This is a genomic window from Leifsonia sp. NPDC077715, assembly GCF_040686855.1.
Taxonomy (GTDB): Bacteria; Actinomycetota; Actinomycetes; order Actinomycetales; family Microbacteriaceae; genus Leifsonia.
Map to the genome: position 1 here is coordinate 448945 of NZ_JBFBOG010000003.1, position 54324 is coordinate 503268.

58 protein-coding genes and 2 tRNA genes (2 of these 60 cut by a window edge) are annotated in these 54324 nt (G+C 69.0%); 36 read left to right on the plus strand and 24 right to left on the minus strand.

Features of this window, described 5'->3' with window-relative positions; all coding sequences use genetic code 11:
- Nucleotides 1-692: the 5' portion of an MFS transporter gene (locus AB0P25_RS15970; protein ID WP_363808610.1), read on the minus strand. It extends 613 nt beyond the left edge of the window; the window shows 692 of its 1305 coding nt (coding positions 1-692); it begins with the start codon at nucleotides 690-692; its stop codon lies off the left edge, out of view.
- Nucleotides 693-855: 163 nt separating this feature from the next.
- Here AB0P25_RS15970 and AB0P25_RS15975 point away from each other — a divergent pair, with 163 nt between their 5' ends.
- Nucleotides 856-1710: a LysR substrate-binding domain-containing protein gene (locus AB0P25_RS15975; protein WP_064108805.1), complete on the plus strand. Its 855-nt coding sequence runs from the start codon at nucleotides 856-858 to the stop codon at nucleotides 1708-1710.
- Nucleotide 1711: 1 nt separating this feature from the next.
- Here AB0P25_RS15975 and AB0P25_RS15980 read toward each other — a convergent pair whose 3' ends face one another.
- Nucleotides 1712-2929 carry a cation:proton antiporter gene (locus AB0P25_RS15980; RefSeq protein WP_363808611.1) on the minus strand — a complete coding sequence of 406 codons (1218 nt, stop codon included), beginning with the start codon at nucleotides 2927-2929 and terminating at the stop codon, nucleotides 1712-1714.
- Nucleotides 2930-3008: 79 nt separating this feature from the next.
- Between AB0P25_RS15980 and nadE the strand changes: the two genes are divergently transcribed.
- Nucleotides 3009-3848, plus strand: coding sequence for an ammonia-dependent NAD(+) synthetase (gene nadE / locus AB0P25_RS15985; RefSeq protein ID WP_363808612.1), 840 nt, complete (start codon nucleotides 3009-3011; stop codon nucleotides 3846-3848).
- Between the two features lie 80 nt (nucleotides 3849-3928).
- On the opposite strand, the gene AB0P25_RS15990 is transcribed toward nadE, so the two are convergent.
- Nucleotides 3929-4666, minus strand: coding sequence for a hypothetical protein (locus tag AB0P25_RS15990; RefSeq protein ID WP_363808613.1), 738 nt, complete (start codon nucleotides 4664-4666; stop codon nucleotides 3929-3931).
- Nucleotides 4667-4773: 107 nt separating this feature from the next.
- Between AB0P25_RS15990 and msrA the strand changes: the two genes are divergently transcribed.
- The 5 genes from msrA to AB0P25_RS16015 all read left to right on the plus strand — a co-directional run bounded on the left by msrA (nucleotide 4774) and on the right by AB0P25_RS16015 (nucleotide 8661).
- The gene (gene msrA, locus AB0P25_RS15995) at nucleotides 4774-5298 is read left to right on the plus strand and encodes a peptide-methionine (S)-S-oxide reductase MsrA (protein ID WP_363808614.1); all 525 of its coding nucleotides are present in this window, start codon (nucleotides 4774-4776) and stop codon (nucleotides 5296-5298) included.
- Between the two features lie 137 nt (nucleotides 5299-5435).
- Nucleotides 5436-5849 carry a single-stranded DNA-binding protein gene (locus AB0P25_RS16000; RefSeq protein WP_363808615.1) on the plus strand — a complete coding sequence of 138 codons (414 nt, stop codon included), beginning with the start codon at nucleotides 5436-5438 and terminating at the stop codon, nucleotides 5847-5849.
- A 10-nt stretch (nucleotides 5850-5859) separates the two neighbouring features.
- Nucleotides 5860-6378: a hypothetical protein gene (locus tag AB0P25_RS16005; RefSeq protein WP_363808616.1), complete on the plus strand. Its 519-nt coding sequence runs from the start codon at nucleotides 5860-5862 to the stop codon at nucleotides 6376-6378.
- A gap of 98 nt (nucleotides 6379-6476) precedes the next feature.
- A complete protein-coding gene (ettA, locus tag AB0P25_RS16010; RefSeq protein WP_363808617.1) occupies nucleotides 6477-8159 on the plus strand; it encodes an energy-dependent translational throttle protein EttA in 1683 nt (560 codons plus the stop codon).
- Nucleotides 8160-8172: 13 nt separating this feature from the next.
- On the plus strand, nucleotides 8173-8661 hold the full coding sequence (locus AB0P25_RS16015; RefSeq protein WP_363808619.1) for a thioesterase family protein: 489 nt from the start codon (nucleotides 8173-8175) through the stop codon (nucleotides 8659-8661).
- A gap of 86 nt (nucleotides 8662-8747) precedes the next feature.
- Here the strand turns inward: AB0P25_RS16015 and AB0P25_RS16020 are convergent, their stop codons facing one another.
- A complete protein-coding gene (locus AB0P25_RS16020) occupies nucleotides 8748-9182 on the minus strand; it encodes a Rieske (2Fe-2S) protein (RefSeq protein ID WP_363808620.1) in 435 nt (144 codons plus the stop codon).
- A gap of 120 nt (nucleotides 9183-9302) precedes the next feature.
- Here AB0P25_RS16020 and AB0P25_RS16025 point away from each other — a divergent pair, with 120 nt between their 5' ends.
- On the plus strand, nucleotides 9303-9815 hold the full coding sequence (locus tag AB0P25_RS16025) for a sigma-70 family RNA polymerase sigma factor (protein ID WP_064108814.1): 513 nt from the start codon (nucleotides 9303-9305) through the stop codon (nucleotides 9813-9815).
- Complete coding sequence (locus AB0P25_RS16030; protein WP_363808621.1) at nucleotides 9812-10531, plus strand: zf-HC2 domain-containing protein; 720 nt, start codon at nucleotides 9812-9814, stop codon at nucleotides 10529-10531. Before AB0P25_RS16025 ends, AB0P25_RS16030 begins: the two co-directional genes overlap by 4 nt.
- Nucleotides 10532-10647: 116 nt before the next feature.
- Here the strand turns inward: AB0P25_RS16030 and AB0P25_RS16035 are convergent, their stop codons facing one another.
- The gene (locus AB0P25_RS16035; protein WP_363808623.1) at nucleotides 10648-11517 is read right to left on the minus strand and encodes an acyl-CoA thioesterase II; all 870 of its coding nucleotides are present in this window, start codon (nucleotides 11515-11517) and stop codon (nucleotides 10648-10650) included.
- 42 nt (nucleotides 11518-11559) lie between these two features.
- Between AB0P25_RS16035 and AB0P25_RS16040 the strand changes: the two genes are divergently transcribed.
- Nucleotides 11560-12246 carry a hypothetical protein gene (locus AB0P25_RS16040; RefSeq protein ID WP_363808624.1) on the plus strand — a complete coding sequence of 229 codons (687 nt, stop codon included), beginning with the start codon at nucleotides 11560-11562 and terminating at the stop codon, nucleotides 12244-12246.
- Between the two features lie 99 nt (nucleotides 12247-12345).
- Here the strand turns inward: AB0P25_RS16040 and AB0P25_RS16045 are convergent, their stop codons facing one another.
- The 8 genes from AB0P25_RS16045 to pepN all read right to left on the minus strand — a co-directional run bounded on the left by AB0P25_RS16045 (nucleotide 12346) and on the right by pepN (nucleotide 22095).
- Nucleotides 12346-13992 (minus strand): FAD-binding dehydrogenase, encoded by a 1647-nt coding sequence (locus tag AB0P25_RS16045; protein WP_363808626.1) that lies wholly within the window; start codon nucleotides 13990-13992, stop codon nucleotides 12346-12348.
- Between the two features lie 36 nt (nucleotides 13993-14028).
- Nucleotides 14029-14430, minus strand: coding sequence for a globin (locus AB0P25_RS16050; protein WP_363809326.1), 402 nt, complete (start codon nucleotides 14428-14430; stop codon nucleotides 14029-14031).
- Between the two features lie 5 nt (nucleotides 14431-14435).
- A complete protein-coding gene (locus AB0P25_RS16055; protein WP_363808628.1) occupies nucleotides 14436-15644 on the minus strand; it encodes a mechanosensitive ion channel domain-containing protein in 1209 nt (402 codons plus the stop codon).
- A 62-nt stretch (nucleotides 15645-15706) separates the two neighbouring features.
- On the minus strand, nucleotides 15707-16381 hold the full coding sequence (locus AB0P25_RS16060) for a response regulator transcription factor (protein WP_363808630.1): 675 nt from the start codon (nucleotides 16379-16381) through the stop codon (nucleotides 15707-15709).
- Complete coding sequence (locus AB0P25_RS16065) at nucleotides 16378-17610, minus strand: histidine kinase (RefSeq protein ID WP_363808632.1); 1233 nt, start codon at nucleotides 17608-17610, stop codon at nucleotides 16378-16380. Before AB0P25_RS16065 ends, AB0P25_RS16060 begins: the two co-directional genes overlap by 4 nt.
- Nucleotides 17611-17681: 71 nt before the next feature.
- A complete protein-coding gene (locus AB0P25_RS16070) occupies nucleotides 17682-18533 on the minus strand; it encodes an ABC transporter permease (protein ID WP_363808633.1) in 852 nt (283 codons plus the stop codon).
- The gene (locus AB0P25_RS16075) at nucleotides 18530-19441 is read right to left on the minus strand and encodes an ATP-binding cassette domain-containing protein (protein WP_363808634.1); all 912 of its coding nucleotides are present in this window, start codon (nucleotides 19439-19441) and stop codon (nucleotides 18530-18532) included. The genes AB0P25_RS16070 and AB0P25_RS16075 overlap by 4 nt, the downstream gene beginning before the upstream one ends.
- A 107-nt stretch (nucleotides 19442-19548) precedes the next feature.
- Nucleotides 19549-22095, minus strand: a complete 2547-nt coding sequence (pepN, locus tag AB0P25_RS16080) for an aminopeptidase N (RefSeq protein ID WP_363808635.1) — start codon at nucleotides 22093-22095, stop codon at nucleotides 19549-19551.
- Nucleotides 22096-22516: 421 nt separating this feature from the next.
- On the opposite strand from pepN, the gene AB0P25_RS16085 reads away from it, so the two are divergent.
- From AB0P25_RS16085 to AB0P25_RS16120, 8 genes are read left to right on the plus strand one after another with little or no spacing between them, the layout of a single operon-like run.
- Entirely contained in the window at nucleotides 22517-23329 is an 813-nt protein-coding gene (locus tag AB0P25_RS16085; RefSeq protein WP_363808636.1) for a ThiF family adenylyltransferase, read from the plus strand.
- Between the two features lie 13 nt (nucleotides 23330-23342).
- On the plus strand, nucleotides 23343-24512 hold the full coding sequence (locus tag AB0P25_RS16090; protein WP_363808637.1) for a hypothetical protein: 1170 nt from the start codon (nucleotides 23343-23345) through the stop codon (nucleotides 24510-24512).
- Nucleotides 24497-25237, plus strand: a complete 741-nt coding sequence (locus AB0P25_RS16095) for a 2OG-Fe(II) oxygenase family protein (protein ID WP_363808638.1) — start codon at nucleotides 24497-24499, stop codon at nucleotides 25235-25237. The genes AB0P25_RS16090 and AB0P25_RS16095 overlap by 16 nt, the downstream gene beginning before the upstream one ends.
- Entirely contained in the window at nucleotides 25230-26579 is a 1350-nt protein-coding gene (locus AB0P25_RS16100) for an MFS transporter (protein ID WP_363808639.1), read from the plus strand. Before AB0P25_RS16095 ends, AB0P25_RS16100 begins: the two co-directional genes overlap by 8 nt.
- Nucleotides 26580-26588: 9 nt before the next feature.
- Complete coding sequence (locus tag AB0P25_RS16105; protein ID WP_363808641.1) at nucleotides 26589-27077, plus strand: ribose-5-phosphate isomerase; 489 nt, start codon at nucleotides 26589-26591, stop codon at nucleotides 27075-27077.
- On the plus strand, nucleotides 27077-28063 hold the full coding sequence (locus AB0P25_RS16110; RefSeq protein WP_363808643.1) for a DNA-formamidopyrimidine glycosylase family protein: 987 nt from the start codon (nucleotides 27077-27079) through the stop codon (nucleotides 28061-28063). The genes AB0P25_RS16105 and AB0P25_RS16110 overlap by 1 nt, the downstream gene beginning before the upstream one ends.
- A gap of 8 nt (nucleotides 28064-28071) precedes the next feature.
- Nucleotides 28072-28710 carry an FMN-binding negative transcriptional regulator gene (locus AB0P25_RS16115; RefSeq protein ID WP_363808644.1) on the plus strand — a complete coding sequence of 213 codons (639 nt, stop codon included), beginning with the start codon at nucleotides 28072-28074 and terminating at the stop codon, nucleotides 28708-28710.
- Nucleotides 28707-30146, plus strand: coding sequence for an amidohydrolase family protein (locus tag AB0P25_RS16120; protein ID WP_363808646.1), 1440 nt, complete (start codon nucleotides 28707-28709; stop codon nucleotides 30144-30146). The genes AB0P25_RS16115 and AB0P25_RS16120 overlap by 4 nt, the downstream gene beginning before the upstream one ends.
- Nucleotides 30147-30330: 184 nt before the next feature.
- Here AB0P25_RS16120 and AB0P25_RS16125 read toward each other — a convergent pair whose 3' ends face one another.
- Nucleotides 30331-31608, minus strand: coding sequence for an alpha/beta hydrolase (locus AB0P25_RS16125; protein WP_363808648.1), 1278 nt, complete (start codon nucleotides 31606-31608; stop codon nucleotides 30331-30333).
- A 72-nt stretch (nucleotides 31609-31680) separates the two neighbouring features.
- On the opposite strand from AB0P25_RS16125, the gene AB0P25_RS16130 reads away from it, so the two are divergent.
- The gene (locus AB0P25_RS16130; RefSeq protein ID WP_363808650.1) at nucleotides 31681-32136 is read left to right on the plus strand and encodes an NUDIX domain-containing protein; all 456 of its coding nucleotides are present in this window, start codon (nucleotides 31681-31683) and stop codon (nucleotides 32134-32136) included.
- Nucleotides 32137-32195: 59 nt separating this feature from the next.
- Here AB0P25_RS16130 and AB0P25_RS16135 read toward each other — a convergent pair whose 3' ends face one another.
- Complete coding sequence (locus AB0P25_RS16135; protein ID WP_064108827.1) at nucleotides 32196-32678, minus strand: DNA starvation/stationary phase protection protein; 483 nt, start codon at nucleotides 32676-32678, stop codon at nucleotides 32196-32198.
- Between the two features lie 157 nt (nucleotides 32679-32835).
- Between AB0P25_RS16135 and AB0P25_RS16140 the strand changes: the two genes are divergently transcribed.
- From AB0P25_RS16140 to AB0P25_RS16155, 4 genes are all read left to right on the plus strand, one after another.
- A complete protein-coding gene (locus AB0P25_RS16140) occupies nucleotides 32836-34245 on the plus strand; it encodes a sensor domain-containing protein (protein WP_363808652.1) in 1410 nt (469 codons plus the stop codon).
- 64 nt (nucleotides 34246-34309) lie between these two features.
- Complete coding sequence (locus tag AB0P25_RS16145; RefSeq protein WP_363808654.1) at nucleotides 34310-34990, plus strand: response regulator transcription factor; 681 nt, start codon at nucleotides 34310-34312, stop codon at nucleotides 34988-34990.
- A 14-nt stretch (nucleotides 34991-35004) separates the two neighbouring features.
- Entirely contained in the window at nucleotides 35005-35376 is a 372-nt protein-coding gene (locus tag AB0P25_RS16150; RefSeq protein WP_363808656.1) for a cupin domain-containing protein, read from the plus strand.
- Between the two features lie 4 nt (nucleotides 35377-35380).
- A complete protein-coding gene (locus AB0P25_RS16155; protein WP_064108829.1) occupies nucleotides 35381-35593 on the plus strand; it encodes an antitoxin in 213 nt (70 codons plus the stop codon).
- 3 nt (nucleotides 35594-35596) lie between these two features.
- Here AB0P25_RS16155 and AB0P25_RS16160 read toward each other — a convergent pair whose 3' ends face one another.
- Nucleotides 35597-36271, minus strand: coding sequence for a hypothetical protein (locus AB0P25_RS16160; protein ID WP_363808658.1), 675 nt, complete (start codon nucleotides 36269-36271; stop codon nucleotides 35597-35599).
- 227 nt (nucleotides 36272-36498) lie between these two features.
- Here AB0P25_RS16160 and AB0P25_RS16165 point away from each other — a divergent pair, with 227 nt between their 5' ends.
- Genes AB0P25_RS16165 through AB0P25_RS16175 form a run of 3 tightly spaced genes read left to right on the plus strand, consistent with a single transcriptional unit; the run spans nucleotide 36499 to nucleotide 38862 of the window.
- The gene (locus AB0P25_RS16165; RefSeq protein ID WP_363808660.1) at nucleotides 36499-37089 is read left to right on the plus strand and encodes a hypothetical protein; all 591 of its coding nucleotides are present in this window, start codon (nucleotides 36499-36501) and stop codon (nucleotides 37087-37089) included.
- A 5-nt stretch (nucleotides 37090-37094) separates the two neighbouring features.
- Nucleotides 37095-38168, plus strand: a complete 1074-nt coding sequence (locus AB0P25_RS16170) for an XRE family transcriptional regulator (protein ID WP_363808662.1) — start codon at nucleotides 37095-37097, stop codon at nucleotides 38166-38168.
- A gap of 37 nt (nucleotides 38169-38205) precedes the next feature.
- A complete protein-coding gene (locus AB0P25_RS16175; protein WP_363808664.1) occupies nucleotides 38206-38862 on the plus strand; it encodes a DCL family protein in 657 nt (218 codons plus the stop codon).
- 14 nt (nucleotides 38863-38876) lie between these two features.
- Here AB0P25_RS16175 and AB0P25_RS16180 read toward each other — a convergent pair whose 3' ends face one another.
- Together AB0P25_RS16180 and AB0P25_RS16185 are read right to left on the minus strand one after the other, a co-directional pair.
- On the minus strand, nucleotides 38877-39119 hold the full coding sequence (locus AB0P25_RS16180; protein WP_363808666.1) for a hypothetical protein: 243 nt from the start codon (nucleotides 39117-39119) through the stop codon (nucleotides 38877-38879).
- Nucleotides 39120-39252: 133 nt separating this feature from the next.
- Nucleotides 39253-39323, minus strand: a tRNA-Gly gene (locus AB0P25_RS16185).
- A gap of 119 nt (nucleotides 39324-39442) precedes the next feature.
- Between AB0P25_RS16185 and AB0P25_RS16190 the strand changes: the two genes are divergently transcribed.
- The 7 genes from AB0P25_RS16190 (at nucleotide 39443) to clpX (ending at nucleotide 45114) form a co-directional block, all read left to right on the plus strand.
- A tRNA-Pro gene (locus AB0P25_RS16190) sits at nucleotides 39443-39517 on the plus strand.
- 60 nt (nucleotides 39518-39577) lie between these two features.
- Nucleotides 39578-40993, plus strand: a complete 1416-nt coding sequence (gene tig, locus AB0P25_RS16195) for a trigger factor (protein WP_363808668.1) — start codon at nucleotides 39578-39580, stop codon at nucleotides 40991-40993.
- 97 nt (nucleotides 40994-41090) lie between these two features.
- Entirely contained in the window at nucleotides 41091-41579 is a 489-nt protein-coding gene (locus AB0P25_RS16200) for a tetratricopeptide repeat protein (protein WP_363808670.1), read from the plus strand.
- 90 nt (nucleotides 41580-41669) lie between these two features.
- Nucleotides 41670-42263, plus strand: a complete 594-nt coding sequence (locus tag AB0P25_RS16205; RefSeq protein WP_363808672.1) for an ATP-dependent Clp protease proteolytic subunit — start codon at nucleotides 41670-41672, stop codon at nucleotides 42261-42263.
- A 27-nt stretch (nucleotides 42264-42290) separates the two neighbouring features.
- Entirely contained in the window at nucleotides 42291-42977 is a 687-nt protein-coding gene (locus AB0P25_RS16210; protein ID WP_363808674.1) for an ATP-dependent Clp protease proteolytic subunit, read from the plus strand.
- 13 nt (nucleotides 42978-42990) lie between these two features.
- Nucleotides 42991-43737: an AAA family ATPase gene (locus AB0P25_RS16215; RefSeq protein ID WP_363808676.1), complete on the plus strand. Its 747-nt coding sequence runs from the start codon at nucleotides 42991-42993 to the stop codon at nucleotides 43735-43737.
- Between the two features lie 102 nt (nucleotides 43738-43839).
- Nucleotides 43840-45114 (plus strand): ATP-dependent Clp protease ATP-binding subunit ClpX, encoded by a 1275-nt coding sequence (clpX, locus tag AB0P25_RS16220; protein WP_064108836.1) that lies wholly within the window; start codon nucleotides 43840-43842, stop codon nucleotides 45112-45114.
- Here clpX and AB0P25_RS16225 read toward each other — a convergent pair.
- Nucleotides 45071-46384: an ion channel protein gene (locus tag AB0P25_RS16225; RefSeq protein ID WP_363808679.1), complete on the minus strand. Its 1314-nt coding sequence runs from the start codon at nucleotides 46382-46384 to the stop codon at nucleotides 45071-45073. The two genes, clpX and AB0P25_RS16225, sit on opposite strands and share 44 nt — an antisense overlap.
- Before the next feature lie 74 nt (nucleotides 46385-46458).
- Nucleotides 46459-48498, minus strand: a complete 2040-nt coding sequence (locus AB0P25_RS16230; protein ID WP_363808681.1) for a M3 family metallopeptidase — start codon at nucleotides 48496-48498, stop codon at nucleotides 46459-46461.
- Between the two features lie 108 nt (nucleotides 48499-48606).
- Between AB0P25_RS16230 and AB0P25_RS16235 the strand changes: the two genes are divergently transcribed.
- Genes AB0P25_RS16235 through AB0P25_RS16245 form a run of 3 tightly spaced genes read left to right on the plus strand, consistent with a single transcriptional unit; the run spans nucleotide 48607 to nucleotide 50710 of the window.
- Nucleotides 48607-49260: a helix-turn-helix domain-containing protein gene (locus AB0P25_RS16235; protein ID WP_363808683.1), complete on the plus strand. Its 654-nt coding sequence runs from the start codon at nucleotides 48607-48609 to the stop codon at nucleotides 49258-49260.
- Nucleotides 49260-50528, plus strand: coding sequence for an MFS transporter (locus tag AB0P25_RS16240; RefSeq protein WP_363808685.1), 1269 nt, complete (start codon nucleotides 49260-49262; stop codon nucleotides 50526-50528). Before AB0P25_RS16235 ends, AB0P25_RS16240 begins: the two co-directional genes overlap by 1 nt.
- On the plus strand, nucleotides 50525-50710 hold the full coding sequence (locus AB0P25_RS16245) for a hypothetical protein (RefSeq protein ID WP_064108840.1): 186 nt from the start codon (nucleotides 50525-50527) through the stop codon (nucleotides 50708-50710). The genes AB0P25_RS16240 and AB0P25_RS16245 overlap by 4 nt, the downstream gene beginning before the upstream one ends.
- 111 nt (nucleotides 50711-50821) lie before the next feature.
- On the opposite strand, the gene AB0P25_RS16250 is transcribed toward AB0P25_RS16245, so the two are convergent.
- The 4 genes from AB0P25_RS16250 to valS form a co-directional block, all read right to left on the minus strand.
- Entirely contained in the window at nucleotides 50822-51094 is a 273-nt protein-coding gene (locus AB0P25_RS16250; protein WP_363808688.1) for a hypothetical protein, read from the minus strand.
- The gene (locus AB0P25_RS16255) at nucleotides 51094-51567 is read right to left on the minus strand and encodes a GNAT family N-acetyltransferase (RefSeq protein WP_363808690.1); all 474 of its coding nucleotides are present in this window, start codon (nucleotides 51565-51567) and stop codon (nucleotides 51094-51096) included. Before AB0P25_RS16255 ends, AB0P25_RS16250 begins: the two co-directional genes overlap by 1 nt.
- 70 nt (nucleotides 51568-51637) lie before the next feature.
- Complete coding sequence (locus tag AB0P25_RS16260) at nucleotides 51638-52084, minus strand: GNAT family N-acetyltransferase (protein ID WP_363808693.1); 447 nt, start codon at nucleotides 52082-52084, stop codon at nucleotides 51638-51640.
- Nucleotides 52081-54324, minus strand: partial view of a valine--tRNA ligase gene (gene valS / locus AB0P25_RS16265; protein ID WP_363808695.1) — the 3' portion only. 363 nt of this gene lie beyond the right edge of the window; 2244 of the gene's 2607 nt are visible here — the last part of the coding sequence; its start codon lies off the right edge, out of view; it ends in the stop codon at nucleotides 52081-52083. Before valS ends, AB0P25_RS16260 begins: the two co-directional genes overlap by 4 nt.

Consider the following 54324-nt stretch of genomic DNA (forward strand, 5'->3'; position numbering starts at 1 on the left):
AAGATCACCGGCTTGCTGCGCACGTAGCGCATCCCCTCGACGAGCTGTCCCTTCCGGCGGGGAGCGGCGGGGGAGGAGTGCAACTCGGAGCGCTTCAGCGTGGCGACGGCGAACACCACGGCGAGGCAGGCGATCGCGTTGATCGCGAACGACCAGCCGCCGCCGACCGCCGTGATGAGCACGCCTCCGAGCGCCGGACCGATGAGTCCACCGAGCTGGAAGATGGACGAGTTGAGGCTGATCGCGTTGCGCAGGTACGTCGGGCCGACCAGCTCGTTCACGAAGACCTGGCGTGCCGGGTTGTCCACCACGGTCACCAGTCCCAGCGCGAAGGAGATCGCGTAGACGTGCCAGACCTCGATGCCGCCGGTGAGCGTCAGCACGGCGAGGAGCGCGGCGAGCCCGGCCGCACACGACTGGGTGATCACCAGAAGTGTCTGCTTGGAGTAGCGGTCGGCGATGACGCCGCCCCATAGCCCGAGGATCAGCATCGGGGTGAACTGCATGAACACCGTGACGCCGACCGCGGCGACGCTCCCCGAGAGCTGCAGCACCAGCCAGTCCATGGCGATGCGCTGCATCCACACGGCGGTGTTGGCGACGAGGTTGCTCGCGGCGAAACGGCGGTAGTTCGGCACCCGCAGGGAGACGAACGTCTCGCGCCACGGCGGCTTGGCGGAGAGGACCGGCATGGGTCCGGTGGGCGGGGCCGCTGCGGTGGAGTGCGCCACTGTGGTGTTACCTCGATGTCGTCGCTGGTTTCGTATGAAGTCTCGCTTCGAGATTACGCATCCGAGGCTATTCTTGTTCCCGATAACGGCTATAACTCCCATTGGCTTTTCGAATGGATGCGGAATGTTCGACCCGGTGCTCCTCCAGACGTTCCTCGCGGTCGCCGACACGCGCAGCTTCACGAAGGCGGCGGCACGGCTGGGGATCAGCCAGCCGACCGTCAGCCAGCACATCCGGAAGCTGGAGCAGTCCGCCAAGCGGCAGCTGATCGCACGCGACACCCGCGAGGTGCGGCTCACCGACAACGGGGATGCGATGGCCGGGTTCGCGCGCACCATCCTCGCCGCGCTGGCGGAGGCCGACAGCTACTTCAGCGGCTCGGCGATGCGCGGGCGTCTGCGGTTCGGCGCCGCCGACGATCTCGCGATCACGACGCTGCCCCGCATCCTGCGCCACTTCCGGCAGCAGAACCCGCAGATCAACCTGGAGCTGACCGTCGACCAGTCGGCTCCGCTGCACCGCAAGCTCAAGGCCGGCCACCTGGACCTCATCTTCATCAAGCAGACGCCCGGCACCACCGAGGGCGCGGTGGTCGCGACCGACGAACTGGTGTGGATGGGGCAGGAGAAGACCATCCTCGACCCCGACGGCCCGGTGCCGCTCATCGCCTACCAGGGCCCGAGCATCAGCCGGCAGGCCGCGATCGACGCGCTGGAGGCGGCGGGACGCACGTGGCGGATCACCTGCAACACCCGCGAGGTGAACGGCGTGCTCGCCGCCGTTCGCGCGGGCATCGGCGTGGCGGTGTTCCCGCGTTCGCTCATTCCGACCGACCTCATCAAGGTGACGAACCGGTTCGGGCTGCCGGAACTCGGCCACGTGGACTTCACGCTGCTGTCGAACCCGTCCGCCGCGCGCGAGCCCGTGGAAGCGCTGACGACCGCCATCCTCGCCCGCGCCGTCAGCCGGGTCGCGTAGCTCAGCCCTCGATCGGGATCGAGTCGGGGTCCGCCGGGCGGATGCCTCCGTCGGGGCTCCGGCGCCGCATGGTGAGCGCGACGAGCGGGAAGATCAGCACGGACAGCATCCCGGCCCCTACCAGCGCCGTCGCGGTGCCGGCCGGGATTTCGTGGTCGCGCACGCCGATCTGCGTCACGGCGACGATGATCGGCAGCCCGGTCGCCGCGAACAGGGTGAGCGAGGCGCGGTCGCGGGGCGGCGAGCCGGGCGGGGCGGAGAACGAGGCCGGGATGCCGCGCACGACGATCAGCAGCACCAGGAAGATCGGCAGCAGGAGGAGCGCGCGCGGATCGCCGAGCAGCGCCTTCAGGTCGAAGCCGATCCCGGTGTTGATGAAGAAGATCGGCACCACGACGCCGAACGCGACCGCCTCCAGCTTGCTCTCGATCTGGTGCGCATCCGCCGGTTCCGCGCCGGCCAGCAGGATGCGGATCAGCACGCCGGCGGCGAACGCGCCGAGCAACATGTCGAGGCCTAGGGCGATGCTCAGGCCGACCAGTGCGGCGATGATCAGGACCACGAACCGCACCGCGAACTGTCCACTGGTGTGGAGGGTCGCGCGCACCAGGGCGTGGAAGCCCCGGTGGCCGCCGCGCGACGCGAACCAGATGGCTCCGCCCGCGATGACGGCGAAGCCGATCAGCACTAGCGCGGCGGCGAGCGGCCGGCGCCCGCTGAGGAAGAGGGATATCGCGAGCAGCGGACCGAACTCGCCGACGGCTCCGACGGCGGTCACCGCGCGGCCGAACGGCGTCCGCAGCTCGCCCGCATCCCGCAGCACCGGCATGAGCGTGCCGAGCGCCGTCGACGTCAGCGCGATGCCGACATAGACGCCGCGGACCGCATCCCCGGCGATCAGCGCCGCGAACAAGACGCCCGCGGCGAGCGAGACGACCCACAGCAGCGACGCCTTCCGCAGACGTCGCGCGCCGATGGCCGCGAAGTCGATCTCGTTGCCCGCCATGAAGAAGAGGAACGCGAGACCGAAGTTCGCCAATGCGGTCAGCTCATCGGTCTCGTGCACCCAGCCGAGAACGCTGGGGCCGATGATCAGCCCGAGCACGATCTCGAAGACCACCAGCGGGATCTTCACCCAGCGTCCGATCGCCGTGGTCAGGAGGGCCGCCGCGACGGCGATCAGCGGGACGAGCACGACGCTCGTGACAGCGGGGTCCATGGGCGCATGCTAGCGACGGGACCGGGCTGCCGGGCAGACCGTTCACACGGGCGAAATCCGCCGGGGATAGTGTGTCGTCATGCGTGAACAACAGGCGAGAATCATCGAGGATCTGCACGTTCGTCCGGAGGTCGACCCGGCGACGGAGATCGAGCGTCGCGTCGGCTTCCTCGTCGACTACGTGCGCACCACCGGCGCGAAGGGCTTCGTGCTGGGGATCAGCGGCGGCCAGGACTCCACGCTCGCGGGCCGGCTCACGCAGCTGGCCGTCGAGCGGCTTGCGGACGAGGGCACCGAGGCGGACTTCATCGCCGTGCGGCTGCCCTACGCCGTGCAACGCGACGAGGAGGACGCGCAGCTCGCGCTGTCCTTCATCCAGCCGAAGCGCCAGGTGGTCTTCAACATCCAGCGCGGCACCGACGGCGTCGAGGACGAGTACGCCGACGCGCTCGGCGAGCCGATGACCGACTTCGTGAAGGGCAACGTCAAGGCGCGCATCCGCATGGTCGCCCAGTACGCGATCGCCGGGCAGGGCGCCTATCTGGTGGTGGGCACCGACCACGCCGCCGAGGCGGTGACCGGCTTCTTCACGAAGTACGGCGACGGCGGCACCGACATCCTGCCGTTGAGCGGGCTCACCAAGCGTCAGGGCAAGCAGCTGCTGCGGCACCTGGACGCGCCTGCGCGGCTCTACGAGAAGGCGCCGACGGCCGACCTCCTCGATCTGAACCCCGGACAGACCGACGAGGACAACCTCGGGCTCACCTACGAGGAGATCGACGACTATCTGGAGGGCAAGGACGTCGCGGACGAGGTCGCGGAGGCGCTGGAGCAGCGCTACCGGGCGACCGAGCACAAGCGGCAGCCCCCGGCGAGCATGTTCGACTCCTGGTGGAACGAGGGGTCGTACAGCCGCTGAGCGGACTGCTCCACGAACGACGAAGGGCGCCGGCGTGATGCCGGCGCCCTTCGCGTTCGGGTGGAGTGCTTCGGCGCGGGTCAGACCGGCTGGCTGAGGCGCGAGGTCGGAGAGGTGTCGGCGGACGCGTTCGACTCGGTCGCGTTCGACTCGGCTGCGGCCGCGGCGAACGGGTTGGCGGGAGCCGCTTCCGGCGTGCGCGCGGTGGCGGGTGCGGTCTCCTCGGCGGCCGTCGTGGTGGTCGCCGGCGTCGCGTACTGCTCGTGGTGCTGCTGGGCGACCCACGCGTCCTGCTGTGCGATCAGCGACCGCTCGTTGTCGGTGTTCTCGAACCGCCAGCGTTCCAGGTCGCTCTGGAAGATCTTGCGGGCGCGGCCCGGCTTGTTCTGCCATTCGATGAGACGGTCGCGGAACTCGGCGATCGCCGGGTCGGCCTGGTAGCCGAAGGTGGCGGAGGCCCGCTTCAGCTCGGCGAGCTGGTGACCGGCCCAGTTGGCGGCGAGCCCGGAGCTCTTGATCGGGAGCAGGCGCACCATGATGTCGGCCTGGCCGACCGCGCGGTCGGAGAGCACCTGCTCGGCCGGGGTGAGCGAGTTCCAGACGGAGGCCTCGGTCGCCGCATCCACGAGGGCCGCGATGGCCGACGCCTTCTGCTGACGGTCGGTGCGGGAGAGGAGGCCCTTGAGGGCGCCCCGGGCGATCCAGGCGGCGATGAGGCCGGAGAGGATCACGGCGACCGCGAGGACCGCCGCGTAGAAGATCACCGGGCGTGCTGCCGGCGATGCGAACCAATCGACGAAGTCATTCCACCACTGCATGCCGCGATGGTAACGGCGCTTCGGCGGCCTCCCGCGGACCGTTCGCGTCGTGTCGCCAACTGCGCCCGTAGCAGAATGGAGGCAGTCGGATCGGAAGGGGACGGGTAATGCAGACATTCGTGGTGGCCGGTGGGTGCTTCTGGTGCCTGGACGCGGTGTACCGCGTGCTGCGCGGCGTGCAGGACGTGGTGTCCGGCTACACCGGCGGCACGGCGGTGGACCCGACCTACGAAGAGGTCTGCACGGGTCGCACCGGGCACGCGGAGGCGGTCGCCGTGACCTTCGACCCCGAGGTGATCCCGGCGAGCGTCATCCTCGACGTCTTCTTCACCCTCCACGACCCGCGACAGCTCAACCGCCAGGGCAACGACATCGGCACGCAGTACCGCTCGGCGATGTTCTACGACAGCGAGGCGCAGCGCGAGCTGTTCGAGGCGGCACGCGACCGAGCGGCGGAGTACTGGGACGGCGGCATCGTCACGACGATCGAACCGCTCGGCCCGTTCTACCGCGCCGAGGAGTACCACCAGGACTTCTTCGCCAAGAACCCGGGTCAGGGATACTGCCTCGCGGTGGCGCTGCCGAAGGTGAACAAGATCCGGGCGTCGTACGCGGAGTACGTGGCGGCGTAGTCGTCGGGCGAGTCGTCCACAGGTCGGCGGCTTCGCAGGTTATCCACCGATCTCGATCCTGTCCTGCGCTCGCTCGCGGCGGGCGAGAGAGTGGTCTCGCACCCGCCACCGCGGCGGGCGTTCCGAAAGGGGAGACCATGTCCGACACCGTCGCCGTCCGCGGCTTCGTCGCCACCGAGCCGCGCCATCTCGTCACAGAGGCGGGCCTGCCGATCACGAGCTTCCGGCTCGTCACGACGAGGCGCCGGTACAACCGGCAGGCGTCCACCTGGGAGGACGGCGGGCACAACTGGTACACGGTGAGCGCCTTCCGCAAGCTGGCGCTGGGGGCGGCGCGGTCGATCGCGAAGGGCGACCCGGTGCTGGTCGCCGGGCGCATCCACCTGCGGGAGTGGACGGGCGACAAGCAGGGCGTGACCGTGGAGATCGAGGCCGACTCGATCGGGCACGACCTCGCCTGGGGTCGGTCGCGGTTCACGAAATCGGTCGGCGGGCCAGCGGGCGACGAGGCGACCGCGCCTCCCGACGCGCTCTCAGGAGCGGCACCCTAAGATGAGGCATATGACGCGCCCCGTGGACCGAAGGACCGGTTTCTCCGTTGTGTCCGCGTCGTTCTTCGCGGCCGGGGTCGCGGTGCTGCTCGCGCTGACCGGATGCACCGGCGAGAAGGTGGCGACTTCGAGTCCGTCGGCGCCGACGAGCTCCGCCCCTGCTTCCCCGACGCCGTCCGCGCCCGCGCCCGCGGCCATCGCGCTCGTGCCCGGCGGCACGGCCGAGCAGAACCTGCCGTACTTCGACCAGGTCAACCGGGCTACGCTCGCGGCGAACCCGAACGCCAAGGGACGCGACTTCATCGACGCGCTCGTCGCGGCCGGATTCCAGAAGGGCGACATGCAACTGACGGTCGACACCACGACGATCGGGCTGAAGGCCAACTCCATCCAGTTCGCCGTGCGCATGGGCGACACCTGCCTGATCGGCCAGAACGGCGCCGACGCCGGCGGCTACTGGAGCCAGGCCGTGCCGGTCCTGCCGACGGGTACCTGCCTCATCGGGCAGACGCGCCCGATCGACTGGTGAGCGCGCGCGCCTAGCAGGCAGAACCGACCGGGAGCACACGCGTTCCCGGTATCCTCGTATACGGCAAGAAGCCGACGACAGGGAGTTTGAGAAGAAGAGTGGCCGAATACATTTACTCGATGGTGCGCGCCCGCAAGGCGGTCGGCGACAAGGTGATCCTCGACGATGTCACGATGGCGTTCCTCCCGGGCGCCAAGATCGGCGTCGTGGGTCCCAACGGCGCCGGTAAGTCCACCATCCTGAAGATCATGGCCGGCCTGGACACGCCCTCCAACGGCGAGGCCAAGCTCACTCCGGGCTACACGGTCGGCATCCTCATGCAGGAGCCGCAGCTCGACGAGAGCAAGACCGTGCTCGAGAACGTCCAGGAGGGCGTGGGCGAGATCAAGCAGAAGGTCGACCGGTTCAACGAGATCTCCGGTCTCCTCGCCGACCCCGACGCCGACTTCGACACCCTGCTCGCCGAGATGGGCACGCTGCAGGAGCAGATCGACGCCGCCGACGCGTGGGACCTCGACTCCCAGCTCGAGCAGGCGATGGACGCGCTCCGCTGCCCGCCGGGGGACTGGCCGGTCAACACCCTGTCCGGTGGTGAGAAGCGTCGTGTCGCGCTGTGCAAGCTCCTGCTGCAGAAGCCCGACCTGCTGCTCCTCGACGAGCCCACCAACCACCTCGACGCCGAGAGCGTGCTCTGGCTCGAGCAGCACCTCGGCAAGTACCACGGCGCCGTGCTCGCCGTCACGCACGACCGGTACTTCCTCGACCACGTGGCCGAATGGATCGCCGAGGTCGACCGCGGCCACCTGTACCCGTACGAGGGCAACTACTCGACGTACCTCGAGAAGAAGCGCGAGCGGCTTGCGATCCAGGGCAAGAAGGACGCCAAGCTCGCCAAGCGCCTCTCGGAAGAGCTCGACTGGGTGCGCAGCAACGCCAAGGGCCGTCAGGCCAAGTCGAAGGCCCGACTCGCCCGGTATGAGGAGATGGCTGCCGAGGCGGAGCGCACAAGGAAGCTCGACTTCGAGGAGATTCAGATCCCGCCGGGGCCGCGTCTCGGCAACGTCGTGATCGAGGCGAAGGACCTCGAGAAGGGCTTCGGCGACCGCAAGCTCATCGACGGCCTCAGCTTCACGCTCCCGCGCAACGGCATCGTCGGAGTCATCGGCCCGAACGGCGTCGGAAAGACCACGCTGTTCAAGACGATCGTCGGCCTCGAGCCGCTGGACGACGGCGACCTGAAGGTCGGCGAGACCGTGCAGATCTCGTACGTCGACCAGACCCGAGGCGGCATCGACCCGAACAAGAACGTCTGGGAGGTCGTGTCCGACGGGCTCGACTACATCCAGGTCGGCAAGACCGAGGTGCCGTCGCGCGCCTACGTCTCCACGTTCGGGTTCAAGGGTCCGGACCAGCAGAAGAAGTCCGGCGTGCTCTCCGGTGGTGAGCGCAACCGCCTCAACCTGGCGCTGACGCTGAAGCAGGGCGGCAACCTCCTGCTCCTCGACGAGCCGACCAACGACCTCGACGTCGAGACGCTGTCCAGCCTCGAGAACGCGCTTCTCGAGTTCCCCGGCTGCGCCGTGGTCATCACCCACGACCGGTGGTTCCTCGACCGGATCGCGACCCACATCCTCGCCTACGAGGGGACCGACGAGGACCCGGCGAACTGGTACTGGTTCGAGGGCAACTTCGAAGCATACGAGGAGAACAAGGTCGAACGCCTCGGCCCGGACGCCGCCAAGCCGAACCGCTCCGCCTACCGCAAGCTCACCCGCGACTGAGACCGGCGAGCGCATGCGGCTGCACGTCCCGATCAAGCTCCGCTGGAGCGACCTCGACGCCTACGGGCACGTCAACAACGCCGAGATGCTTCGCCTCCTCGAGGAGGCGCGCATCGAGGCGTTCTGGGCGACCGACGACTCCGGCCAGGGGTCGGGCGAGGCTGTCGGCGGATCGACCGCGGTGCTCGACGGACGGCCGGGCGCGGACACGCTGACGCTGATCGCGCGGCAGGAGATCGAGTACCTGGCGCCGATCCCGTACCTCCGCCAGCCGCTCGACGTCCAGCTGTGGCTCGGGCGGCTCGGCGGCGCCAGCCTGGAGGTCTGCTACGAGGTCTGGACGCCCGAGGGCACCGAGCCCCGCAGGCTCTTCTCGCGCGCCGCGACCACCATCGTCCTGGTGGATGCGGCGAGCCAGCGCCCGCGCCGCATCAACGATCGAGAGCGGGCCGCCTGGACGCCGTACCTCGACGAGCCGGTCGCCTTCGCGAAGCGCGGCTGACCCTTCCAGCATTCGTGCCGAATGTGCGTCATAACGACGCCATAACGCGCATTCGGCACGAATCGCGGGCGCCCGCCGCGGCGACCCTACGCGGTGACGGTCACCGAGTCACCGGAGACCTCGGCCTTGAGCTTGGGCAGCGGGTCGCGGGCCGGTCCGTTCAGCACGTCGCCGGTGGTCGCGTCGAACTTGGATCCGTGGCACGGGCAGTCGAACTCCTTGCCCTGCGGCGCGACCGTGCATCCCTGGTGTGTGCACACCGCGCTGAACGCGACGACCTCACCGGCGGTCGGCTGCGACACGACGATCGGCTTGCCCCCGAGGGTCGCCGACACGGCGCCGCCGACGGGGATGGACGCGAGCGACACCTGCGCGGATCCCGAGCCGCCGGATCCGGAGTCGCCCGACCCTCCCGAGTCCTGCGCGCCTCCCGGGGTGCAGGCGGCGAGCAGCACCGCCCCGGAGGCCGCGCCTCCGATCGTCAAGAGCGTGCGGCGGGTCAGCGGAGCGTGGTCGTTCATGCGATTCTCCCGTTCGTCGGTGACGTCTCTTACGGTATTCACGAGACGATGTCCCGTCGGGTTCAACTCTCGCGTGTGAACCTTTCCGCGCGCTGCATCGTGTACTGAGTGGAGGTGAACATGCCGGAGGAGGACGCCCGCCTGCTGCGCGAGCTGCACGATCAGCACGCGCAGGCGCTGTGGCGGTACGTCGTGCACCTCACCGGCGATCGAGCGATGGCCGACGACATCGTGCAGGAGACGCTGCTGCGCGCCTGGCGCAAGCCGTCCGTCCTGGACCAGTCCCAGCAGTCCGCCCGGACCTGGCTGTTCACCGTGGCGCGCAATCTCGTGATCGACGACCGACGGAGCGCGGCCCACCGGCACGAGTTCGGCGCCGAGAACTTGCCGGAGCATCCCTCGCCGGACAGCGAGGCCGACGCCGTGCTCGACTCCTGGCTGGTGTCGGACGCGCTGGCCGAGCTGTCAGTGGAGCACCGGGCGGTCATCGTCCACGCCTACTACGGCGGCCGGTCGGTCGCCGAGATCGCGCGCGAGCTCGACATCCCCGAGGGGACGGTCAAGTCGCGCCTGCACTACGGACTCCGCGCGCTGCGGCTCGCGCTCCAGGAGAGAGGGGTGACGGAACGATGACCACGCACGACGAGTTCGCCACCTGGGACGCCGCCTACGTGCTCGGCGCGCTCTCGCCGACGGAACGGCGCGAGTTCGAGGCGCACCTGCGCGAGTGCGAGCGGTGCTCAGAGGCGATGTCCGAGCTGGCCGGGATGCCCGGCATCCTGAGCCGTGTGCCGCGCGAGCAGGCGTTCGCGCTGCTGGAGGAGGACGCTCCGGCCGCGACCGCGGATGCGGCCGAGCCGCACGGACCGGGTCCCGAGGTGCTGCCCGCGCTCCTGCACACGGTCCGTCGTCGGCGCGCCCGCGCGCGATGGCTGGTCGGGGGCCTGTCGGCCGTCGTGGCCGCCCTGCTCATCGGCGTCGCCGCCCTGGTGCTCCCGGGCGTCGTGAACCCCGCTGCGACCCCGCAGGCCGCCGTCGTGATGCAGCAGGTGGAGCCGAGTGCGCTGACCGCCGACCTGCGGCTCACCTCGGAGCCGTGGGGCACACGCATCGACTCGAAATGCCGGTACGCGCACGTCGGCGCCGAGGAAGGCGCCCACGCGTGGACCTACGCGATGGTCGTCACGGACCGTGCCGGACAGCAGCACACCATCTCGACGTGGAGCGCCGACGAGGGCACGACCGCCCTCCCGGTCGCGACGACGAGCGTCCCGATCAAGGACATCGCCACCGTCGACATCCGCTCCGCCGCCGACGGCACCGTGCTCCTCCGCTCCACCTTCGGCTGACGGCCTACACCCTCCAGCGAGTCCGCCCCACCATCGAGTCCGCGAAGAGTGCACGCGACACGCCGCGCAGACGTGCACTCTTCGCGGACTCGGTGGAGGGGGAGGCGCGACCGCGGTCAGTCGCGGGGGAGGCGGATGGTGGCCTCCTGGGCGACGCTCGCGACGAGGCGGCCGTCGCGGCTGAAGATGCGGCCGTTCGAGAGGCCGCGTCCGCCGCCGGCGGTCGGCGACTCCTGCACGTAGAGCAGCCACTCGTCGACGCGGGCCGGCCGGTGCCACCACATCGCGTGGTCGAGGCTGGCGGCCTTGAGGCCCGGCGTCGCCCAGGCGATCCCGTGCCGGCGCATGACCGACTCCATGATCGTGTAGTCGCTCGCGTAGGCGAGCGCCGCGCGGTGCAGCGCCGGGTCGTCCGGCATGTCGCCGATGGTCCGGAACCACACCGACTGGTGCGCGACCCGCTCGCCCTCGACCGACAGGTACACCGGCGAGGTGACGTGCCGCATGTCGAATGGCCGCTGGCTGGCCCAATACTGCGCGACGGGATGGCGCACATCCTCGAGCGAGGTGGCCGTCGACGGCAGCGACTCCGGCTCCGGCAGCCCCTCGGGCATCGCGTCCTGGTGCTCGAAGCCGTCGTCCTCGGTCTGGAACGACGCGATCATCGACAGGATCGGCAGCCCGTTCTGGTACGCCTGCGTGCGCCGCGTCGAGAACGATCGGCCGTCGTGGATGCGGTCCACCGAGAACGTGATGGGGAAGTTCACGTCGCCCGGCCGCAGGAAGTAGCCGTGCATCGAGTGGATGGCGCGGTCCGGCTCCACGGTACGGGTCGCGGCCACGATGGACTGCGCCAGCACCTGCCCGCCGAACACGCGGCCCAGCGGCATCCACTGGGACGGACCGGTGAAGATGTCCTCGCTGGTGCGGGCGCCCGTGTCGGTGAGATCGAGCGCGGTCAGCAGGGAATCCAGGGGCTCGGTCACTGTGCCTCCAAGTCGGTGGTCTCTTGGTAGTTTAGAGGTCCGATGAACCCCTCGTTCTCTCTGACGGACGCTCTCGCCGTCGCCGATCTGCACACCTATCTCTCGCGCGCCTCCCGGGTGGAGGAAGGATCCGTGCGGCTGATCGCCGGGTCCGGCATCCTCGCCGTGTACACCGCGATCCTCTACCCCCGCGGGCTGATGGATGAGACCCCGACCGTCCTGGGGCTCCGCACCTTCGCGACCGGCGCCGACGTCGAGTTCGACGCGGTGGTCCCGATCCGCTCGTTGCTCGACCGAATCGCCCGCGTGCGCGAGACCGCCGAGAAGGAGGACGCACCGGAGGGCCCGGTGGAGATCCGCCTCCCGCTCGAGGTGTCGACCGTGACCTGGGCGGGCATCTCCCCGCCGCGCGGCGGCTGGCGCTCGGTCGGCGAGACGGACGCGGCGCAGCTGCGGACGATCGCGCAGGCCGGCATCGCCGAGGTCGCGGACGCCGTGCCGACGGGCACCGGGGAGCAGCTGGTGCAGCGGGTCCGCGCCGAGGTCTGGGGCCGCCCGATCGACGGCCTGGAGTACATCCCGGCCGGCGCCGCCTTCGCGGCCGAGTCGCTGGGTTTCCTCGGCGACGACGAGCCGGTCACCATCCACGAGACCGGCACCTGGACGCGCCTCACCACCCGGCGCGGCCACACCCTCATCCGCCGCCCCTCCTGGTCCCTCCGCCGTTGACGCACCCCGTCCCACCGTCGAGTCCGCAAAGAGTGCACGCGACACGCCGTGTGGGCGTGCACTCTTTGCGGACTCGATGGGGGGCGTAGCGCGGCCGGGTCAGGCACGCGCGGCGGCGCGGCCGGCCTGGCGGCCGGAGAAGAGGCAGCCGCCCAGGAAGGTGCCTTCGAGCGCGCGGTAGCCGTGCATCCCGCCGCCGCCGAAGCCCGCGGCCTCGCCGACGGCGTAGAGACCCGGCACGACCGAGCCGTCCGCGGCGAGCACGCGGCCGTCGAGGTCGGTCTCGATACCGCCGAGGCTCTTCCGGGTCAGGATGTGCAGCTTGACCGCGATGAGCGGTCCCGCCGCCGGGTCGAGCAGCTTGTGCGGCGTGGCCACGCGGATCAGCTTGTCGCCCCGGTACCGGCGCGCCGAGCGGATGGCCGCGAGCTGCAGGTCCTTGCCGAACTCGTTGTCGAGCTGCCGATCGCGCTCGCGCACGTGCCGGGCGACGAGCTCGGCGTCGAGCGGCACGTCGGCGATCCGCTGCATGCCGGCGAGGAGGTCGTCCAGGGTGTCCGCGACGACGAAGTCCGCTCCGTGCTGCTTGAAGGCCTCGACCGGCCCCGGCGCGCCCGGCCCGACGCGCTTCGCGAGCAGGCGCACGTCCTTGCCGGTCAGGTCCGGGTTCTGCTCGCTGCCCGACAGCGCGAACTCCTTCTCGATGATCCTCTGCGTGAGCACGAACCAGCTGTAGTCCGAGCCCGTGCGCCGCAGGTGCTCCAGTGTCCCGAGCGTGTCGAAGCCGGGGAACAGCGGCGACGGCAGCCGTTCGCCGCGCGCGTCGAGCCACAGCGACGACGGGCCGGGGAGGATGCGGATGCCGTGCTGCGCCCACACCGGGTTCCAGTTCTGGATGCCCTCCGTGTAGTGCCACATCCGGTCGCCGTTGATCAGGTGCGCGCCCGCCGTCTCGGCGATGCCGAGCATCCGGCCGTCGACGTGCGCCGGGACGCCGGAGAGCATGTGCGCGGGCGGCTCGCCGAGACGTTCCGGCCACATGGCCCGCACGAGGTCGTGGTTGCCGCCGATCCCGCCGGAGGCGACGATGACGACCGGCGCGCGGAGTTCGAAGTCGCCGGTCACATCGCGGTTGCTCGGCGCGCCACGGTCGGCGGTGTCGGGCGCGAGCACCGCTCCGCGCACGCCGACGACGCGGCCGTCCTCGACGATCAGCTCGTCGACACGGTGCCGGTTCCGGATGGCCGCCCGGCCCTGCGCGGCGGCCGCCTGCACCCGGCGCGCGAACGGCTCGACGACGCCGGGGCCGGTGCCCCAGGTGATGTGGAAGCGCGGCACAGAGTTGCCGTGGCCGCCGGCGCGCCCGTCCCCGCGCTCCGCCCATCCGACGACGGGGAAGAACGACACGCCCTTCTCGCGCAGCCAGGCGCGCTTCTCACCGGCGGCGAACTGCAGGTACGCCTCGGCCCAGCGCTTCGGCCAGTGGTCCTCGACGCGGTCGAAGCCGGCCGTGCCGAACCAGTCGTCGCGGGCGAGGGCGAGGGAGTCGTGCACGCCCATCCGGCGCTGTTCGGGGGAGTCGATGAGGAAGATCCCGCCGAACGACCACCACGCCTGCCCGCCGAAGGACGCGGACGGCTCCTGCTCGACGATCGTGACGTGCCGTCCCGCGTCGAGCAGTTCGGAGGCGGCGACGAGGCCCGAGAGCCCGGCGCCGACGACGATCGCGTCGGGTTCGTGTGTCATCCGTGTCTCCTTCGGCACCGGGATGGCGGGGGAGTGCTACTCCTCGAATGTGTTGACCATAGCGAACGCGGCCCGCTCCAGGTAGCTCCACAGGGTCTCCTCGTGGAGCGGCGAGAGGCCGAGCTCGTCGACCGCTACCCGCATGTGCGCGAGCCAGCGGTCGCGCGCGTCCGGGTTCACCTTGAACGGGTTGTGCCGCATCCGGAGCCGGGGGTGACCGCGCTGCTGGCTGTACGTGGTCGGACCGCCCCAGTACTGCTCCAGGAACATCACCAGACGCTCCTTGGCCGGGCCCAGGTCCTCCTCCGGGTACATCGGACGCAGCACCGGGTCGTCGGCGACACCGCGGTAGAAGGCGTCGACCAGCTTCACGAAGGTCTCGTGGCCGCCGACCTCGTCGAAGAACGCGGGCTGCGGGCCGGTGGGGATGATCGGGATGCTGCTCACGGCTGGTCTTCCTCGGGCTTGGCGGTGCGGGGCTTGGGCGCGGGCTCGGGTGCGGTCGAGTCGGACGCCGGAGCCTTCGGTTGTGCGGGCTTCGGCGCGGTGGTTTTCGTCGCGGTCGGCTTCGCGGCCGTCTTCGGCTCCGGCGGGTCGACCGGCACGATCTGGACAGCGCCCGGGTCGGCCACCCTCCGCTTCGCGGCGGCGCGCGCCTTGCGTCCCTTCAGCGGCGGCTCCGGCGCCACGACGGTGCTCGGGCGCGTCTTCGGCGGCTTCGCGCCCGACACGCTCGCCGCGCTGTCGAAACCGCTCAGCACGACCGCGGAGAGCGACGGCAGCTTCACCTGCATCTCGTCGAGTGCCTGCTTGAGGCGGGCGCGCAATTCGCGAGACACGTCGTCCTTCGCGGTGGTGCGGGTCTTCAGCACGATCCGGATGATGACCGCGTCGGCCGAGATCGACTCGATGCCCCACAGCTCCGGCTTCTCGAGGATGCGCGAGCGCCACTTGGTGCTGGTGGCGAGCGCGGTGGCCGTCTCCATCATCTTCGCCTCGACCGCATCCACGTCCGTGTCGTAGGGGACGGCGAGGTCGATGATGACCCGCGCCCAGCCCATCGACATGTTGCCGACGCGCAGGATCTCGCCGTTGCGGACGAACCACAGCGTGCCGTTCACGTCGCGCACCAGGGTGACGCGGATTCCGACCGCCTCCACGACGCCGGTCGCCGGTCCCAGGTCGACGATGTCGCCGACGCCCAGCTGGTCCTCCATGACCATGAAGAGGCCGTTGAGCACGTCCTTGACGATGTTCTGCGCGCCGAAACCGAGGCCGGCGCCGAGCGCGGCGGTGAGCAGGGCGAAGGACCCGAGGACGTTCGGCGCGAAGACCTGCACGATGAGGAGGATCGCGATGATGCCGATCGTCACGTGCACGATGTTGGTGAGGACCGAGCCGAGCGTCCGCGTGCGCTGCACGAGCCGGACGGCGGCGAGCGGGGAGTTCACGAGCGCCTGCGTATCGCTGACGTTCTGGCCCTTCTTCACGCCCGAGACGATCCGCCCGACGACCTTGCGGATGACGACCCGCAGGATCCAGGCGAGCAGGAACGCGCCGCCGATGATGCAGGCGGCGGTGACCAGGTTCCAGCCGGCATCGACCGCCCACGAGCCGAGCTCTTCCCAGAAGGTTGCTTTGAGGATTCCCATACCCGTTCGAGCCTACCGAGCGCGGCCTTGGGGCTCGCTGGACCGCGCCGCGGCGCCTTCACTCACCGCTCGACCAGCCCGTTCTCGTAGGCGAAGATCACGGCGTGGACGCGGTCGCGCAGCTGCAGTTTCGCCAGCACCCGCCCGACGTGGGTCTTGACGGTCGACTCGGTGAGGTAGAACTTGGCGCCGATCTCGCCATTGCTCAGGCCTTCGCCCATGGCGACCAGGATCTCGCGCTCGCGGGGCGTGAGCGCGGCGGTGGGATCGGTTCCCGCGCCGGCGGCGGTCGCTCCCGTCGGCAGACGGTCGGCGAACAGCTCCAGCATCGCCCGCGTCACCCGGCCCGACACGGCCGCGTCCCCGGCGGCCACCGCGCGCACGGCCGCTGCCAGTTCCTCCGGACGGGCATCCTTGAGCAGGAAGCCGCTCGCGCCGGCGCGCAGGCCGCCGAACGCGTACTCGTCCAGGTCGAACGTCGTCAGCACGATCACCCGCGCCTGCGGGTCCGTCTCGACGATCCGCCGGGTGGCCTCGATGCCGTCGAGGACGGGCATCCGCACATCCATGAGCACCACATCCGGTCGCAGCTCGGCGGCCAGCCGCACGCCCTCGGCACCGTCGCCCGCCTCGCCGACGATGGTCAGCCCCGGCTCAGCGTCCAGCACCATGCGGAAGCCGAGCCGGACGAGCTGCTGGTCGTCGACGAGCAGGATGCGAATGGGGGAGTCGGTCACGGGAGCTCTTTCTGCGCGGGGGACGGTGGAGTGGTGTGAGCCTGCACGGTGGGGGAGCGCACCGCGTCGAAGACCGCGCGCACGCGCCATCCGCCACCGGACCGCGGGCCGGCCTCCAGCGTGCCGCCGTACAGTGCCACGCGCTCCCGCAGACCGATCAGCCCGCGTCCGGAGCCCTGGTCGGGAGCGCCGTGCACCGTCGCGTCGTCGTCCACGGTGATGATCACGCGGTCGGCCCCGAACACCAGCACCACGCGGACGGCGGTGGAGCTGGACGCGTAGCGCAGCACGTTCGTCAGGCCCTCCTGCACCACGCGGAAGATCGTCAGCTGCTGCCCGGCGTCGTCCGGCGCATCGCCGGAGACGGTGATCCGGACGGGCAACCCGGCCGCGCGGAAGGTCTCGACCAGTGCGCCCAGGTCGGCCACGCCGGGCTGTGGCTCGCGCGCGGCCTCCCCATCGCCCTCGCTGAGCACGCCGAGCAGCCGCCGCATGTCCGCCAGCGCTCCGCGCCCGGTCTCGGCCACGAGCCGCATGGTCTCCGCAGAGCGCTCCGGGTCGGTCGGCGCCTGCCGGGCCGACCCGTCGGCCAGCGTGATCATCACCGTCAGGCTGTGCGACACGATGTCGTGGAGCTCGCCGGCGATCCGGCTCCGCTCCGCCGCCGCCGCGATCACGGCCTGCTGGTCGCGCTCGCGGGCGAGCTGGCGCGCCCGGTCGATGAGCGCATCCAGATACCGGCGGCGGTTGCCCGCGTTGCTGCCGACCAGCACCGCGACCGCTGAGAACGACAGCACCAGGATGCCGGAGGGCAGCGCGGCGGTCTCGAGCGGGGTGAACACGGCGGCCTGGGCGAGCAGCACCTGCGCCGTCAACGCGGCGACGGTGACGAACGCGGTGACGCCGAACGCGATCCACGCCGAGCGGATGGAGCGGTACACCGCCAGCGCGTAGAGCGCGAAGAGGGTGGGCAGCACATCCACATCCCGCCCGAGGAACACGCTCGCCCCGAGCACGACCGTCGCGATGGCGAACACCAGTCCCGGCCGGTACCGGCGCGCCAGCAGCGCGAGGCCGGCCACCACCGAGAGGGCGAGGTGCGCGATCTCCCGAGGGCTGGGGTCCGTCGCCGACACCACGATCGCGCCGATGACCGACGGCAGCAGATAGATGACCGCCAAGGCGACGTCGACGGCGAAGGGATGCGCCAGCATGAAACGCCGGAGCACCCCGGGCGGTCTCGGCAGTCCGAGTCCGCCCGGGGCGTCCGGCGGTGTCGCTTCGGCGGTCACGTGACGGGTCAGGCGTCCCTGCGCTGCAGGAGCACGGCTCCGACGACGAAGGACACGGCGGCCCAGACCAGCACGGTCACCACGTTCGCCCACGGCTCCAGGTCGCGGTTGGCGAGGCCCGCCATGCCGGACCCCGCCGCGCTGAGCAGGTAGGCGGAGGCGTCCGCGATCCAGGTCTGCTTCGGCAGCAGACTGGACAGGAGGGCCGCGACGATCGGCAGCAGGAACAGCACGCCGAGGGCGGTGGAGATGCCGCCGGCCGTCGACTTCACGATCGCGCCGACCCCCAGGGCGAAGATCGACACGAGGCCCAGGTAGGTCGCCGCGCCGACGATGTTCCACAGCGTGTTCGACGCGAAGAGATCGCCCGCGTAGCCTTTCGCGGTCAGCAGCGGCACGGCGATCGCCCAGGACGCCGCGAAGCTCACCAGACCGATGACGAAGGACGTGAGGAAGAGCACGATCGCCTTCGCCGCGAACACCGGGAAACGGTGCGGGATGGCGGTGAAGGACGAGCGGATCATCCCCGTCGAGAACTCCCCGCTGATCACGAGGACGCCGAGCACCGCGACGACGAGCTGCGCGAACGTCAGACCCGCTGTCGCCGTGTTGGTGGTGAACGCCGTGAGCTGGCTCGCCGGCGCCCGGGACTCGATGACCGACAGGCTCGGGACCACGGCAGCGATCAGCGCCGGCAGACCGATGATCAGGACGACGACCCCGATCAGCGTCCAGAACGTCGAGCGGAGGGTGCGGAGCTTGATCCACTCGGAGCGGACGACCCGGTCGAAGCGCAGGTGGCCGAGCGAGGTGTGCGGGTGCGCGGCTCCTGGCTGGATGGGTGCAGTGGCGGTGCTCATCGGCTGACCTCCGTGCGGTATTCGACGTCGTCCTGGGTGAGTTCGAGGTAGGCCTCTTCGAGGGAGGCGCTGATCGGCGTCAGCTCGTGCAGCACGATGCCGTCGCGCGCGGCAGCCTCGCCGATCTGTGCGGCGGTGAGGCCGGTCACCTCGAGCAGCTGCGCCTCCACGCCGGTGACCGCCACGTCGGCACCGGCGACGGCCCGTGCGAGCTGTTCCGGCTGCGGGGTGCGCACGCGGACGGCGTGGCGGGTGGCGCCGGCGAGGATGCGGTCCACCGGGGCGTCCGCGAGCACGCGGCCGCGGCCCAGGACGACGATGTGGTCGGCGGTCAGCGCCATCTCGCTCATCAGGTGCGACGAGAGGAACACCGTCCGGCCTTGGCTCGCGAGATGCTTCGCGAACTGGCGGACCCAGAGCACGCCCTCAGGGTCGAGACCGTTGACCGGCTCGTCCAGGATGAGCGTGGCCGGGTCACCCAGCATGGCGGCGGCGATGCCGAGCCGCTGCCCCATCCCGAGCGAGAAGCCGCCGACGCGCTTGCTCGCCACCGACTCCAGGCCGGTCATGCCGATGACCTCGTGGACGCGGGACTTCGGGATGCCGTGAGTCGCCGCGAGCGCGAGCAGGTGGTTGTACGCGGTGCGGCCGGTGTGGATGGCCTTCGCATCGAGCAGGGCGCCCACCTCGGTGAGCGGGGAACGGAACTGGGCGTACCGCTTGCCGTTGATGAGGGCGGTGCCCGCGGTCGGCCGGTCGAGGCCCATGATCATCCGCATGGTCGTGGACTTGCCTGCGCCGTTCGGGCCCAGGAAGCCGGTGACCTTGCCCGGCTGGATGGTCACGGAGATGTCGTCGACGGCGGTCTTCGCGCCGAAGCGTTGGGTGAGGTGATCGAGCTGGATCATGACTCCGAGACTAGGGGCGCACCGCGCACGGCGGCATCCTCCCGCGGTACCACGAAGGGGGCCCCGCCGCAGCGGAGCCCCCTTCGTGGACCGATCGGCCTGTCGACTCAGCCCTGCGCGTCGCGCTTCTGCGCGGCGAGGGCGCGCTCGACGCCCGCCAGGTTCTCGACCACCATGCGGCGCAGCGCCGCCGGCTCGGCGTTCGCGTCGAGCCAGGCGCGGGTCGCGTCCCGCAGCTCCGCGTTCGCGAGCGGGGCCGGGTACATGCCCTCGACCAGGTACTCGGCGATCTTGTAGGTGCGGGAGGTCCACACGCCCTGCAGCGCCGCGAAGTACGGCTCGACGAACTGGGCGAGCACCGCCTTGTCCTTGGCGCGCTGGAACCCGATGCCGGTGTAGCGGACGATCGTGTTCGGCAGGCTGTCCGAGCCGAACACCGAGTCCCACGCCGCCTGCTTGCCCTCGAGCGTCGGGATGCTCGCGCGGGCCTGCGCGGCGAACTGCCCGCCGTTGGCCGTGTTGTCGGCGGCGAGCGCCGCGTCGATCTCGGCGTTGCCGGCCGCGCCGCCCGCGACGAGAGCGATCAGAAGCTCCCACGAGAGGTCGGTGTCGACCGTCAGGCCGTCGAGCGCGATCGAGCCGTCGCGGAGGCCCGCGATGGTCGCCAGCTGCTCGTCCGTGGACGCGAGCGCCGCGAAGAACTTGACGAACTGGAACTGCGCGTCGCTGCCCGCCTCGGCCCCCTTCGCCAGCTCCCACAGCGCGTCGGCCGCGCCTTGCGCGGTCTCTTTCTGACGCTCGGGCGCGACGTACGCGGTCGCCGCCAGCACCAGCTGGTTGAGCGTGGTGCGGAGCGTGGTCGACTCGGTCTCGGACGCGATATTGCCCAGCACCAGGCGCACGTAGTCGCTCGCGCTCGACTCGGCGTCGCGGGTCGCATCCCACACCGCGCCCCAGACCAGGGAGCGGGCGAGCGGGCTCTCGATGTCGGACAGGTGCTCGATCGCGACCTTCAGCGACGCGTCGTCGAGGCGGATCTTCGCGTAGGCGAGGTCGTCGTCGTTGATGAGGATGAGGTCGGGCCGGGTGCCGCCGACCAGCTCGGCGACCTCGGTGCGCTCGCCGTCCACATCCAGCTCCAGGCGCTCCTCGCGCACGAGCTTGCCGTCGCGGAGGTTGTAGAGGCCGATCGCGAGGCGGTGCGGACGGATGGTCGGGTAGTCCGCCGCGGCGGTCTGCAGCACGGCGAACGACGTGATGACGCCCTCCGCATCCACCTCGAGCTCGGGACGCAGGGTGTTGACCCCGGCGGTCTCGAGCCACTTCTTCGACCAGTCGGTCAGGTCGCGGCCGCTGGTGGCCTCGAGCTCGACCAGCAGGTCCTTGAGCTCCGTGTTGCCGTGCGCGTGCTTCTTGAAGTACTGGGCGACACCGGCGAGGAAGTCGTCCTGGCCGACCCAGGCGACGAGCTGCTTGAGCACCGAGGCGCCCTTGGCGTAGGTGATGCCGTCGAAGTTGACCTGCACGTCCTCCAGGTCGTTGATCGTGGCGACGATCGGGTGCGTCGACGGCAGCTGGTCCTGACGGTACGCCCAGCTCTTCTCCATCGCGGCGAAGGTCGTCCACGCCTCGGTCCACTCGGTGGCCTCGGCGGTGGCGAGCGTGGACGCGTACTCGGCGAACGACTCGTTCAGCCAGAGGTCGTTCCACCACTTCATCGTCACCAGGTCGCCGAACCACATGTGGGCCAGCTCGTGCAGGATCGTGACGACACGACGCTCCTTGATCGCGTCGGTCACCTTCGACCGGAAGACGTAGGTCTCGGTGAAGGTCACCGCGCCGGCGTTCTCCATCGCGCCGGCGTTGAACTCCGGAACGAACAGCTGGTCGTACTTCTCGAACGGGTACGCGTAGTCGAACCGCTCCTCGTAGAAGGCGAAGCCCTCGCGCGTCTTGTCGAAGATGTAGTCGGCGTCGAGGAATTCGGCGAGGCTCTTCCGGGCGTAGACGCCGAGCGGGATGGTGCGGCCGTCGCGGCTGGTCAGCTCGCTGTGCACCGACTCGTACGGGCCGGCGATGAGGGCCGTGATGTAGGAGGAGATGACGGGCGTCGGCGCGAACGCCCACGTCTTCTTCCCCTCGCCCGCGCTCATCGGCTCGGGAGTGGGGGAGTTGCTGACGACCGCCCAGTGGTCGGGAGCCGTGATCGTGAAGGTGAACTGCGCCTTGAGGTCGGGCTGCTCGAATACCGCGAACATGCGGCGGGAGTCCGGGACCTCGAACTGGCTGTAGAGGTACACCTCGCCGTCGACCGGGTCGACGAAACGGTGCAGGCCCTCGCCGGTGTTGGTGTAGATGGCGTCGGCGTCGACGGTCAGCTCGTTCTCGTCCTTCAGCCCGTCGAGCTGGATGCGCACGCCGTCGCTGACCTGCGCCGGGTCGAGCTCGACGCCGTTGAGCGTGACGGAGTGCACCGTGCGCGTGATCGCGTCGATGAACGTCGAGGCGCCCTCCTTCGCCGCGAACCGCACGGTCGTGGTGCTCCGGAACGTCTCCGGTCCGGTCGTCAGGTCGAGCGCGACGTCGTACGAGTGGGTGCGGACGAGGGACGCGCGCTCCTGCGCTTCGATGCGGGTGAGGTTCTCTCCGGGCAACGCTTGCTCCTTCAGCGGTGAGGGCTTCTGTGACGGCGTGGATCGTGTCCACCCGCTCCACCTTAGAACTCCGTCCCAGCTCTGGGAGAAGCGAGGGCGTTCGTAACGCGATACTGCGCTGATAAATACTTGTATTGAAATAAAAAGATGACGCAAGGAGATGCTGATGTGCATTAATGGAAGGGAGGCAGACGGGAGGTGACAGCAATGGAATCCAAGGAGGCTTTTGATGACGATGTGTTCGTGATCGACGAGATCGAGCACGTTCACAAGGTCGTCGTCCAGCGAACCTGATTCGCACCCTGCTGGGGTGTATGTCGATGCGCCCCGGCAGGTCCGCTTCACACTATGACAAGGCAGACACATGTACCGACTCCGGCCTGGATGGGCGATGCACCGTGCACGGGGCGACCTGCTTCACGTGTTCGACGAGGACCGAGCCTTCGCCATCGGTGCCGGAGCAGGATTACTCGACACGGTTGCAGGATTCCTGACCGAGCCGTCCCCTCGCGTGCCGTCCGAGGCTGAGGCGGTGATGCGCGAATTGATGGGCCGAGGCGCAGTGACCTACTCGACAGAGATGGTCGACCGGAACGGCCAGTTCAGCCGACAGCTGGAGTACTGGGCGGCCTTTTCGGATGTCCCCGACGAGGTGCAGTCGCGGCTGGAGTCGTCTTCTGTCCTGGTTCTCGGGCTCGGCGGCACTGGGAGTGAATTTCTCCGACTGATGGTGGCTGCCGGTGTACGGCGCTACGGCCTCCTAGATAGAGACGTTGTCGAACTGAGCAACCTCAATCGCCAGACGCTCTATAGGCTTCGCGATGTCGGGAAGCTCAAGGTCGATGCCTGCTCCGAGTACATCGCGGACCGACTGAGCGATCATCGATGTGTCACGTCTCGTCGCGCGTTAGCGACTGCCGACGATGTCGCCGACATCGTTGCCGCCACGGACCCGGATCTGACTCTGATTGCCGTCGACGAACCGCCGGCCATCATGCCGGAGCTGGCGACAACGCTCTCCGGCTGGGACCGGCCCTTTCTTGTGGCGGGAGTTGGGGTCAAGCATGGCCGCTCCTATCCCGTGTCCGCCATCACAGCGCGTGATGCTCTCATCCTTGGAACGGCCGCGTCCATCGGAACGACGAACGCCATTACGGCCGCCTACGCCGCGCATGCTGCACTCGAACATCTCTCGAAAACTCCGCTACCGTTTCGAATCCATCATGAGCCCTGATCGCGTCCTACTGGTGGATCGCATCCCGGACGGGGTGGGACTAGACGCGCACGATATCGCGGGCATGCAGATCTCCCGACTATGGGCTGTTCCACTCGTCGAACGCGTCGCTTTCGCGGAGAGCTACAGCCTCGTCGGCCTGCAAGCGATCGAGCGTCTGGACGACACGACATGGCGGCTGACCACGCGATCCAACACACCCGTCTCGCCAACGACCATCCTTCACAGTTGGCGCGAGAGCACCTTTCATCGTGGATCGGGAGCCTTTTTCTTCCTTCGCCATGCGCGAGTGGATTCCCCCTGTTCGCTTACCGTTACGACGCGATTCGAATACCAGGACATTCGTCCCTTTCTGGATGCTTTCGATCTTTGGATCGGTCTCCGCGCTGCCCGCGATCGCTGGCGGCAACGTTCGCCAGGGCCTTCTCGCACCTCAGTGACGGTCGGTCGCTCCACCGAGATCCGCGAGGTGCGTGATTTCGACGATGCGCGAAGGCTCACGCCAGCGCTGGCGCCTCCTGAGGCAATCCGGTGCGCACTCCCCGGCCCATTCCGGGTGACTGATCCGGTCATGACCAGTTCGTTGACCTACGTGGTGATTCCGGCGCCCTGCGGCTTGAGGCACGCGCCCGGCGATGCGAGCCGGTTCGTCGCTGAGGTGCGAACGCGGGAAGCGGCCCTGGGAGGTTTCGAGATCGACCCGCGGCCGATCTACTTCGTTCCGGCCGGTCGCAGTCGGGTCAGGGTGGAGTTCACCGACTACTTCCCGAATCGAGACGTTGCGCACGCTCTTGCTGCCGCGTGGCGCACGTTACTCACCGGCGTGCAGGTGGATGTGCTGGAAGCGCCGTATCAGGAGAGCCTTCGCCGACAGGGACTACGCGGTTACCAGCTCACCATCGTGGCGCCCATCAACGGTGCGCCGACGGGAATACTCCGCTCGGTCGTGCACCTGGCTGCCGATTGGATATCGCCCGATGTCGCTGTCGAGCTGTTGGCGTGTCTGGACCACGCCGACATCGGAGGGGACGACGATGCGACGCGCCGAGTGGCCGAGCGGGTGTGCGCAACCACCGGAGTCGGCATCCTCGGGCGCTACAGATGCTCGAGTGGTGCGGTGAATGGTCGGGTGTCGGTCTCTCACCAGGGGATCGTTCGAATAGATGAGTGGAGTGGACATTGAAGACAAGTCTGGGCGGGAAATCCGCGATTGAGGCGGGACTCGGCATTCGAGCCGAGACCATCCGCTTCTTCTCGAGTAAGGACTTCCTCGATCGGCTGGAGGCAGTACTCGCCGGCGAACCGCTCGCGGACGTCATCGAGCTACCCGGCGCTTTGCGAGCACGGGACGTCTTGAGCGATATGGCGCAGGACCAGAACTGGGCCGAGGAACACTGGACGATCAGCGACGAGGGCACCGTCGAATTAGTCGACCAGCGCCGTTTCGAGAGAGCCGAGCCCAGACATCGGTTCTCCGTCTCGGATACTCTGCGTCGACCCAGCGCCGACGCCTATGCCCTGAGAGGACTCTTGTCGGGCCTTCATTCGCCCGTCGTTCTCGACGCCTTCAGCGCCGTCGCGGGTACTCGCGGCGCGGGATACAAGTCCGCGGACATCGCGAGATACCGTCCAGGCCACTACCTGCGTCGACACGACGATCTCTATGACGGCAGGTTGTTCGGATTGGTCTTTTTCGTTCACGAAGGGTGGAAGCCCGAATACGGTACCCATCTCATCGCGGAAAAGCCCGACGGTCGCTGTCAGGTCGTTCCGCCTAAAGCGGCCTCGGTCGCGATGATGCGCCTTGCGGGCGGCCACTTCCACCAGGTGCAGCCCAATCTGAGCGCCGAGTGGCACCGATACTCGCTTGCAGTGCACTTCGGCGTCGGTGCATCCGACGGTGAATAGAACGAGACGGGCGGACGTTTGGCTCCTCGGGGCCGGCGAGCTCTTCGCGTCACTCGGCCAGCAGTTCGCTCTGTTCGTCGTCCCCCTGATCGCTGTTACGCAGTTCGGCGCTTCGCCTCTGGAGATGGGTGTTCTCAATCTGCTGGACTCTGCCGCTGCATTGAGTTTCGGGCTCGCCATCGGCACGGCGATCGATCGTCTCGGAGGAGTGTTGGGGTTGGCGCTCGCCGAAGGTGTGCGCGTCGCGTCCCTGGCGATTCTTCTTTTCTCGCTCTTGACTGCGCCCTCTCTGGTCTCGCTCTACATCGCCATGTTCGTCCTGGGGGCGGCATCACTGATGCGGGAGGCCGGGACGAGTGCGGCGGTGGTCGAGCTCGGCACTCGGTCCTCGCGATCCTTGAACAGGCTGAACGCACTCCTCCGCGGAAGCGCAGTGGTCTCGGAAACCGCTGGCCCCGGGGTGGCGGGATTCGTCGTCGTAGCCGTTGGCCTCACGCTCTCGCTTCTCGGCGGAGTCCTGGCATTCGCGCTGGCAGGCATCTGTTCACTCGTTCTTCTGCACATTGGTCGCGCGCGCGCGTCGACTGTGGTGCCAGGTGTTCTCGTCGGGGTTAGCGCTGGAGGCAGCACCAAGAACACCGAAATCGAAGCGTCACGCGACGATGTACGCAACAACGGTCGCAAGGGCGGCATTGCGACGGGACTCCGATACATCTGGTCCCACCCGCTGCTTCGCCCCCTTGTCCTTTCCTCGATCCAATTCAACTTCTTCACGGCCGCGCTGCAAGCCGTCCTGCTCGTCTACTGCGTCAGCACGATGCGGTTCTCTACTGGGGATCTCGCTGTCGTCGGTGTTGCGGCCGGCGTCGGCGCACTGGCCGGAAGCGTGCTCGCCGCAAGTTCTCTGGTCAACCGTCGTCAGAAGGCGTGGTACCTGGGTGCTCTGGCCTTTCCCGCGCTCGCAATCGTGCTGATTCTCGCAGCGCAATGGCAGGACCACACCGTTGCCGTGGCGACGGTCAGCGTCGCTGAGTTCCTCTGGGCGTCGGCGATCGTGATGTGCGTCGTTCTGTTCAACACCCTTCGCCAACTGGCCAGCCCCGAGGATCTGGTCGGGCAGGTCGCGGCCTCGGAACGCGTTCTCGCCGTAGGCGGAGAGGTGCCTGGAGCGCTCTTGGGCGGGATCATCGGCACCCTCGTCTCTCTGGACCTTGTCATGGTGACGGCGATGCTCGGAGTCGGACTTTCGATCCTGTGGGCGCCCCGCGTCCCCGATTGGTCCACCTGGGACCACACCACCACCTTAGCCACCGGCACCGGCGTCGTCGGCGGTCGTCCCTAAACTGTGGATATGCGCATCCACATCGCCACCGACCACGCCGGGCTCGAGTTCAGTGAAGACCTGCAGGAGCACCTGCGCGCGGCGGGTCACGAGGTGATCGACCACGGGCCGAAGGACTACGACCCGATCGACGACTACCCGGCGTTCTGCATCAACGCGGCGGCGGCGGTCGTGCGCGACCAGCAGGCGGGGGTGGAAGCGCTCGGGATCGTCTTCGGCGGCTCCGGCAACGGGGAGCAGATCGCGGCCAACAAGGTGAAGGGCGTGCGCGCGGCGCTCGTCTGGAACCAATCCACCGCCCAGCTCGCCCGGCAGCACAACGACGCCAACGTCATCGCCATCGGCGCGCGCCAGCACACGGTCGACGAGGCCAAGAGCTTCATCGACACCTTCATCGCCGAACCGTTCTCGTTCGAGGAGCGCCACGTGCGGCGGATCGCCCAGCTCGCGGAGTACGAGGCCACCGGCGACATCGCGGGCAAGAACGTGGACCACTGATGCCCGAGGGTCACTCCGTCCACCGCATCGCCCGCCAGTTCGCCGTCAACTTCGTCGGCCACCGTGTCGCCGTGTCGTCGCCGCAGGGCCGCTTCGCCGCGGATGCCACCCGCATCGACGGGCACGTGATGACCGACGCCAAGGCGGTCGGCAAGCAGATGTTCCTGGAGTTCGACAACGACCTGTGGCTGCGCGTCCACCTCGGCCTCTACGGCGCGTGGGACTTCGCGGGAGACATCAGCATCGACCCGACCATCGCCAGCGCGAACGGCCGGATGGGGCAGACCAACCAGCGCGGCACCGACCTCGACCCAATCCTCGACTCAGCGGGCGAGAACTCCCTCCACTCCATCGGTGCGCCGAGGCGGACCCGGCTGCGCATGGCCGAGTCGGAGAAGGTGGAGCCCGAGATCACGTCGTTCCCGCCGGAGCCCATCGGCCAGGTGCGGGTGCGGCTGCTGACCGACACCGCGGTCGCCGACCTCCGCGGGCCGACCGCGTGCGAGGTGCTCGACCCGGCGCAGATGGATGCGGTGATCGCGAAGCTGGGTCCCGATCCTCAGGTCGACGACGGCCCGGAGGCCGAGGAGCGCTTCGTCTCGATCGTGAAGCGCAAGCCGACCTCCATCGCGCTGCTGCTGATGGACCAGAGCGTCGTCAGCGGCATCGGCAACGTCTACCGCGCCGAGCTGCTGTTCCGCGCCCGCCAGAATCCGCACACCCCCGGCAAGAAGGTGCCGGAGGACACGGTGCGCGCGCTCTGGCGCGACTGGGTGCACCTCCTCCGCATCGGCGTCGAGACCGGCCAGATGATGACGATGGACGACCTCGACGACGACTCGTACCGCAAGGCGATGGCGAGCCGCGACGACCGGCACTGGGTCTACAAGCGCGAGGGGCTGCCGTGCCGGGTGTGCGGCACGAACATCGTCATGGAGGAGCTGGGCGGCCGCAAGCTGTACTGGTGCCCCGTGGATCAGGCCTAGGAGGCACCGTGCGGCAGAATCCGAGCTTCACGCTCACCGACCCGGCCGAGCTCAAGCGGCTCGTGCGCGAGAACCCGTGGGCGACGTTCGTGTCGAACACGACGAACGGGCTGGTCGCGTCCCACTATCCGGTCATCCTCGACGAGACGCGTGAGGAGTTGACGCTGCTCAGCCACGTCGGACGGCCCGATGAGCAGCTGCACGAGCTCGGACAGCACGAGCTGCTGGTCATCGTGCAGGGCCCGCACGGCTACATCTCGTCCGGTTGGTACGACGAGAAGCCCGCGGTGCCGACCTGGAACTTCATCACCGCCCACTTCTCCGGCGTCCCGGAGCTGCTGGGCGATGAGGAGAACCTGGACGTCCTCGCCCGACTGGTCGACCACTTCGAGGATGAGCTGCCGACGCCCCGACGCATGCGCGGGACGGTGGAGGACACGGCCTACGCCGAGCGGATCGTGTCCGGCACGGTGGGCCTCCGGCTGACTCCCACGCGGGTCGTGGCCAAGCAGAAGATGAGCCAGAACCGGCCCGACCACATTGTGGACGCCATCATGACCGAGCTCGACGGCGACGGACCGTACGCGAGCGCCGGGCTGCTGCGCGAAATGCGGCTCGTGCACGACCGCCGCCGCGCCGCGCGATGACGCTGGTCCTCTCCGTCGCCCGGGTGCCCGGACGAGACGGCCTGGTGGATGTGGTACTCGAGGGCGCGCAGATCGCGGACGTCACGCCGCCCGGGGCCGCGGCGGGCGAGCGCATCCACCTCGATGGCCGGTGGATCGTGCCCGGACTGTGGGATCAGCATGTGCACTTCACGCAGTGGGCGCAGACCGCGCGCCGCCTCGACGTTTCCCGGGCCGCGTCGGCCGCCGAGGCCGCTGCGCTCGTGCGCGAGCGGGCGTCCGCCGACGCGGGCGGCGACGTCCTCGTGGGGTTCGGTTTCCACGACGCGCTCTGGCCGGACACTCCGACCCGGGAGCTGCTGGACGCGGCCGCAGGGCACCGCCCGGTCGTGCTCATCGCCGGCGACCTCCACTGTTCCTGGCTGAACACCGCCGCCGCTCGTCGGTTCGCGCCGGCGTCATCGGACGCGGTGCTGCGGGAGGACGCCAGCTTCGCTGTCACCAGCCTCCTCACCGCGGCCGACGACGCGACGCTCGATCGCTGGGCGGCGGATGCCGCGCGGGCCGCCGCGACGCGCGGTGTGGTCGGCATCGTCGACCTCGAATACGGCTGGAACCTCGACGTCTGGACGCGCCGCATGGCAGCCGGCGCGCGTGGCCTGCGCGTCGACTTCGGCATCTACCGCGAAGACCTCGAGCAGGCCATCGCGCTGGGCCTGCGCACCGGTGCTGTCATCGAAGGGACCGGCGGCCTCTTGACCGTCGGACCACTGAAAGTGATCTCCGACGGCTCGCTCAACACGCGCACCGCCCTCTGCAGCCACGCCTACCCGGACGGCGGTCACGGCGTCGCGAACCTCACAGAGCGCGAGCTGCTGGATGCGCTCCGCCTCGCCTACGCCAACGGCCTCACCGCCGCGGTGCACGCCATCGGCGACGAGGCCAACCGGCGCGCGCTCGACGCCTTCGAGGCCGTCGGCGCGGGTGGGCGCATCGAGCACGCGCAGCTGATCGACGCGTCCGACATCCCGCGGTTCGCACGCCTCGGCGTGACCGCGAGCGTGCAGCCCGAGCACGCGATGGACGACCGGGATGTGGCCGATTCGCTGTGGTCGGACCGCACCGACCGCGCGTTCCCGCTCGCTGAGCTGCACGCCGCCGGCGCCCGGCTCGCCTTCGGCTCGGACGCGCCCGTCGCGCCGCTCGACCCGTGGGCGGCGATCGCGTCGGCCGTCGGCCGCACCCGCGACGGGCGCGAGCCGTGGCATCCCGAGCAGGCGGTGTCCGCGGAGGTCGCGCTCGGCGCATCCACCCGCTCCACGGTCGCCGCGGGGCAGCCGGCCGACCTCGCGGTGCTCGACCGCGACCCCTTCGCCGTGTCGCCGGACGACCTCCGCACCATGCCGGTCGCCGCCACCCTGCTCGCGGGCCGCTTCACGCACGACACCCTCCGCTGACGCGCGGCGCTCTGCCCGATTCCGCCCCTGCGCGGGCGATTCGTGCCGAATCGTCGCCATTCGCGGCAAGTGGCGCACACTCGGCACGAATCGCGCCTCCTGTTCGGCGCGATTTGCGCCAAATCGTGGTTTTGGGCACAGGATTCCCGCGATTTGGCGCAAATCGCATTGCCCGCCGCGACGATCACCGCCCGCGCTGCAGCATCCGGTCGACGCCGGGCGTCGTCGCGATCGCGGTGTTCCGCAGCGACTCGGTGTACGCGTCCAGGTACCCGTAGTGGGTCAGGTGCTCGGCGTACTTCTCCTCGAACAGCGCCGCGCTGGTGATGTGCGACCAGGCGCTGGAGTACGGGTCGTCGTTCCACGGCGAGTGCAGCACCGGCGCGTGCCCGGTCACGGGCAGCAGGTCCGCCGTCTCGTCACCGTCGACGCTGATCACGGTCGCCCCGAAACCCGGCGACCGCGGGTCGCGGCGGGTGATGCGCCCGAACCGCGCCTCCCCGTCCGCCTCCGCCTCGCCCGCGTAGGTGTGCTGCACGCCGAGCGCGCCGGCGTTCGGGATGCGGTCCTCGATGCCCGCGGAGCCCAGCATCACGAACGCGTACACGCCGAGGTCGCGCGCGTCGGCGAGGGCGTCGGCGCTGGTGGTCGTCCCGTACGAGTGCGCCACCACGTTGAGGGCGCGCGGCGGATCCTCGTGCCGCACCGCATTGACGCCGCGGAGGTCGGCCGTCAGCAGCGGCGCGCCGCGCGACGCGTAGTCGCCGAGGGCCGCATCCACGCCGGGCGGGGGAGTGACGTACCCGATCCACGACACCACCGCCCGCCGCGTCGGCGCGCCGACCGTGCCCTGCTCGTCGTAGAGGTTCTGCGCGGACTGCGTCCACAGCTGCATGTCGTCCGTGTACGTGCCCATCCCCGGCACGACGAAGGTGATGTCGGAGGCGGTGTCTAGATTCCCGAGAGCGATCGCGGCGAGCGGCGGCCGGTCGAGGCTCAGCGAGATGAGGTGCCGCGCCGGCGTGCGCTTGCCGCCGATGGTCTTCTGGATGGCCGTGAGCGCACCGAGGACCCGCGCGGACGTGGCGTGGTCCGGGTGCCGCTCGACGTCCCGCTTCTCGGTCGCGATCGCCTGCTTCAGCGCGCGCCGGTTCGCCTTCTCCCGGTCCTTGTAGTCGACGCCGTCGAGGTTGCCGACCACCTCGGGCAGCGTCTCGATCGCGTCGGTGCGGGTGTCCGCATCCAGGTCGTCCCACTCGGCGTGCACCGCGTCGGGGTCGGTGTTGGCCAGCTGGACGACGAGCTCGGGATGGTCGGCGAGGTATGCCTCCTGCTGCTCGTCGTTCATCGCCTTCAGCACGTCGAAGGTCGTGATCGGGGCGGCCCCGGCGGCGGGCGCGATCAGCAGCCCGACCACCGCGACGGCGCCGAGCGCGACCGCGACGATCACCCGGCGGCGCATGGTCGGAGCCTAACGCCGTGGTCGAGACGCTGTCCACGGGACAGTGCACTCACGGGTGCGTAGGCTGCGGTCATGCCGATGTCCGATTACGTGCAGTCCCTCCGCGACCGGATCGGGCACGACCTGCTCGTCCTCCCCGGCGTCTCGGCCCTCATCCGGGACGGCGACCGCTTCCTCCTGGGCCGGCACACCCACTCCGGCCTGTGGAGCATCATCGGCGGCGGCATCGAGCCGGGCGAGGAGCCGGTCGACGCCCTGATCCGGGAGGTGCGGGAGGAGACGGGCGCGGGTGTGGAGGTCGGACGCGTGATCGGCGCGTACGGCGGCGAGCCGCTGATGGTGGAGTACCCGAACGGCGACCGGGTGGCGTACACCACGGTCGCCTACGAGTGCCGCCTGCTGAGCGAGCCCGCGCCCGATCTGGACGAACTCCTCGAGCTGGGCTGGTTCGCACCTGACGACTTCGCGCGGCTCCCGAGGCGGAGGTGGATCGACCGCCTGATCGCGGACGCGCTTACGCTGGGCTGACGCGCCTTCGACATGACGAAGGGCCGCCCGCGATTGCGGACGGCCCTCCGAGGTCTGCGTTACTCGCTGATGTGCGCGAAGAGGAACCAGCGGTCCTTGTCGAGCCCGCGCGCGATCTCGATGGCGACGTCCTGGCTGGTCGCGTCGAGCTCGGCGAGCTCGCGCACGGCGGTGTTGACGGCGGCGAGCGCGGCGTCGAGCTGCGCGATCACCTCGGCGATGGTCTCGTTCGAGGGGCGGAAGCCGGCGGTCAGCTCGCCCGTGGTGGTCTTCGCGGCGACCGTGCCGAGCCGGGCATCCACCGGGAGGCCGAGGGCGACGATGCGCTCGGCGGCCAGGTCGGCCCACTCCTGCGCGTGGTCGACGATGGTGTCCAGGAGCTCGTGCACGCCGATGAAGTTGGCGCCGCGGACGTGCCAGTGGGCCTGCTTGCCGTTCACGACGATGGCCGTGAGGTCGACGACGACCGGGCTGAGGAACTGCGCGACCCCGGCCGCGACGTCCGGGTTGGAGACACTGGGGATTGCGGCGATGTCGGTCATGAGTGCGTCCTTTCTTCCACCTGCCCCAACGCTAGCGACGGCCCCGCATTCCGACAACGAAGCGAAGGCTCCGCTTACTAAGGTCGGGTTAACCCCCCGACCGATCGGGAGGGTCGCGGGATGGGGTGCACCCGGTCCGTCCGGCCAGGCTGAGGTCATGTCCACCGAACCCGTCATCACTTCTGCCACGCTGGATGCCGTGACCGCATCCGGCCCCGCTCCCGTCCCGGCCCCCGCGTCGGCGCGCGCGTCTGCGCCCGCCCGCTACGGCTCGCTCTGGCGTGGCGTGCCGAGGGAGCTCGGCTTCCTGCTGCTCACCATGCCGATCGCGATCATCGGCCTCACAGTGCTGCTCACCCTGTTCTGGACGGGTGTCGGCACCATCGTCATCTACATCGGCTTCTTCATCGTGGTCGCCGCCTTCTACACCGCGCGCGGGTTCGGCGTCGTCGAGCTGACGCGCCTCGACTGGGCGGGCCGCCCGTCCATCCCGCGACCGGTGTGGGAGAAGCCCGGGACGCCGCGGACCTTCTGGCGCGCCATCTTCGGGCCTTTCGCCAACGGCCACTACTGGCTGTACCTCCTGCACGGCGTGATCATCAACCCGGTCGTCAGCATCGTGTCCTGGTCGCTCACGATCACGTGGGCGTCGATCGCGCTGGGCGGTCTGACGGGGTGGATCTGGCTGCCGTTCATCCCGCAGGGGAACCGGGACTTCTACCTCTCGCAGACCATCGTGGATGCGGTCTTCGGCACGCATTCGACCTTCGACCCGAACACGGGCGACCGCATCCTCTACGTGATCGCGGGCGTGCTGTTCGCCGTGACGCTGCCCTTCGTCACGCGCGGGCTGACCCTGGCCCACCACGGCATCGCCCGCGGCGTGCTCGGACGCTGGCCGTCGGAGGCGCTGCAGGCGGAGGTCGCCGACCTGTCCGCTTCGCGGGGAGCGGCGGTCGCCGCGGAGGACCAGGCGCTGCGTCGGCTGGAGCGCGACCTGCACGACGGCCCGCAGCAGCGGCTCATCCGGCTGCAGATGGACATTGCCGCCGCCGAGCGCAAGCTCGCCGACGACCCGGAGGCCGCCGCCACCCTGCTCGCCGAGGCCCGGCAGCAGGCCGGCGACACCCTGGAGGAGCTGCGCGCCCTGTCCCGCGGCTTCGCCCCGCCCATCCTGCAGGACCGCGGTCTCGTCGCCGCCGCCGACTCGCTCGCCGCGCGCAGCCCCATCCCGATCACGGTGGAGTCGACGCTGGAGCAGGGGGAGCGGTTCAGCCCGGAGCTCGAACGCAACGCCTATTACGTGCTCGCCGAGCTGGCCGCGAACCTCGCGAAGCACTCGGAGGCGACCGCCGCGCGGATGTTCATCGACGAGACGACGGACGCGTCGGGCGCCGCCTGGCTGAACGTCTGGCTGACCGACAACGGACGCGGGGGAGCGTCGCTCGTTGCCGGCCACGGCCTCAGCGGCCTGCAGGAGCGTGTGCGCGGCCTCCGCGGCGAGCTGGTCGTCGAGAGCCCCGCCGGCGGTCCCACCCGCATCGGCGCCCGCATCCCGCTCGCCTGAGCCCTTCTCGTTGACGCAACACGCCGCCCGGCCGCCCGCCGCGACGGCGTGTCGCGTCAACTCCATGCCCTCTAGGCTGGGAGCCGTGCCGAGTGAAGACCGACCGCTGCGCGTCGTCGTCGCGGATGACTCCGTCCTGTTGCGCGAAGGCCTCATCCGGCTGTTCGACGAGGCCGGGTTCGACACGGTGGGCGCGTTCGGGGACGCGGACACGCTGCTCGAGGCGCTGCCCGACCTGATGCCCGACGTCGTCGTGCTCGACGTGCGGATGCCGCCCACGTTCCGCGACGAGGGCGTGCGGGCCGCGCTGCGCATCCGGCGCGAGCATCCCGACATCGCCGTGCTGCTGCTCTCCCAGTACGTCGAGGGCACGTACGCCCAGGAGCTGCTTGCGGGCGGCGACGGCGGCACCGGCTACCTGCTCAAGGACCGCATCGCGTCCCTCGACGAGCTTCAGGATGCGGTCACCCGCGTGGCCGCTGGCGGAACCGTGCTCGACCCGCAGGTCGTCCGAGAGCTGCTGACCCGCCGCACCGACCCGCTCGCCACCCTGACGCCGCGCGAGCGGGAGGTGCTGGAGCTGATGGCCGAGGGCCGCACCAACGCCGCCATCGCCGCCCGCATGGTCGTCGGCGTCGGCGCGGTGGAGAAGAACGTCACTTCCATCTTCCAGAAGCTGGGACTGGAGGACTCCGGCGACGACCACCGCCGGGTGCTCGCAGTCCTGGCCTTCCTGCAGCGCTGAGGAGACGTATGGATGTGACCCGCACCACGCTCGACGACCACCGCCTCGACGAGGTCGTCCCCGTCCGCCATGTGGAGGTGCGACGCATCGAGATCGCGCCGGGCGTCCATCCGGGCGCCCACTGGCACAACGGCCCTGTGTTCGGTGTGGTCGAGCGCGGGTCGGTGGTGTTCGCCGTCGGCGACGAGCCGGAGCGGGTGCTTTGCCCGGGCGACACCTTCTTCGAACCCGGCGACCGCACCATTGCGCGGTTCGACGCGACGGACGAGGGTGTGACGTTCCTCGCCTGGTTCCCGCTCGCCGACGGGGTCGCGCCGGAACTCACGATGGGGGAGCTGCCCGGCTGTTCCGGACCTGGCCAGCGCCGCCGTGCGGGTGTTGGATGACCCCATGGCAGGTTTCGACGACATCACGAAGAAGGCCCAGGAGTTCCTGAATGACCCGAAGGTCAAGGACGCGCTGAGCTCCGAGCAGGCCGAGGACATCAGCGATAAGCTGCTGGACGGCGTGGCGGGGGCCGCGAAGAAGGTCACCGGCGGCAAGTACGACGACAAGATCGAGGGCGCCAGGGACCAGGCCGACAAGCACGTCGGCAACGAATAGCGGTCAGCTGCTCGGGTTGACCGGCTGCAACGCCGTGACCGCCCGCCGGTAGATCGAGAACCCCCACAGCATCGCCAGCACCACCGCGACGAGGGCGATGACGACGCCGACGATGATCGCGGCGGCCGGCGGGGCGCCGAGCGCGGCCGTGGTGCTGCCCACGAAGAGCCCGATCACGATCGCCTCGACTACGGCGATCAGCATCATCGAGCTGCCCAGCACCGGCGACGCGCCCCGCGGCCCGAAGAAGTGGTACGTGACGCGGATGCCCTCCTCATCGTCGTTCGCCGACGCGTAGAGGTAGCGGCCGAGTCCCGGATCGAGGTCGAGATAGGCGGCGCGCAGCCGGTTCATCGCGACGACGTACATCATGTCCTCGTCAGATGTGTTGAAGACCCGCACCATCGTGATCAGGCCCAGAAGCGCGAGCACCAGAAGCACCCCGAGCGCCGCCAGCCCGAACCACCCGCGGAACCCGCTGGCTTGGCCGATGAAGCCGAGGGTCACGAGGCCGGCGGAGACGAGGGTGAGGAAGATCGCGATGCGCGTCAGCACCTCGGACTGGGTGGTGCTCCGGGACGCGAGGAGGCTCCAGTGCTCGGTCGCGAGCAGCTGGGCGCGGAGGCTGCGCTGCGCGTCGGTGAGGTGGTGCTCGTCGGGCGGGGTGGGCGCCGTCATGCGGCCATTGTCGCGCGAAGCAGGCTAGTGCTGCATCTGCGAAACATGGCGGAGCAGTGTCGCGCTGGCAAGGATCGGCTTATGCGAGCAGTCCGTTCGCTGAACGGATTCGTGCCACGAGCTCGTCCACGCGACTCCTAAGCTCCCTGGGATGGCGTTTGAACCCGACGCGCCGATTAGTTCGCGAATATTTGACAGCCGCGAGTTTATAGGTGAGACTTTGACTCATGATTGATGAACTCCTCTCCAGGCAGGACGCTGAGGCGATCCTGGCGCCGCACCTTGGAGCACTTCGCGGTTTCTTGGAGCAGGGTTGGGCCGACTGGCATGAGTCGGTGCTGGCTGCGCCCAAGTTGGCGACCTCGCGCCCCACCACACGGGCGAACATGGTCTACGACCGGATCACTTTCCACGCCGAGGAGTACTTCGATGCCAAGGGCATTCCTGCGGTGAGAAAGGGCCAGATGTTGGCCGTGTCACTCGATGACGGGCGTTTGATTCTGCGCTTCAAGAAGTTCCGCAGCCGAAAACTTGGCACGTCGGGTATCCCGACCCAGCAACGGCTTGAGTTCGAGTTGCAGCAGGTCGTGCTGGACGGTACGGCGGCGACCTACATCGTGGCTGGGTACTTGCCCGACGAGCTGGGCATCGGCCTGGACGTTCTGGCCATCGCATGTACCTACAACGGGCGCGTTATCTGGCAGATCGACCTCAGCGACGAGGGAACGGCCTCGGTCACCCCCGTTCGCGTGGATGCTCCTCAGGGTCCGCCCGTTCGCAGCACGCGGCCTGCCGCGCGCGAGGAAGCTGAAGGATAGGACTTATGAATCCGCAGATGTTGACTCTTCTGCGCGAATCACGGGGATACAGCGGTGCTCAGCTTGCGAAGCTGGCTGGCATCCCGCAGCCGACCCTCTCCAAAATGGAGAACGGCCTGGCTGTGATCGATGACGCGCGGCTTCAACAGCTCGCTGACGCGCTCGACTACCCCGTGGAAGCGTTCAACTGGACGGATCCGATCTACGGGTTCGGTTCCGCCGCTTTTTATCACCGTAAGCAGCAGGCTCTTCCCCAGACCACCCTTCGCAAGATTCAGGCGCAGGTGAATCTGACTCGAATGCGGCTGGACAAGCTGCTTCGGTCGATCGAGGTAGACACGCAGTATGTCGTCCCCTCCCTCGAAGTCGAAGAGTACGGGACGCCCGCCGAGGTTGCGCGTGCCGTGCGCGCACTTTGGCGGATGCCGATGGGACCTGTCCGCGACATGGCCGCTGCATTGGAGCTTGCCGGGATCATCGTGGTGCGGAGCAATCTAGAGTCGCCAAAGATTGCAGCAATCAGTCTCGACAACGTGGGCACTTATCCAGCGCTTATCATCCTCAACACAGGTCTGCCTGCCGACCGCGAACGGTTCACTCTCGCTCATGAGCTCGGGCATCTCGTTATGCACTCAGTGCTGGTAACCACAGACGAGGCGGAGCGAGAGGCCGACGCATTTGCAGCCGAATTCCTGATGCCAGCGGCTGAGATTCGGACGGAACTCAAGGGCATCACTTTGGCGCGTGCGGCTCAACTCAAGCTTGTCTGGCGAGTCGCGATCAGTGCGCTTGTTCGCCGAGCTCGTGACCTTGGAGTCATCGATGACACGCGATACAAGAGCCTGATGGTTTCGATGTCGCAGAAAGGCTGGCGCAAGTCAGAGCCGGTCGAGGTGGCGCATGACCACCCCACAGTCATGTCGTCCCTTATCAAGGTTCATCTCTCCGATCACGACTACACCTTTGATGAACTCGCGCGAGTGGTCGCTCTCAACCGAGATGAGTTCGCTATGCGTTTCGATTTGGACGCACCCCGTGGTGATGAGCACAGAAGCTCCCACCTTCGAGCACTGAAATGAGGCAGCAGTGGTGGCGATTCCCTTTGTGACTCCGTCAATGTCGTTCCGCAGCCGAACGGCGGCGAAGAACTACATCCGAGACAACATTCTGCGTGCGTACGAGTTGCGGACTCGCATCCCTGCAGGAGCCCACGATCAGCTTCTTCGCGAGGTACTGCGACTCCATTCGGACGCTGAGGAGAAGATCGGGCCCGGTATCGACTACTTCTATGTCGAAGAGACCTGGCGGCTCCCCGGCAAGGAGGCTGTCAGCCGGGACCAACGCGCGATCATCGTCGTGCGCACGGACGGCACGGAGCGCGACTGGAGCTACTGGCACGTGATCGACCAGCCAGGGGAAGCCGCAAACGTCAAGAGCGCGCTCGCGTTCGCGCTAGAAGATGGGCGCCTCAGGAGGCGAGATGCCGACTTCGCAGCGGGAATGCCGCCCGTGTACTGCGCGCTGACCGGCGAACTGATTCGACAGAAGCATCAAGCGGACACCCGGCACCTCAGCCCTACCTGGGGCGAGCTAACCGAGGGCTTCGCGAGCGCACACGGTGGCTGGAGTGCGATTGAGACGCATAGCGGAGACGGTTACATATTCGTCGGGCGAGACGTCGAGGACGAGACGCTGCGAAACGAGTGGCTCGACTATTACGCGGTGCACGCCAACCCCGTTTACGTCAAGAACGAGAGTCCGGAGCGCAGCTAAGAGGAGGGGCCTCGTTACGAGTTGTCTCCGGCTAGCTCGCGGAGTCGGCGCATCAGGGGCGTCTCCTCGATAATCTCGGCATTGTTTCCCCGCTCGATGCGGTTAATGATGCGATCAAGATGGTCCGGCTCAATTTCGCCCACGGGAATGGCCTCACCAGCGCCAGTGACCCAAACCTCGTCCTGGCCCCACATCGTGCCCTCGCCGTATCGCCACGCATTTGCGCGGCGGCCGTGCTCTGCCGGATCAGTGGTCATCCCAACTCCAATCGCCGGGGCCGAGCCTACTTGCTAGGAAACCGAAGGCTCCACAGATGGAGGCGGGGTTTTGGCGGGGATCGCGTTCCGGAGCGTTTCGCTCAACGGGCGGCTCGCCCAGTGTTTACAACGGAGGGGATGACGGGAATCGAACCCGCGTAATCAGTTTGGAAGACTGAGGCTCTACCATTGAGCTACATCCCCGGGGCCGCACCGGCGGCGCCGCGGCCACCTTCTGCGCGGTGGCCGGAGACCATCGTAGTACACGCGGCGCGGCCGAGCGTGCAGTAGACTCGGGGACGGTCTTTCGCACCGCTTCAAGCCGGGGCGTAGCTCAGCTTGGCTAGAGCGCCCGCTTTGGGAGCGGGAGGTCGCAGGTTCGAATCCTGTCGCCCCGACGAGGACCTCGTTCCTTGCGAGAAGACCATCGTTCGAACATTCAGGAGAACCCAGACATCGTGAAGACCACGGTCGAGAAGCTCAGCCCCACGCGCACCAAGCTCGTCATCTCGGTGACGCCGGAGGAGCTGCAGCCGTCCATCAAGCACGCCTACGAGCACATCGCGGAGCAGGTGAGCATCCCCGGTTTCCGTAAGGGCAAGGTGCCGCCGCCCATCATCGACCAGCGGGTCGGCAAGGCCGCCGTCCTGGAGCACGCGGTCAACGAGGGTCTGGACGGGTTCTACCGCCAGGCCATCGAGGAGAACGACGTGCGCCCGCTCGGCCGTCCGGAGGCGGACATCACCGAGTGGCCGAACGAGAAGGACTTCTCGGGCGACCTGCTCCTCACCATCGAGGTCGACACGCGCCCCGAGGTGACCATCCCGTCCTTCGACGACATCACCATCACGGTCGACGCGGCCGAGGTCGGCGTCGACGACGTCGAGGAGGAGCTGGACCGCCTCCGCAGCCGCTTCGGCACCCTCGTGACCGTGGACCGCCCGGCCAAGACGGGCGACTTCGCGCAGATCGACCTGACCGCCGAGATCGGCGGCGAGGAGGTCGACACCGCGGCCAACATCTCGTACGAGATCGGCTCCGGCGAGCTCATCGACGGCATCGACGAAGCGCTCGACACCCTCACCGCCGGCGAGACCACCACCTTCGAGGCCCCGCTCATGGGCGGCGACCACGAGGGCGAGAACGCGCAGATCACCGTCACGCTGAACGCCGTCAAGGAGCGCGAGCTCCCGGAGGCCGACGACGACTTCGCGCAGATCGCCTCCGAGTTCGACACCATCGGCGAGCTGCGCCAGAGCCTGCGCGCCCAGGTCGAGCGCGCCAAGGTGTTCGGACAGGGCACTGCCGCGCGCGACCAGCTGGTCGACACGCTGCTCGAGCTGGTCGAGATCCCGGTTCCGGAGCAGCTGGTCGAGGACGAGGTCCACCGCCACCTGGAGCAGGAGAACCGCCTCGAGGACGACGTCCACCGCGCCGAGGTCAAGGAGTCCAGCGAGAAGACGTTCAAGACGCAGATCCTCCTCGACGAGGTCGCGCAGAACGAGGACATCAAGGTCAGCCAGGACGAGCTCACCCAGTACCTCGTGCAGGGTGCCGCCCAGTACGGCATGGACCCGAACGAGTTCGTCAAGATCCTCAGCGAGAACGGCCAGATCCCCTCGATGGTCGGCGAGGTCGCCCGCAACAAGGCGCTCGCGATCATCCTCGGCAAGGTGAAGGTCGTCGACTCGAACGGCAAGCCCGTCGACCTGGCCGAGTTCACGGCGATCGCCGACGCGGATGACGCAGAGGCCGACGAGGCCGCCGCCGAGGCGCCTGCGGAGCAGGCCGACGAGCCCGCCGCCGAGGAGGCCCCCGCCGCCGAGGAGAAGCCCAAGAAGCGCTCCACCAAGAAGAAGGCCGACGACAAGTAAGCCGTCCCCCTCTGGTTGACACGACACGCCGTCTCGTACTGTTACGAGGCGGCGTGTCGCGTCATATGGACGCGCGCCGACGGATGAGGGAGCGCGGATGAGCGACGACTGGCGGCAGCGGGTGGATGCGGTGTGGGCGTCCGCCGACGACACGAACGAGGACGCGACCCTCGCGTCCATCGACGCCCTCGTCGCCGAGCGCGACCCGAACGACCCGGAGGCGCTGTTCGAGGCCGCGAGCGCGCGCGACTTCGCCGGCCGCGAGACCGACGCCGAGCCGTTCTACCGCGCCGCCCTCGCCCACGGCCTCGCCGAGCCGTACCGCGGGCAGGCGATCGTCCAGCTCGCCAGCACCCTCCGCAACCTCGACCGTCCCGCCGAGGCGCTGAGCCTGCTGCGCGACTTCCTCGCCGCCGAGCCCGAGCATCCCCTCGCCGACGCCGCCCGCGCGTTCGCCGCCCTGGCATTGTTCGACGACGGCATGCGCGCCGACGCGCTCCGCGAAGCCCTCGGCGCCCTGGCCCCGCACCTCCCGCAGTACGCACGCGCCGTCACCGCCTACGCGGACGCCCTCGACGACGACTGACCCGCCGCATCTGCCCACGGCGAACAGCGCCGAAATGCGCCCGGCGCTCCGATAGATTCGATGCCAAGCGACAAAGGAAATGGAGCGAACATGGCCGACATGGGTATCCAGCCCAGTGTTTTCGACAGACTGCTGAAGGACCGCATCATCTGGCTCGGCTCCGAGGTCCGGGACGAGAACGCGAACGAGATCGCCGCGAAGCTGCTGCTCCTGGCCGCGGAGGACCCGAAGCGGGACATCTACCTCTACATCAACTCTCCCGGTGGTTCGATCACCGCCGGTATGGCCATCTACGACACGATGCAGTTCGTCCCGAACGACATCGTCACCGTCGGCATCGGCATGGCCGCCTCGATGGGGCAGCTGCTGCTCACCGCGGGCACCAAGGGCAAGCGCTACATCACCCCGAACGCCCGCGTGCTGCTCCACCAGCCGCACGGCGGCTTCGGCGGCACCGCGAGCGACATCCAGACGCAGGCGCAGCTCATCATCGACATGAAGAACCGCCTCGCGCAGATCACCGCGGAGGCCACCGGCAAGTCCGTCGAGCAGGTCAACGCCGACGGCGACCGCGACCGCTGGTTCTCCGCTCAGGAGGCACTGGAGTACGGCTTCGTGGACCACATCCGCGAGTCGGCTCTCGATGTCGCCGGCGGCGGCGGCACCGAGCCGGACAAGAACTGACGACGCCTGAAGGATAAGGAAAACAGTATGAACACCCCCATGCTCGGCGGATCCGCCGGAGTCGGCGGTCAGGCATTCGGCGGCATCCAGGCCCCGGGCTCCCGGTACATCCTCCCCAGCTTCGAGGAGCGCACCGCTTACGGCTACAAGCGCCAGGACCCGTACGCGAAGCTGTTCGAGGACCGCATCATCTTCCTCGGCGTGCAGGTCGACGACGCGTCGGCTGACGACATCATGGCCCAGCTCCTCGTGCTCGAGAGCCAGGACCCGGACCGCGACATCGTCATGTACATCAACTCGCCCGGTGGCTCGTTCACCGCGATGACGGCGATCTACGACACGATGCAGTACATCCGCCCCCAGATCCAGACGGTCGTGCTCGGCCAGGCCGCCTCGGCCGCCGCCGTGCTCACCGCCGCCGGAACCCCGGGCAAGCGCCTCGCGCTGCCGAACGCCCGCATCCTCATCCACCAGCCCGCCGTCGGCGAGGCCGGTCAGGGGCAGGCGTCCGACATCGAGATCCAGGCGAACGAGATCATGCGCATGCGCACCTGGCTGGAGGAGACGCTGTCGAAGCACTCCAACCGCTCGGTGGAGCAGGTCAACAAGGACATCGACCGCGACAAGATCCTCGGCGCCCAGGAGGCCCTGGAGTACGGCCTCATCGACCAGGTGCTCACCAGCCGCAAGACGCTGCCGGCGCTGGTCAAGTAGTAGCCTTCGCCGTATGGCGGAACGGGGCGGTCTCTTCGATGACCGCCCCGTTCGTCGTATCCTGCCCGACCCGGATGCCGTCATCGACCGGGCTGCGTGGCCGGCGACGGTCCCGGCCGTAGCCCAGCTGCTCCGCGACGGCCTGGAGCTGCCGCGCGGGGTGACCTTCCTCGTCGGGGAGAACGGCAGCGGCAAATCGACCGTCATCGAGGGGATCGCCACCGCCTACGGCATGCCACCCGAGGGCGGCAGTACGAACGGCTCGCACGTCACCCGGCCGAGCGAGTCGCCCCTCGGCGGGTGGCTGCGGATCGAGCGCAGCCTCGGCACCCCGCGGTGGGGCTTCTTCCTCCGCGCGGAGACGATGCACGGCTACTACACGTATCTGGAGTCGCTGCCGCAGAGCCCGGACACGCACCTGCACCAGCTCTCGCACGGCGAGTCCTTCAACGACCTGCTCGCCAACAAGCTGAACCATCCGGCTCACGTCACCGGCTTCGCGTGCCTCGACGAGCCGGAGGCGGCCCTCTCCTTCGGCTCGACCCTCAAGTGGCTCGCGGAGCTGAACGAGATGGCCGCCCGCGGGACGCAGGTGCTCTGCGCGACGCACTCGCCCGTCCTGGCCGCCCTTCCCGGCGCCCACATCCTCGAACTCGGGGAGTGGGGGATGCGCGAGACGGCCTGGGAGGACCTCGAGATCGTCATGCACTGGCGCTCGTTCCTCGACGCTCCGGAGCGATACTTCCGCCATCTGCTGTGAGCAGAACCGCCGTGTGAACCAAAACGGCCGACATGCACGCCAATGTCGGTCTCACGGGTTAGGCTCGACGGAAGAACGACCCGAAGAAGGTAGGGGAGAGGGATGGCACGCATCGGGGAAAGCGCCGATCTGCTCAAGTGTTCCTTCTGTGGCAAGAGCCAGAAGCAGGTTCAGCAGCTCATCGCCGGTCCCGGCGTGTACATCTGCGACGAGTGCGTCGAGCTCTGCAACGAGATCATCGAAGAACGCCTCGCCGAAGCGGGCGAGGAGACGTCGAGCGAGTTCGACCTCCCCAAGCCCAAGGAGATCTTCGGGTTCCTGGAGGAGTACGTCATCGGGCAGGAGCAGGCCAAGCGCTCGCTCGCCGTCGCGGTGTACAACCACTACAAGCGCGTCCGCGCCAAGCAGACCATCACGTCGGCCGACTCGATCGACGACGTCGAGATCGCGAAGTCGAACATCCTGCTGATCGGCCCGACCGGCTGCGGCAAGACCTACCTCGCCCAGACGCTGGCCCGGCGCCTCAACGTGCCGTTCGCCGTCGCCGACGCCACGGCGCTGACCGAGGCCGGCTACGTCGGTGAAGACGTCGAGAACATCCTCCTCAAGCTCATCCAGGCCGCCGACTACGACGTCAAGCGGGCCGAGACGGGCATCATCTACATCGACGAGGTCGACAAGATCGCCCGCAAGGCCGAGAACCCGTCGATCACGCGCGATGTCTCGGGCGAGGGCGTGCAGCAGGCGCTGCTGAAGATCCTCGAGGGCACGGTCGCCTCGGTCCCGCCGCAGGGCGGCCGCAAGCACCCGCACCAGGAGTTCATCCAGATCGACACGACGAACGTGCTGTTCATCGTTGCCGGCGCCTTCGCCGGGTTGGAGGAGATCATCTCGTCCCGCGCGGGCAAGAAGGGCATCGGCTTCGGCGCCCCGCTGCACTCGAAGGGCGACGACATCAACCTCTTCAGCGAGGTGCTGCCGGAAGACCTCCACAAGTTCGGCCTCATCCCCGAGTTCATCGGCCGTCTTCCGGTCGTGACCACGGTGACGCCGCTCGATCAGGATGCGCTGATGCAGATCCTCACCGAGCCCAAGAACGCCCTGGTACGGCAGTACCAGCGCATGTTCGAGCTCGACGGCGTCCAGCTGGAGTTCGACCACGCGGCCCTGGAGGCGATCGCCGACCTGGCCGTGCTGCGCAAGACCGGCGCCCGCGGACTCCGCGCGATCATGGAGGAAGTGCTCGGCCCGATCATGTTCGAGGTGCCGTCCAGCTCCGAGGTGGCGCGTGTGGTCGTGACGAAGGAGGCGGTGCTCGAGAACGCAGCGCCGACTATCGTCCCGCACCGCCCGCGGCGCGAGGAGAAGTCGGCGTAATCGTCCGCCGGGGCGTGATCAGCAGCTCCGGAGCCCGTGTCACCATCAGCCAGGCCGGCAGGATGGCGAGGCACAGGATCGGCAGGACGATCAGGTTCTGTGTGACCGCGACGCCCACGAAGATGGCGACCCAGCCGTCCCGTGCCGCCGCGACCGTGAGCCCGAGTACGCCGGAGGCGACCGCGACCTGCAGCGGGATGCCCGGCACGAGCGCGGCCGCGAGCGTGCCCACCGCTGCACCGATGAAGACGGACGGGAAGATCCGGCCGCCGCGGAACAGCGCGCTGGCCGAGACGAGCAGCGCGAGCAGCTTGATGACGACGATGAGCGTGAGCTGGCCCGGACTGTAGGCGTCGCGGTGGGTCACCAGGTCGTTCATCTGGGTGAGGCCCTTGAACAGGGTGATCGGGCCGCCGATGGCGCCGAGGACCCCGAGGATGAGACCGCCCGCGACGGTGATGAGGAGCGGGTGCCGCAGACTGTGGAACACGCGATAGAAGAGCGGGAAGAGGTACACCGCGACCAGCCCGATCGCCGTCGCGACGACGGCGATGACGATGGACGCCAGCACATCCCACCCCGTGATCGCCGTGTACGCCGGCATCGCGATGGCGAACGACGGGTGCGCGAGCAGCGTCATCGTGATCGATCCCGCCGCCGCGGCGACCAGCGGCAGGAACAGTTTGTCCCAGAGGGAGCCGCCGCCCTTCACTGCGGCCATGATCGCCGTGAAGATCAGCGCCGCCGCCACCGGCGTCCCGAAGAGCGCCCCGATCGTGCCCGAGATGGCCATCATCGAGACCATCCGGCCGGGTACGGCCTTGAACGCGCGCGCCGCCAGCCACACCAGCAGGCTGACGTTGATGAGGATGATCGGGTTCTCCGGCCCCAGGCTGACGCCACCGGCGAGGCCCAGGATGGCGGCCAGCGCGAGCGACGGCACGATCACCGGCGACATCGGCGGCTCGACCAGCTCGGTCGTCGCCGTGTCCGGCCCGCCGTGTCCGGGGATCAGCCAGATCGTCAGCCCGACCGCGATGCCCGTGAACGTGAGGACGAGGAAGACCCACCACCCCGAGTTCGGGTCGATGCCGAGCGCGAGGGGGAGGGACGTCCAGATCCCGTCGTGGAGCGCATCCGCGGCCTCATCGACCAGCCAGAGCGTGAGCGCGGTGAAGACGCCGATGATGATCGAGGGGATGCTCAGCAGCAGGAGCTGCCGGACCGTCGGGGTCGGGAGCTCCACCTCGCTCTGGTCGGTCGTCGACATCCGCGCCCCCTCCCGCCGGTCCAGCCGGATGGGCACAGCGTAGAGGGAGCTGCGGAGAGGCGGCTATACCTGTCTCAGCCGTCGAGGCCGCGTCGCTTCAGCAGCGGCTCGATCTCGGCGTCCCGGCCGCGGAAGTCGCGGTACGCCTCCAGCGGGTCCTTGGACCCGCCCACGCCGAGCAGCCGCTGCCGGAAGCGGTCGCCGTTCTCGCGCAGCAGCCCGCCGTGCTCGCGGAACCACTCCACGGTGTCGGCGTCGAGCACCTCGCTCCAGATGTAGGAGTAGTAGCCCGCGTCGTACCCGCCCGAGAAGGTGTGCGCGAAGTAGGTGCTCGCGTACCGCGGCGGGACGGCCGGGTTGTCGAGCCCGACGGCGGCCAGCGCCTCCGTCTCGAAGGCCGCCACGTCGGTCACGGTGTCATCGGCGGTGATCCGGTGCCACGCCTGGTCGAGCAGCGCGGCGGCCAGGTACTCGCTGGTGGCGAAGCCCTCGTTGAAGCCCTCGGCGGCGTGCAGCCGGTCGACGAGCTCCTGCGGCATCCGCTCGCCGGTGACGTGGTGAACGGCGTAGTTCTCGAGCACTTCGGGCCACAGCATCCACATCTCGTTCACCTGGCTGGGGAACTCGACGAAATCCCGGAACACATTGGTGCCGGCGAATTTGGGATAGGTCACCCGCGCGAACAGACCGTGCAGTGCATGCCCGAACTCGTGGAAGAGGGTGTTCGTCTCGTCGTACGTCAGCAGCGTCGGCTCGCCCGCGGCGGGCTTCGGGACGTTGAGGTTGTTGACGACGACCGTCGGGGTGTCGAGCAGTGCCGACTGGGAGATGAGGGGATTCATCCACGCGCCGCCGCGCTTCGAGTCGCGGGTGTAGAGGTCGAGGATGTAGAGGCCGAGGCCCGAGCCGTCCTCGTTGCGCACCTCGAAGACGCGCGCCTCCGGGTGATACGCGACCAGGTCGGGACGCTCCTCGAACGTGATGCCGTAGAGCCGGTTGGCCGCGTAGAAGACCCCGTCGTGCAGTACGCGCTCGGCTTCGAAGTACGGTCGCATCGCGGCGAAGTCCACGTCGAACTTCTCGGCGCGGACCTTCCCGGTGAGGTGCGCCCAGTCCCACGCCTCGACGGTCTCGCCGTCGGGAAGCTGCCGCTGCAGGTCGGACTGCTCGGCGCGGGCGTTCCGTGCTGCCGGGGGAGCGAGGCGCCCCAGCATGTCGGCGACGGCCTCGGGTGTGCGGGCTGTCTCGTCGGCGGTGACGTACGCGGCGTGCGTGTCGAAGCCGAGCAGGCGGGCGCGCTCGGCGCGGAGCCGCGTGATCTCGAGCACGAGGTCGCGGGTGTCGTGGTCTCCGCCGCGGGTCCCGCGCGAGCGAGAGGCCGTCATGATCCGTTCGCGGGACTCGCGCCGGGTGAGGTCGGCGAGCCACGGGTGGCCGGTCGGCAGTACGAGGGTGACGACGTACTTCCCGTCGAGGCCGCGGTCGGCGGCGGCCTGCGCGGCCGCGGACAGCTCGCCCTCGCCCAGCCCGTCCAGCTCCTCCGCGGTGTCGAACACGACGGCGAGGTCGTTGGTGTCCGCGAGCAGGTTCTTCTCGAACCGGGTCGTCAGGGTGGAGAGCCGCTGGTTGTACTCGCGCAGCTTCTCCTTGCCCGCATCGTCGAGGCCGGCGCCGGCGAGCGTGAACTCGGTGTAGTAGCGCTCGACCAGATAGCGCGACTCGGCATCGAGGCCGAGATCGTCGAAGCGGCCGTGCAGGTCGGCGATCCGCGCGTACAGCGCCGGGTTCAGCCGGATGGCGTCGCTCTGCGCGGCGAGGCGGGGCGCGATCTCCTCCTCCAGCTCGTTGGTGAAGTCGGTGCTGTCGGACGAGCTCTTGTTGAAGAAGACCTCCGCGACGCGCTGCAGCGTCTGCCCGCTCCGTTCGAGCGGGAGCAGGGTGTTCTCGAACGTCGGCGCCTCGCCGTCGTCGACGATAGCCGCGACCTCGGCCAGCTGCTCCTCCATTCCCTGCTCGAAGGCGGGGCGGTAGTGCTCGTCGCGGATCTCGGCGAAGGGCGGGAGGCCGTACGGGAGGGTGCTGGGCGAGAAGAAAGGATTCGCGGCGTCGGTCATGCGTCCAGCCTAGACACCCCGGAGGACGCTTCGCAAAGAATTCCTTGCAAACAAATCAATGCAAAGAACCAGTTGCAAAGAACTCTTTGCATGGCTAATCTGGGGCACATGACAGACGAGCAGAAGCCGGCGCCGATCGGTGCGGCAGGCGGAAAGTTCCCGCACGAGGACGCCCTGGGCATGGCGGCGCTGCGGGCCCTCGCGCACCCGCTGCGCGTCGAGATCATGAACGAGCTGTCCGACTTCGGTCCGGCCACCGCCTCCATGCTCGCCGAGCGGCTGGGGGAGTCCAGCGGAGCGACGAGCTACCACCTCCGCCAGCTCGCCAAGCACGACATCATCGTCGAGGACACCGAGCGCGGCTCGGGCCGAGAGCGGTGGTGGCGGATGGCGCCCGGTGGTGTGACCATCGGCTCACCGGAAACCCTCGACACCCCGGCCGGCCGTGAGGCCAACGAGCTCGTCTCGCTCGGCTGGCAGCAGAACAACGAGCGCCGGCTCACCGCCTTCCTCCGCCGCGGCATCGACACCTTCGGCTTCGAGTGGATGGAGTCGAGCACCCTCTCCACCTCCCACCTCGAGGTGACGCGCGAGCAGCTGGCCGAGCTGGGCCGCGAGTACTACGAGCTGCAGTCGCGGCTGAAGGCGAAGTGGAAGGCCGAGGCCGCGGACGCCGAGGCCGCGGGCGTGGAGCTGGGGGAGCGCAAGCGCGCGCAGGTGCAGTTCAACGCCTTCCCGCTGGTGGAGCAGGAGGACCGCTGATGTCCGCCGCCGTACCCGTCGCCGCGAACGCCCCGCTGGGCCGCGGGTTCGCGCGCTTGTGGACGTCCGCGATCGCGAGCAACCTCGCCGACGGCATCGGCCGTACCGCCGTCCCGCTGATCGCGACGACCCTCACGCGTGACCCAGCCCTGATCGCGGGCGTCAGCGCCGTGACGTTCCTGCCGTGGCTGTTCTTCGGCATCCCGGCCGGGATGCTGCTCGACCGGGTGGATCGCCGCATCGCGATGGCCGTGGCCAACTCGCTGCGCTTCGCGGTCGCGACCGCGCTGGCCCTGCTGATCACGACCGACACGCTGACGATCTGGCTGCTGTACGTGTGCGTCCTCGCCTTCGGGCTGGGGGAGACGGTCTTCGACAACGCGACGACCACGGTCGTGCCGGCGCTCGTCACCCGCGACCAGTTGGACCGCGCCAACGGGCGGATGCAGTCGGCCGAGATCACCATTCAGAACTTCATCGCGACACCGGTCGCCGGGTTCCTCTTCGCGGCCGCCATCGCGCTGCCGATCTGGCTGACCGGAGCGGGCTTCCTGGTGGCGGGGCTCCTCGCGCTGAGCATCCCGGCCGCGGCGGCGCACACGCATCGCGCCGGTGAAGGCGGCGCGGATGCACCTGCCCGGCCTCCGCTCGCGGCGGTCGTCCGCTACCTCTGGGACCACCGCTTCCTCCGCTGGATGATCGTGCTCACCTCGATCACGGCCTCTGCGCTGGCGTTCGCGCAGGGCAGCGTGGTGCTGCTCCTGCTGCAGACGTTCCACGTCCCGGCCGCTCTCATCGGCGTCGTCACGGCGGCGATCGGGGTCGGCGCGCTCGTGGGGGCTCTGCTCTCGCCGCGGTTCGTCGCCCGTCTCGGCCGGGGCCGCGTGATGTTCTGGGCGATCCTGGTCAGCGGCGTCGGCATCCTCGGCGTCGGCCTCACCGCGAACGTCGCGATCGCGATCGCTGCCTACGCGATCGGAGCCTTCGGCGTGGCGGTGTGGAACGTCCCGTGGGGCGCCATCCGCCAGGCCATCATCCCGGGCGCCATGCTGGGCCGTGCGCTCGGCATCGTCCGCACCATCGGGTGGGGGCTGACCCCCATCGCGACCGTCCTGGGCGGCTTCGTCGCCCGCATCGACCTCCGGCTGCCGTTCGTCATCGGCGGCGGGCTGGTGGTCGTCCTGACGCTCATCGCGTCCCGCCTCATCCTGTCGGCCTCCGTGCAGGAGCCGGCTGCCGAACCCATCCCGGAAGGACAACCGTCATGACCGCCGTCCTCGTCTCCACGTACCGTCCGTTCACGCACCGCCTGGCCGCCCGCGCCGGGAAGGCGCTCACCGCGTGGGCCGACCGCCCGCTGGCCCGTGCCCCCCGCGACGCCGAGCGCGTCGCGCTCATCGAGCGCACCCGCGAGCACGCCGCCCGCACCCTCCCGCAGCTCCCGCGCTGACCCGACGCGTCGATGGGACGCAACACGCCGTTTCACCTGTGCGAAGACGGCGTGTTGCGTCCCATCGATGCTGTTCGGTGGGCGAACACCCGACACGCCGGGAGGGACGGGTCAGGCCTCGTCCACGTCGTAGTCGGAGGTGTCCGTCTCGACCGGCTGCGTGATGGTCGCCGAGTCCTCCGACGGGTTGTACCGGATCTCGGTTCCGTCGTCGAGCGTGACGACGGGCTTGCCCTCGAGCCAGGTCAGCGTCCACTTCCAGCCGGTGGTCTCCACGTCGGTCGCGACCAGCTCCTCCTCGACCGTCTGCACCGCGTAGGCGACGACCTCCGGGAGGTTCGCGGGAGCCTGCTCGCCGACGCTCCACCGCGTCCCCAGCTGCATCAGGCGCGCCCGGCGGTCGTCGGGGCGCTCGCCAGGTCGATCTCGTACGTGACCCACTGGGTGCGGTTCGCGACCGCGTCATAGAGCTTCTGGGCGGTCTCGTTGTCGTGCGCGGTGATCCACTGCACGACCCCGAGGCCGCGTTCCTCGGCGAGCGAGCGGGCCTGCTGCAGCAGCTGGCCGCCGACGCCCTTGCCGCGCTCCTCCTCGATGACGAACAGGTCGTCCACGAAGAGGCCCCGGTCGCCCTCCAGCGGGCGGGCGAACTCGCGCACGTGGGCGAGCCCGACGATCCGGTCGCCGTCGACGGCCACGTAGCCGTTCTCCTCGTGCTCGGGAGCCGTCAGCCACGACCACAGCACGAGCGCCTTCTGGTCGGTCAGCTGCGTGTCGTAGAACTCGGCGTACTGCGCGTACACATCGAGCCAGGCGAAGAAATCGCCGTCCCTGACCGGTCGAACCTCGATCGACATGGATTCCTCCGTTCCCGTTGCGCGCCCGAATGCATGCACGCTGCGTGTTCCGACCATATCGCGGTCGGGTTCAGGGGACGAGGTCGTAGGTGACCCACTTGGTCTTCTCGGCGACCTTGTCGTAGAGGCGGCGGGCGGTCTCGTTGTCCTTCGCGGTGATCCACCGGACGACCGAGAGACCGCGCTCCTTGGCGGACTCACGCGCGGCCTCCAGCAGCGCCGAGCCGGCCCCTGCGCCGCGCGCGTCGGGCGAGACGAAGAGGTCATCCAGGTACAGGCCCTTGCTGCCGTCGAGGGGACGCACGAACTCGCGCACGTGCGCGAGCCCGATCGGCGTGCCCTCCTCGTCGACCGCGAAGTACGCCTCCAGCTCGTTCTCCGGGTCGGAGATCCAGCTCCACACCAGGAGCGCCTTCTCGTCGGTGACGGCGGTGTCGTAGAACTCGCCGTAGCCGACGTAGAGGTCGAGCCAGGTGAAGAACTCGTTGTCCTCGACCTTGCGAACGCTCGCTGTCATCGTTCCTCCTCGCTCGGGGCTGCGGCGAGCAGGATATCGGTCACCGTCAGCTCTTCGGCGGAGGCGAAGCGGAGGTCCGCGATCCTGCCCACCGAGCGGAGGTCGCCCGCGGCGGATTCGACGGCCGCGATTTCGACGTCCGGGCCCGCGATGACCGCCGAGTCGACCGGGGTGCGCTGCGAGGCCTTCGCGGCGGTCTTCGCGCCTCGGATGCCGGTCAGAGCGCGGCCGACGATGGCGAGGACATCGCGGTCGGCACTCCAGTCCTGCGCCACCTCGGACGGCTCCGGCCACGCGGCGACGTGCACCGAGCCCTCCTCGGACCAGCTCCACGCCTCCTCGGCCGCGAACGGCAGCACGGGCGCGAACAGGCGGAGGAACGTCGACAGCGCGACGCGGAGAGCGACAACGGCCGAGGTCTTCTCGGCCGAGTCCTCGCCGTAGGCGCGCTCCTTCACGAGCTCCAGGTAGTCGTCGCAGAACGTCCAGAAGAACGTCTCGGCGATCTCCAGCGCCCGGGCATGGTCGTAGCCGTCGAGCGCGGCGGTCGCGTCCGCCACCACGCCGGCCAGGTTCTGCAGCATGCTCCGGTCGAGCGGGCTGGTGACCTGGTCGAGGTCGAGCGACGCCGGCGCGTCGAAGCCGAGGATGAACTTGGCCGCGTTGAGCAGCTTGATCGCCAGACGGCGGCCGATCTTGATCTGGGTCGGGTTCTGCGGGTCGAACGCCGCGTCCGTCCCGAGCCGGCTGGACGCCGCCCAGTACCGCACAGCGTCGGAGCCGTGCTTCTCGAGGATGTCGGCGGGCGTGACCACGTTGCCCTTCGACTTCGACATCTTCTTGCGATCGGGGTCGACGATGAAGCCGGAGAGCGCCGCGTTCGTCCACGGCGCCACATCCGCCTCGAGCTTCGCGCGAAGGAGCGTCGAGAACAGCCAGGTGCGGATGATGTCCTGGCCCTGCGGGCGCAGGTCATAGGGGAAGACGGCGTCGAACAGCTCGGGGTCTCGCATCCATCCGCCCGCGAGCTGCGGCGTCAGGGAGGACGTCATCCACGTGTCCATGACGTCGTGCTCGCCGACGAAGCCGCCGGCCTGGCCGCGCTGCGACTCCTCGAAGCCGGGCGCCGTGTCGGACGACGGGTCGACCGGCAGGAGGTCTTCGGTGGGGATGATCGGCTGGTCGAACAGCGGGTTGCCGACACCGTCCAGCGGGTACCAGACCGGGATCGGCACGCCGAAGAAGCGCTGGCGCGAGATCAGCCAGTCGCCGGTGAGCCCGTTCACCCAGTTCTCGTAGCGGATGCGCATGAAGTCGGGGTGCCAGTCGATCTCGCGGCCGAGCTCGATGAGCCGCGCGCGCAGCTCCTCGTCGCGGGCGCCGTTCTTGACGTACCACTGGCGCGTCGAGACGATCTCGAGCGGCTTGTCGCCCTTCTCGAAGAACTTCACCGGGTGCTGGATGGGCTTGGGCTCGCCCTCGAGGTCGCCGGAGGCGCGCAGCAGCTCGACCACGGCCTGCTTGGCCGAGAACACGGTCTTGCCGGCCAGCTCCGCGTACGCGGCGCGTCCGGCGTCCGAGGTGATCACCGCGGGCGGCTCGGGGAGGATGCGGCCGTCGAAGCCGATGATCGCGCGGTTCGGGAGGTCGAGCTCGCGCCACCAGGTCACGTCGGTGATGTCGCCGAACGTGCAGATCATGGCGATGCCCGATCCCTTGTCCGGCTGCGCGAGGTGGTGGGCCACGACGGGCACCTCGACGTCGAACAGCGGGGTGCGCACGGTGGTGCCGAACAGCGCCTGGTAGCGCTCGTCGTCAGGATGCGCGACCAGCGCCACACAGGCGGGCAGCAGTTCCGGGCGGGTGGTCTCGATGTGGATCGGACCATCGGCGCCGTGGAACGCGACGCGGTGGTACGCGCTCGGCTGCTCGCGGTCCTCCAGCTCGGCCTGGGCGACCGCGGTGCGGAACGTGATGTCCCACAGCGTCGGCGCCTGCGCCTGGTACGCCTCGCCGCGCTCGATGTTCCGCAGGAACGCCAGCTGGGAGGTGTGGATCGAGTCGCGGCCGATGGTGCGGTAGGTCTGCGACCAGTCGACGGAGAGGCCGAGCGTGCGCCACAGCGCCTCGAACTGCTTCTCGTCCTCCTCGGTCAGCCGCTCGCACAGCTCGATGAAGTTGCGGCGCGAGATCGGCTTCTGGTCGGCCGCCTTGGTGCTCTTGTTGTCGCCGCCCTCGAA

What these genes read in the sequence shown, in the direction of transcription:
- AB0P25_RS16255 (WP_363808690.1), bottom strand. Translation starts at nt 51,567, where the DNA reads ATGTCGATCGAGGTTCGACCGGTCAGGGACGGCGATTTCTTCGCCTGG.
- AB0P25_RS16130 (WP_363808650.1), top strand. Translation starts at nt 31,681, where the DNA reads ATGCCGATGTCCGATTACGTGCAGTCCCTCCGCGACCGGATCGGGCAC.
- clpX (WP_064108836.1), top strand. Translation starts at nt 43,840, where the DNA reads ATGGCACGCATCGGGGAAAGCGCCGATCTGCTCAAGTGTTCCTTCTGT.
- AB0P25_RS16025 (WP_064108814.1), top strand. Translation starts at nt 9,303, where the DNA reads ATGCCGGAGGAGGACGCCCGCCTGCTGCGCGAGCTGCACGATCAGCAC.
- AB0P25_RS16145 (WP_363808654.1), top strand. Translation starts at nt 34,310, where the DNA reads ATGCCCTCTAGGCTGGGAGCCGTGCCGAGTGAAGACCGACCGCTGCGC.
- AB0P25_RS16260 (WP_363808693.1), bottom strand. Translation starts at nt 52,084, where the DNA reads ATGACAGCGAGCGTTCGCAAGGTCGAGGACAACGAGTTCTTCACCTGG.
- AB0P25_RS16000 (WP_363808615.1), top strand. Translation starts at nt 5,436, where the DNA reads ATGTCCGACACCGTCGCCGTCCGCGGCTTCGTCGCCACCGAGCCGCGC.
- AB0P25_RS16160 (WP_363808658.1), bottom strand. Translation starts at nt 36,271, where the DNA reads ATGACGGCGCCCACCCCGCCCGACGAGCACCACCTCACCGACGCGCAG.
- AB0P25_RS16250 (WP_363808688.1), bottom strand. Translation starts at nt 51,094, where the DNA reads ATGCAGCTGGGGACGCGGTGGAGCGTCGGCGAGCAGGCTCCCGCGAAC.
- AB0P25_RS16045 (WP_363808626.1), bottom strand. Translation starts at nt 13,992, where the DNA reads ATGACACACGAACCCGACGCGATCGTCGTCGGCGCCGGGCTCTCGGGC.
- AB0P25_RS16015 (WP_363808619.1), top strand. Translation starts at nt 8,173, where the DNA reads ATGCGGCTGCACGTCCCGATCAAGCTCCGCTGGAGCGACCTCGACGCC.
- AB0P25_RS16055 (WP_363808628.1), bottom strand. Translation starts at nt 15,644, where the DNA reads ATGGGAATCCTCAAAGCAACCTTCTGGGAAGAGCTCGGCTCGTGGGCG.
- AB0P25_RS15980 (WP_363808611.1), bottom strand. Translation starts at nt 2,929, where the DNA reads ATGGACCCCGCTGTCACGAGCGTCGTGCTCGTCCCGCTGATCGCCGTC.
- AB0P25_RS15990 (WP_363808613.1), bottom strand. Translation starts at nt 4,666, where the DNA reads ATGCAGTGGTGGAATGACTTCGTCGATTGGTTCGCATCGCCGGCAGCA.
- AB0P25_RS16215 (WP_363808676.1), top strand. Translation starts at nt 42,991, where the DNA reads ATGGCGGAACGGGGCGGTCTCTTCGATGACCGCCCCGTTCGTCGTATC.
- AB0P25_RS16075 (WP_363808634.1), bottom strand. Translation starts at nt 19,441, where the DNA reads ATGATCCAGCTCGATCACCTCACCCAACGCTTCGGCGCGAAGACCGCC.
- msrA (WP_363808614.1), top strand. Translation starts at nt 4,774, where the DNA reads ATGCAGACATTCGTGGTGGCCGGTGGGTGCTTCTGGTGCCTGGACGCG.
- AB0P25_RS16165 (WP_363808660.1), top strand. Translation starts at nt 36,499, where the DNA reads ATGATTGATGAACTCCTCTCCAGGCAGGACGCTGAGGCGATCCTGGCG.
- AB0P25_RS16245 (WP_064108840.1), top strand. Translation starts at nt 50,525, where the DNA reads ATGACCGCCGTCCTCGTCTCCACGTACCGTCCGTTCACGCACCGCCTG.
- AB0P25_RS16170 (WP_363808662.1), top strand. Translation starts at nt 37,095, where the DNA reads ATGAATCCGCAGATGTTGACTCTTCTGCGCGAATCACGGGGATACAGC.
- AB0P25_RS16155 (WP_064108829.1), top strand. Translation starts at nt 35,381, where the DNA reads ATGGCAGGTTTCGACGACATCACGAAGAAGGCCCAGGAGTTCCTGAAT.
- AB0P25_RS16200 (WP_363808670.1), top strand. Translation starts at nt 41,091, where the DNA reads ATGAGCGACGACTGGCGGCAGCGGGTGGATGCGGTGTGGGCGTCCGCC.
- AB0P25_RS16205 (WP_363808672.1), top strand. Translation starts at nt 41,670, where the DNA reads ATGGCCGACATGGGTATCCAGCCCAGTGTTTTCGACAGACTGCTGAAG.
- AB0P25_RS16120 (WP_363808646.1), top strand. Translation starts at nt 28,707, where the DNA reads ATGACGCTGGTCCTCTCCGTCGCCCGGGTGCCCGGACGAGACGGCCTG.
- AB0P25_RS16230 (WP_363808681.1), bottom strand. Translation starts at nt 48,498, where the DNA reads ATGACCGACGCCGCGAATCCTTTCTTCTCGCCCAGCACCCTCCCGTAC.
- AB0P25_RS16135 (WP_064108827.1), bottom strand. Translation starts at nt 32,678, where the DNA reads ATGACCGACATCGCCGCAATCCCCAGTGTCTCCAACCCGGACGTCGCG.
- nadE (WP_363808612.1), top strand. Translation starts at nt 3,009, where the DNA reads ATGCGTGAACAACAGGCGAGAATCATCGAGGATCTGCACGTTCGTCCG.
- AB0P25_RS16240 (WP_363808685.1), top strand. Translation starts at nt 49,260, where the DNA reads ATGTCCGCCGCCGTACCCGTCGCCGCGAACGCCCCGCTGGGCCGCGGG.
- AB0P25_RS16110 (WP_363808643.1), top strand. Translation starts at nt 27,077, where the DNA reads ATGCCCGAGGGTCACTCCGTCCACCGCATCGCCCGCCAGTTCGCCGTC.
- AB0P25_RS16040 (WP_363808624.1), top strand. Translation starts at nt 11,560, where the DNA reads ATGAACCCCTCGTTCTCTCTGACGGACGCTCTCGCCGTCGCCGATCTG.
- AB0P25_RS16180 (WP_363808666.1), bottom strand. Translation starts at nt 39,119, where the DNA reads ATGACCACTGATCCGGCAGAGCACGGCCGCCGCGCAAATGCGTGGCGA.
- AB0P25_RS16020 (WP_363808620.1), bottom strand. Translation starts at nt 9,182, where the DNA reads ATGAACGACCACGCTCCGCTGACCCGCCGCACGCTCTTGACGATCGGA.
- AB0P25_RS16210 (WP_363808674.1), top strand. Translation starts at nt 42,291, where the DNA reads ATGAACACCCCCATGCTCGGCGGATCCGCCGGAGTCGGCGGTCAGGCA.
- AB0P25_RS15975 (WP_064108805.1), top strand. Translation starts at nt 856, where the DNA reads ATGTTCGACCCGGTGCTCCTCCAGACGTTCCTCGCGGTCGCCGACACG.
- AB0P25_RS16235 (WP_363808683.1), top strand. Translation starts at nt 48,607, where the DNA reads ATGACAGACGAGCAGAAGCCGGCGCCGATCGGTGCGGCAGGCGGAAAG.
- AB0P25_RS16105 (WP_363808641.1), top strand. Translation starts at nt 26,589, where the DNA reads ATGCGCATCCACATCGCCACCGACCACGCCGGGCTCGAGTTCAGTGAA.
- AB0P25_RS16125 (WP_363808648.1), bottom strand. Translation starts at nt 31,608, where the DNA reads ATGCGCCGCCGGGTGATCGTCGCGGTCGCGCTCGGCGCCGTCGCGGTG.
- AB0P25_RS16030 (WP_363808621.1), top strand. Translation starts at nt 9,812, where the DNA reads ATGACCACGCACGACGAGTTCGCCACCTGGGACGCCGCCTACGTGCTC.
- AB0P25_RS16140 (WP_363808652.1), top strand. Translation starts at nt 32,836, where the DNA reads ATGTCCACCGAACCCGTCATCACTTCTGCCACGCTGGATGCCGTGACC.
- AB0P25_RS16225 (WP_363808679.1), bottom strand. Translation starts at nt 46,384, where the DNA reads ATGTCGACGACCGACCAGAGCGAGGTGGAGCTCCCGACCCCGACGGTC.
- AB0P25_RS16175 (WP_363808664.1), top strand. Translation starts at nt 38,206, where the DNA reads ATGTCGTTCCGCAGCCGAACGGCGGCGAAGAACTACATCCGAGACAAC.
- AB0P25_RS16005 (WP_363808616.1), top strand. Translation starts at nt 5,860, where the DNA reads ATGACGCGCCCCGTGGACCGAAGGACCGGTTTCTCCGTTGTGTCCGCG.
- AB0P25_RS16070 (WP_363808633.1), bottom strand. Translation starts at nt 18,533, where the DNA reads ATGAGCACCGCCACTGCACCCATCCAGCCAGGAGCCGCGCACCCGCAC.